Genomic DNA, 55,726 nt, shown 5'->3' with positions numbered 1-55,726 from the left:
TCCGCCTTGGCGCGGATCAGGGTCTCCCGGCTCACGATCACGATGCGTTCGTACTCCGCCCGGGAGGCGTCGGCGGGCAGCTCACGCTCGAGCGCCGCGGTGGCCTCGGTGCCGATCACGGCGAAGTTCCCGTCGCTCAGCTCGAAGAGGTCCGGGCAGTTGGCTCCCGAGGCACTGCCACGGGCGCTCGGAGGCACACCGATACGGCGCACGATCTTCAAAGGTACCGGTCCTTAGGGAAAACGGACTGACGTATGACCGCAGTCATGTTAAGAGGCCCAGGGGGCCCACGGGTCCGCATGGGCAAAAGTGCCTCAGCGTGTCGCGGAACCGGCGCGGGACGCGGCGCGCAGGTGTGCGATCAGGCGGGCGGCGGGTTCCCCACCACCCACCACTCGTCGGTGTCCGCCTCGTCGAGGTCCTTGATCAGACCGTCGACCATGCGCCCGATCCGGGCCTCGTCGGAGGACTGCTTCAGCGTGGCGCGCTGGCCTTTCGAGGCCTCCCAGTACTCCCTGATCAGCGGGATGGTGAAGAGCTCCCGCAGATGCCCGTACAGCTCCTCCTGGTCCAACAGGCCCGTCCGGTAGAGGTGGTAGAGGTTGACGTACCAGGCGTTGGCGAAGAAGAACTGCCGACGCTTCTGCGCCGGGATGCTCTGGTCGTACGTGTCGATCACCGCGGCCAGGGAGGGGTCGTCGATCGCTTTGGCCAGCAGTTCCCAGTGCATGCGCTGCTGATGCGCCAACGCCTCGCGCCGGGAGGCCAGTTCCTCGAGTTCCAGTCGCCTCACCTGGAGACGGACCTCTTCCAGCCGCCGTCGACGCGCGGCCAGCGCGGCTGCCGCGGCGGCGAGCGTCAGACCGGCCGCGACCGAACCCAGCCTCCCCGCCTTGCTCCTCTGTGTGGCCATGTCAACCCCCGATTCAGGCGGCCGTCAGCCGGTCGTCGGATACGGGCGGGCGTGACGGGGACCGGCGAGCGGTGGGCGGCGCTCGCCGTCTCCCAGGGTGCCGAGCGGCTCTGATCGGCGGGGAGGCGGAGGGGAAGGCGCACGGAGGGAAGCGAGGGTCGCACGCCACAGCGCCTTGCCTGACGTCTGCCCCGCGAAGGCTGCTAACAATCGTTCACTTCGCGGTGTTTCCCACGGCTCGTATCCTGGCCCGGCATGTCAGTCCCCGCCCGTGCGCCGGACCGTGAGCCGGTGCACGCGTGGGTGTCAGAGAGGTCGCACGTTGTCGCAGAGCCGTACCCCGCAGCAGATCCCGGTCGTCGTTCTCGCCGGATTCCTCGGCTCCGGAAAGACGACCCTGCTGAACCATCTCCTCCACCGCAGCGGGGGCAGCCGGATCGGCGCCGTCGTGAACGACTTCGGCGCGATCGAGATCGACGCCATGGCCGTGGCCGGCGCGCTCGGCGACTCCACCGTCTCCCTCGGCAACGGCTGCCTGTGCTGCGCCGTCGACGCGAGTGAGCTCGACGTCTACCTCGAACGGCTCGCCCGGCCGGCCGCCGGCATCGACGTGATCGTGATCGAGGCCAGCGGGCTCGCCGAGCCCCAGGAACTCGTCCGGATGCTGCTGGCCAGCGAGCACCCGGGGATCGTGTACGGCGGGCTCGTCGAGGTCGTCGACGCCGCCGAGTTCGACGACACGCGCGCCAAGCACCCGGAGATCGACCGGCACCTCGCCCTCGCGGACCTGGTCGTCGTGAACAAGCTCGACCGGGTGCCCGACGCCGACCGCGTCCTCGGCCTCGTCCGCTCCCTCACCGACCGCGCCGCCGTCGTCCCCGCCGTCCACGGCCGCATCGACCCGGAGTTCCTCTTCGACTGCCGGCCGAGCGAGGAGCGCGTCGGGCAACTGTCCTTCGACGACCTACACCGCCCCGCGGACCACGGGGGCCACGCCGATCACCTGCACGCCGCCTACGACAGCGTCTCGTTCGTCTCCGACGTCCCCCTGGACCCCCGCCGCACGATGGCGTTCCTGGACAGCCGCCCCGAGGGGCTGTACCGGATCAAGGGGTACGTCGACTTCGGCCCGCACGACCCGGCCAACCGGTACGCCGTGCACGCCGTCGGCCGCTTCCTGCGCTTCTACCCGGAGCCCTGGGGACGGGAGCCGGCGGAGGCGCGCCTCACCCAGCTCGTCCTCATCGGCACCGACACCGACGCCACCGCCCTCACCGGCGAACTGGAGGCGTGCAGGACGTCCGCGCGGCAGGCCGACGACCACGCGATGTGGGGCGTCCTGCGCTACGTGCAGGACCCCGAGGCCCAGACCTCCGAAAACACCTAGAACCTCCCGCCCAGCCAAACAAAGTCCGTACCCGCCGCCGCCCACGGGATGCACCTGGAGGCGATGACCAGCGCCCGCAAGGCCAACCGCGACCGCCGGTCACGCCGGGGCCTGCCAACCGGCGGGCGGCCGCCGGTCACGCCGACCGCTCACCGGCCACACCGGCGGCCATCAGCCATCAGCCTCCGGCCACCGATGAGGCCACCCCGGCGCAACAAAGGCCGACCCGACGCCAGGAAGCCTGCCCCTCACCGAGGAGCCCGCAGCCCGCGCCGCGCCCCCTACACCGGCCCCGCCACCACCCCCACCGTCTTGGCCAAGGAGACTCCCGAGCCGTCGCGGCGGGGGTCCATTTCCGGCAGTTCGGCCGGTAGGCCGTTCTTCTGGGCGGCGCGGGCCGGGAGGGGGCCCGCCCAGGCCAGGGACAGGCAGTCCTCGCCCTTCAGGAACCGCTGGCAGCGCACACCGCCGGTGGCGCGGCCCTTGCGCGGGTACTGGTCGAACGGGGTCAGCTTGGCGGTCGTCTGGACCGAGTCGTCCAGCGTGCCCCGTGAGCCCGCGACGGTGAAGACCACCGCTTCCGCCGCCGGATCCACCGCGGTGAACGAGATCACCTTGGCGCCCTCGGCGAGCTTGATGCCGGCCATGCCGCCCGCCGCCCGGCCCTGCGGACGGACCTGCGCGGCCTGGTATCGCAGCAACTGGGCGTCGTCCGTGATGAAGACCAGGTCCTCCTCGCCCGAGCGCAGCTCCACCGCGCCGACGATCCGGTCGCCCTCTCTGAGGGTGATGACCTCCAACTCCTCCTTGTTGGACGGATAGTCGGGCACCACCCGCTTGACCACGCCCTGCGCGGTGCCGATCGCCAGCCCCGGGGAGGCCTCGTCGAGGGTGGTCAGACAGACCACCGTCTCGTCGCCCTCCAGGGAGACGAACTCCGCGACCGGCGCGCCGCCCGAGAGGTTCGGCGCCGACGCCGTGTCCGGGAGCTGCGGCAGGTCGACGACGTTGATCCGCAGCAGACGCCCCGTCGAGGTGACCGCGCCGATCTCCCCGCGCGCGGTGGCCGGCGCCGCCGAGACGATCACGTCGTGCTTGGTGCGCCGCACGTCCTCGTCCTCCGCGAAGGGCTCGCCGTTCGCCGTGCGGGCCAGCAGCCCCGTCGAGGAGAGCAGCACCCGGCACGGGTCGTCGGCCACCTGGAGCGGCACGACGGCCGCGGGCGTGCCCGACGACTCCAGCAGGACCGTACGCCGCTCGGTGCCGAACTTCTTGGTGACAGCCGCCAGTTCGGCCGAGACCAGCTTGCGCAGCTCCGCGTCCGACTCCAGGATCCGGGTCAGCTCGGCGATCTCCTCGTTGAGCTTCTCCTTCTCCGCCTCCAGCTCGATGCGGTCGTACCTGGTCAGCCGGCGCAGCGGCGTGTCCAGGATGTACTGCGTCTGGGTCTCCGACAGCGAGAAGCGCTCCATCAGGCGCTCCTTGGCCTGGGCGCTGTTGTCGCTGGAGCGGATCAGACGGATGACCTCGTCGATGTCGACGAGGGCCGTCAGCAGGCCCTCCACCAGGTGGAGACGGTCGCGCCGCTTGGTGCGACGGAACTCGCTGCGCCGCCGCACGACCTCGAAGCGGTGGTCGAGGTAGACCTCCAGGAGCTCCTTCAGGCCCAGCGTGAGCGGCTGGCCGTCCACCAGCGCCACGTTGTTGATGCCGAAGGACTCCTCCATCGGCGTCAGCTTGTAGAGCTGCTCCAGGACCGCCTCCGGCACGAAGCCGTTCTTGATCTCGATGACCAGGCGCAGGCCGTGCTCGCGGTCGGTGAGGTCCTTGACGTCGGCGATGCCCTGGATCTTCTTCGACCCGACCAGATCCTTGATCTTGGCGATGACCTTCTCGGGGCCGACGGCGAACGGCAGTTCCGTGACCACCAGGCCCTTGCGGCGGGCCGTGACGGTCTCCACCGACACCGTGGCGCGGATCTTGAAGGTGCCGCGGCCCGTCTCGTACGCGTCGCGGATGCCGGCCAGGCCGACGATGCGGCCGCCGGTGGGCAGGTCGGGGCCCGGGACGTACTTCATGAGGGCGTCGAGATCCGCGTTCGGGTGGCGGATCAGATGGCGGGCGGCCGCGACGACCTCGGCCAGGTTGTGCGGCGGCATGTTGGTGGCCATGCCGACCGCGATCCCGGAGGAGCCGTTGACCAGGAGGTTCGGGAAGGCGGCGGGCAGTGCCACCGGCTCCTGCTCCTGGCCGTCGTAGTTGGGCGTGAAGTCGACCGTGTCCTCGTCGATCGACTCCGTCATCAGGCTCGTCGCCGCGGCCTGACGGCACTCGGTGTACCGCATGGCGGCCGGCGGGTCGTCGTTGCCCAGCGAGCCGAAGTTGCCGTGGCCGTCGACCAGCGGCACGCGCATGGAGAACGGCTGGGCCATGCGCACCAGGGCGTCGTAGATCGACGCGTCGCCGTGCGGATGCAGCTTGCCCATGACCTCGCCGACGACGCGGGCGCACTTCACATAGCCGCGGTCGGGGCGCAGGCCCATCTCGGCCATCTGGTACACGATGCGGCGATGCACTGGCTTGAGGCCGTCGCGGGCGTCCGGCAGGGCGCGGGAGTAGATGACCGAGTACGCGTACTCGAGGAAGGAGCCCTGCATCTCGTCGACGACGTCGATGTCGAGGATCTTCTCCTCGTACGAATCGTCGGGAGGTGGGGTCTTCGTGCTGCGGCGGGCCATCGCTGCCGGCTCCTCCTGTGTTCTGGTCGCTCGCCTGCGGGGCGCTCGCGTGCTGAGGCGTGTGACGGGATCTGACGCGGACCATTGTGGACCGTGGCACTGACAGCGCGGTCCGGGACCCGGGCACCGACCTCGGACCCCGTGCGGACCGGCACCTCCTCCACGGCTGCCCGCAGGCTACGCGATCTCGCTCTCGGCGTACGTCCTCCGGGAACTTCGCCGAGGCCGCGCACGCTTGCATACAGTGGCAGGACCGGCAGGAAAACCGCGGTTTCGACGACCGCGTCCGCGATCGGAAGGGACGTACATGCCCATGGGTCACACGGCCACAGCCCAGGCAGGCTCCGGGGGCCTGACAGCGACCGAGCACCGCCTGGCCAACGGCCTTCGCGTGGTGCTCTCCGAGGACCACCTGACCCCCGTCGCGGCGGTGTGCCTCTGGTACGACGTCGGCTCGCGCCACGAAGTCAAGGGGCGTACCGGACTTGCTCACCTCTTCGAGCACCTGATGTTCCAGGGCTCCGCCCAGGTCAAGGGCAACGGGCACTTCGAGCTGGTCCAGGGCGCGGGCGGCTCCCTCAACGGCACCACGAGCTTCGAGCGCACCAACTACTTCGAGACCATGCCCGCCCACCAGCTGGAGCTCGCCCTCTGGCTGGAGGCCGACCGCATGGGCTCGCTGCTGACCGCCCTGGACGACGAGTCCATGGAGAACCAGCGCGACGTCGTCAAGAACGAGCGCCGCCAGCGCTACGACAACGTGCCCTACGGCACCGCCTTCGAGAAGCTGACCGCCCTCGCCTACCCGGAGGGCCACCCCTACCACCACACGCCGATCGGCTCCATGGCCGACCTGGACGCGGCGACGCTGGAGGACGCGCGCGCGTTCTTCCGCACGTACTACGCGCCCAACAACGCCGTCCTGTCCGTGGTCGGCGACATCGACCCCGAGCGGACGCTCGCCTGGATCGAGAAGTACTTCGGATCCATCCCCGGCCACGACGGCAAGCCCCAGCCGCGGGACGGCGCGCTGCCGGAGGTCATCGGCGAGCAGCTGCGCGAGGTCGTCGAGGAGGAGGTCCCCGCGCGCGCCCTGATGGCCGCCTACCGCCTCCCCGAGGACGGCACGCGTGCGTGCGACGCGGTCGACCTGGCGCTCACCGTCCTCGGCGGCGGCGAGTCCTCCCGCCTGTACAACCGCCTCGTGCGCCGCGACCGCACGGCGGTGGCGGCCGGCTTCGGCCTGCTGCGGCTCGCGGGAGCGCCCTCCCTGGGCTGGCTGGACGTGAAGACCTCCGGCGACGTCGAGGTGCCCGTCATCGAGGCCGCCATCGACGAGGAGCTCGCCCGGTTCGCCGCGGAGGGCCCCACGGACGAGGAAATGGAGCGCGCCCAGGCGCAGTTGGAGCGCGAGTGGCTGGACCGCCTCGGCACGGTAGCCGGCCGCGCCGACGAACTGTGCCGGTTCGCCGTGCTGTTCGGCGACCCGCAGCTAGCCCTGACCGCCGTCCAGCGGGTGCTGGACGTGACGGCGGACGAGGTGCGGGAGATCGCCGGCGCCCGGCTGCGCCCCGACAACCGCGCCGTGCTGGTCTACGAGCCCACTGAGGGCGCCGAGAGCCCCGAGAGCGCCGAAGGCGCCGAGAACGCCGCCGACGAGGACGAGAACGAGGAGGCGGCCAAGTGACCGAGCTCGCCACGATGGACTTCCACCCCCAGCCGCAGGCGGGCGACGCCAAGCCGTGGGCGTTCCCGGCCCCCGAGCGCGGGACCCTCGACAACGGGCTGACCGTCCTGCACTGCCACCGCCCCGGACAGCAGGTAGTCGCCGTCGAGGTCCTCCTCGACGCGCCGCTGGACGCCGAGCCGGCCGGCCTGGACGGCGTCGCCACGATCATGGCGCGGGCCTTCTCCGAGGGCACCGACAAGCACTCCGCCGAGGAGTTCGCCGCCGAGCTGGAGCGCTGCGGCGCCACCCTCGACGCCCACGCCGACCACCCCGGCGTCCGCATCAGCCTGGAGGTGCCCGCCTCCCGCCTGGCCAAGGCCCTCGGCCTGATCGCCGACGCCCTCAGGGCGCCCGCGTTCGCCGACAGCGAGGTCGAGCGCCTCGTCCGCAACCGCCTGGACGAGATCCCGCACGAGCTGGCCAACCCCTCCCGGCGCGCCGCCAAGGAGCTCTCCAAGGAGCTGTTCCCGGCCGACGCGCGGATGTCGCGCCCCCGCCAGGGCACCGCGGAGACGGTCGAGAGCATCGACTCCGCGGCCGTCCGCGCCTTCTACGAGAAGCACGTCCGCCCCGCCACGGCCACCGTCGTCGTCGTCGGCGACCTCACCGACATCGACCTGGCGGCGCTCCTCGGCGACACCCTGGGCGCCTGGACGGGCTCCGCGGCCGAGCCGCGGCCCGTGCCGCCGGTGACCGCCGACGACACCGGCCGGGTCGTCATCGTGGACCGCCCCGGAGCCGTCCAGACGCAGCTGCTGATCGGCCGCATCGGACCGGACCGGCACGCACGCGTGTGGCCCGCGCAGGTGCTCGGCACGTACTGCCTCGGCGGCACCCTCACCTCCCGGCTGGACCGCGTCCTGCGCGAGGAGAAGGGCTACACCTACGGCGTGCGCGCCTTCGGCCAGGTCCTGCGGTCCGCGCCGGACGGCTCGGGCGCCTCGATGCTCGCCATCAGCGGCTCGGTCGACACCCCCAACACCGGCCCCGCGCTGGACGACCTCTGGAAGGTGCTGCGCACGCTCGCCGAGGGCGGTCTGACCGACGCCGAGCGCGATGTCGCCGTGCAGAACCTGGTCGGCGTCGCGCCGCTCAAGTACGAGACGGCCGCGGCCGTCGCCGGCACCCTGGCCGACCAGGTCGAGCAGCACCTGCCTGACGACTACCAGGCGACGCTGTACCAGCAGCTCGCCGCCACCGGCACCGTGGAGGCCACCGCGGCCGCCGTGAGCGCCTTCCCGGGCGACCGCCTGGTGACCGTCCTCGTCGGTGACGCGGCGCAGATCAAGGCGCCGGTCGAGGCCCTCGGCATCGGCGAGGTGAAGGTCGTCACGGCCGAGTAGGACGCGCTCCGCGCGACGCGCGCGTGCTGACGCGACGTCATACGCGCGCCAGGGGCCCCGGTGACAGATGCGTCACCGGGGCCCTCTGATGTCCGAATTGAGGGAAAGGCTGCCTGTCTGCCCTGTGGCATGCGCTACAAAACGCGCGTTCCGTTTGGGGATTGACAGCGGCCGCGTCTAGTTTCATCCGGGCTGTTCGTCGGCAGTGCGCCGCATCCGCGGCACCGGACAGTCATCGCCGAGTCCCCGTACGGCGCGAGCCAGGGGAGCCGGGGACCCAACCATGAAGTCCCTGGGGTGAATCGGACGCCCGCGCGAGTCGCGAGGGGGTCCGTAGGAGACCTTCCTGCTCCGAACCCGTCAGCTAACCCGGTAGGCGAGAGGGAAGGAAAGGACCGCTCAACTTCATGGCGTTCACCTGCGCCACCGGGAAGCACCGTCGTCCCGGTCGGATGCGGCGCACCTCCGCGCGCGCGGCGAGCATCGCCGCACTGACCACCACCGGCGTCATCGGCACCGTCGCCTCCGGCTCCGCCCTCGCCGCCGAGCCCACGCCCTCCGTCGAACAGACCGGCCTCGTCCCCGTCGTGACCGTCGGCGACTCCGTCGCCGCGCAGATCGACGACCAGGCCGCCGCCCAGCAGCAGGCAGCCCAGGAGGCCGCCGAGCTCAAGAAGGCCGCCGCCGTGGCCGCCGCGAAGGTCGAGGAGGAGCGCGAGGCCAGGGCGCGCGCCGCCCGCGAGGCCGAGCGCAAGCGCCTCAACGCCTTCGTGTCGCCGATCAGCGGCTCGTATGTCTCCACCAGCTACAAGTCCGGCGGCTCCCTGTGGTCCTCCGGCAGCCACACCGGCATCGACTTCCACGCCTCCAGCGGCACCACCGTGCACGCCGTCGGACTCGGCACCGTCGTCGAGGCCGGCTGGGGCGGCTCCTACGGCAACGAGGTCGTCATCCGGATGAACGACGGCACCTACACCCAGTACGGTCACCTGTCCTCGATCGGCGTCTCGGTCGGCGACAAGGTCACCCCGGGCCAGAAGATCGGCGTGTCGGGCGCCACCGGCAACGTCACCGGCCCGCACCTGCACTTCGAGGCCCGCACCAGCGCGGAGTACGGCTCGGACATCGACCCGGTCGCCTACCTCCGCAAGCACGGCGTGAACGTCTGACGCCGCCAGGCGACAGATCCTTCAGCCCCGGCCCTTCCCGGCCGGGGCTTTCGCCGTTTCGGCGTCCCCGCTGTCCAAAAAATATCCCTGGATTCCGACCCGCCATCGGAAATTCCGGCTCATTGCAATAGAGTCACGGAACACACGTCAATCGTCGACGTTTCACGGGGATTAAGGCGGAGGTCCGTCATGCGTATTCCGGCGCACTCGGTGTGCACGGCCGTCCGGGACGACATCGTCGCGGGTGTCTACGAGCGCGGCAGCCGCCTCACCGAGGAACTCCTCGCGCGCCGCTACGGCGTCTCGCGCGTCCCCGTCCGCGAGGCACTGCGCACCCTGGAGGCGGAGGGCTTCGTCGTCACCCGCCGCCACGCGGGCGCGTGCGTCGCGGAACCGACCGAGCAGGAGGCCGCCGACCTCCTGGAGATGCGCATGCTCCTGGAGCCGCTCGGCGCCTCCCGGGCCGCCCAGCGGCGCACCGAGGCCCATCTGAAGGTGCTGCGCGGCCTCGTCCGGCTGGGCCAGGAGCGCGCCAGGAGGGGCAGCAGCGAGGATCTGCGCTCCCTGGGGAGCTGGTTCCACGAGACGCTCGCCCAGGCCTCCGGCAGCCACGCCCTGTCCTCGACGCTCACCCAGCTGCGTCACAAGATCGCCTGGATGTACGCGGTGGAGGCGCCGGCCAACCCGGTGGAGTCCTGGGCGGAGCACGGCGCGATCGTGGACGCGGTGGCGCGCGGCGACGGGGAGCGCGCGCGGACGATCACGGCGCTGCACGCCGAGCGCGCCACGTCCGCGCACCGCATGCGGATTCCCGGCGGGGACCGGCAGGAGCGTGTGAGGACTTCGCAACACGTCGTAAACATGTCGGGCCAGCGGCATTAACACGGGGGCCGTATACAAAGAAGTGATATTCGGCGGAGGCGTATTTCCGCTGCCCTTTTCCTCGCGCACCCATAATTCATCGGGGTGCGTTCTCCGCATGCCCACTGTCATGCCCGCGGGTATTTTCCGGACAGCCTCCGGCAATTCCGTCCGGCACCGCGAAAGGATGGACGGAGTGACGGTCGTGCGGGGCGGGAGAACGACGGAACCGCGCCGCCCGGGTGGGGCGACGCGGCTCCAGGGGTGCCGCGAGCGGGGCTCAGACGGTCTCGGGAAGCTCCTCGAGACCTTCGGAGACCAGCTTGGCCAGCCGGTCGAGAGCGGCGTCCGCGCCCTCGGCGTCGGAGGCGAGGACGATCTCCTCGCCGCCCTGCGCGCCCAGGCCGAGGACGGCCAGCATGGAGGCCGCGTTGACGGGGTTGCCGCCCGCCTTGGCGATCGTCACCGGGACGCCTGCGGCCGTGGCGGCTCGTACGAAGATGGAGGCGGGGCGGGCGTGGAGGCCCTCGGCCCAGCCGACGTTGACGCGGCGCTCAGCCATGTGATGCTGCCCTTCGCTGTTCAGGGTTGTCTAGACCAGTGTTCCACACGTGAAGCGTGCCCGGAACGGCCCTTCGGACCGTTCCGCCGTGGTCGTGGGGATCGCGGCCTCGACCCCACCTTCCGTCCTCCACAGACTGCCTCGCGCCGTTGTCGTACGCGAGCCGTACTCTGGGCCCCATGCAGAGCGCGCCGGACCGGCACGAGTACCCCGCCCACTGGGAAGCCGACGTGGTGCTGCGCGACGGCGGCACCGCGCGCATCCGCCCCATCACCGTCGATGACGCCGAGCGCCTGGTCAGCTTCTACGAGCAGGTGTCGGACGAGTCGAAGTACTACCGCTTCTTCGCGCCCTACCCGCGTCTGTCCGCCAAGGACGTCCACCGCTTCACGCACCACGACTTTGTGGACCGGGTGGGACTCGCGGCCACGGTCGGCGGCGAGTTCATCGCCACCGTACGCTATGACCGCATCGGCGCCGACGGCATGCCCGCCTCCGCCCCCGCCGACGAGGCCGAGGTCGCCTTCCTCGTGCAGGACGCCCACCAGGGCAGGGGCGTCGCCTCCGCGCTCCTGGAGCACATCGCGGCCGTCGCGCGCGAGCGCGGCATCCGCCGGTTCGCCGCCGAGGTGCTCCCCGCCAACAACAAGATGATCAAGGTGTTCACGGACGCCGGGTACACCCAGAAGCGCAGCTTCGAGGACGGTGTCGTCCGCCTGGAGTTCGACCTCGAACCCACCGAACGCTCCCTGGCCGTCCAACGCGCGCGTGAGCAGCGCGCCGAGGCCCACTCCGTGGGACGCCTGCTCGCGCCCGGCTCGGTCGCCGTGGTCGGCGTCGGCCGCGCGCCCGGCGGCGTCGGCCGCGGCGTCCTCGGCAACCTGCGGGAGGCGGGCTTCACCGGGCGCCTGTACGCGGTGAACAAGGCGTTCCCCGAGGACCTCAAGGAAGTCGACGGGGTGCCCGCCCACCGCTCGGTCCGCGAGATCGACGGACACGTCGATCTCGTGGTCGTCGCCGTCCCCGCCGAGCACGTGCCCGAAGTCGTCGCCGAATGCGGCGAACACGGCGTGCAGGGACTCGTCGTGCTCGCCGCCGGCTACGCCGAGAGCGGCCCCGAGGGGCGCGAGCGCCAACGCGAACTCGTCCGCCACGCACGCGCGTACGGGATGCGGATCATCGGCCCCAACGCCTTCGGCATCGTCAACACCTCCCCGAAGGTGCGGCTCAACGCCTCGCTGGCGCCCGAGATGCCGCGGCCCGGCCGCATCGGCCTGTTCGCCCAGTCCGGCGCGATCGGCATCGCCCTGCTGTCCCGGCTCCACCGGCGCGGCGGCGGCGTCACCGGCGTCACCGGCGTGTCCACGTTCGTCTCCTCCGGCAACCGCGCCGACGTCTCCGGCAACGACGTCCTCCAGTACTGGTACGAAGACCCCGACACCGACGTCGCCCTGATGTACCTGGAGTCCATCGGCAACCCCCGCAAGTTCACCCGCCTCGCGCGCCGTACGGCGGCGGCGAAGCCCCTGGTGGTCGTGCAGGGCGCCGGATCCGGCCCGCAGGGCCACGCCGTACGGGCCACGCGGCTGCCGCACGCGACCGTGTCCGCGCTGGTGCGGCAGGCCGGCGTGATCCGGGTGGACACCATCACCGAACTCGTGGACGCCGGCCTGCTGCTGGCCCGCCAGCCGCTGCCGGGCGGCCCCCGGGTCGCCATCCTCGGCAACTCCGAGTCGCTGGGACTGCTGACGTACGACGCGTGCCTCTCCGAGGGGCTGCGTCCGCTGCCGCCGCGCGACCTGACCACGGAAGCCACGGCCGAGGACTTCCACGCGGCGCTGACCCACGCCCTGGCCGACGAGGCCTGCGACGCGGTGGTGGTCACGGCGATCCCCTCGATCGGCGAGGCGTCGCCGGGGGACGCGGAGCTGGCCGAGGCGCTCCGCTCGGCCGCGGCGGCGGGCCCCGCCAAGCCGGTACTCGTCGTCCACGTGGAACTCGGCGGCCTAGCGGAAGCCCTGTCCGCCGCCACGAGCACAGCCCCCCGCGCGCGAGCCGCGACAGCGAACCCCCACACACCGACCACCCCTCAATCGCCGGTCCCGGGAGCCCCCGTCACGGGAGCCGCTGCTGGGGCACCTGCCCCGGGACTGTCCAGCTCCGGATCCCTCGCCCCTGGGGCACCGGCCACGGGAGCTGCCGGCACCGTAGCCCCCGGCCCCGAGGCCCCCGTCACAGGAGCCTCCGCTGCTGGAGCACCTGCTGCGGGACCGTCCAGCCCCGGATCCCTCGCCCCCGGAGCACCGGCCACCGGAGCCGCCGGCACCGGAGCGTCCAGCCCTGAAGCACCCGTCACCCCCGCCCCCGTCACCAACGTCCCCACCGCCAACGCCCCCGGCGCGGCCGCCCCCGCCACGTCCGCCCGCGCCGCAAACCCCCCGGCCGCGAATGCCCCAGCCGCGAGGGCCTCGACCACGCCTCCCCCCTCCACCGCGCCCCCCTCCACCGCGCCCCCCGTCTCCGAGACGCCCGCACCCGAAGGCGCCCACCTCATCCCCGCCTACCCCGCCGCCGAACGCGCGGTCCGTGCCCTTGCCGAAGCCGTGAAGTACGCGCACTGGCGGCGCGAGGCCGCCGATCCCGGCAAGGTGCCCGAGTACGACGACATCGACGAGAAGGGCGCGGCCCGGCTCATCGACGGGCTCCTCACGCGCGGGCAGGGCCTCACCCTGGGAGCCGACGAGACCTGCGAGCTGCTCGGCCGGTACGGCGTCGACGTGCGCCGGGCCATCCCCGCCCCCACCCCGGACGAGGCCGCCCGCGCCGCCGACGCCCTCGGCTACCCCGTCGCCCTCAAGGCCACCGCCCCCCACCTCCGCCACCGTGCCGACCTGGGCGGCGTCCGCCTCGACCTCGCCGACGAGGAACAACTGCGCCGCGCATACGCCGAGTTGACCGAGCTGTTCGGCCGGGCCGAGGAACTGCGCCCGGTCGTCCAGGCGATGGCCCCGCGCGGAGTCGACACGGTGGTCCGCGCGGTCATCGACCCGGCGGCCGGCGCGGTGCTCTCCTTCGGACTCGCCGGGGCCGCCTCGCAGCTGCTCGGGGACATGGCGCACCGCCTCGTCCCGGTCACCGACCGCGAGGCGGCCTCCCTGGTCCGGTCCATCCGGACCGCCCCGCTCCTGTTCGGCTGGCGCGGCTCCGCCCCCGTCGACACCCCCGCCCTGGAGGAACTCCTGCTGCGGGTGTCGAGGCTGGTCGACGACCATCCCGAGGTCGTCGCCGTCACGCTGGAGCCGGTCGTCGTCGCCCCGCAGGGCCTCAGCGTCCTCGGCGCCTCCGTCCGCCTCACGCCCCCGCCCGCCCGCGACGACCTCGGCCCGCGGACGCTCCCGTCCTACTGAAGCGGCCGTGAGCGTTCCCTCGCAGTCAGTGGGTCCCCGTAGGATGGACCGCATGGCCAAGACCAGTACGACGACCCAGGGGCTGCGTGCGGCGATCGAGCGCAGCGGCTACTACCCGGCCCTCGTGGCCGAGGCGGTGGAGGCCGCTGTGGGCGGCGAGCCCATCCGGTCGTACCTGGTCCACCAGGAGACCACCTTCGACCAGAACGAGGTGCGCCGGCACGTGACCGTGCTGGTCCTCACCGGCAACCGCTTCATCGTCAGCCACACCGACGAGCAGGCCGCCGACACCACCTCCCCGACGCCGTACGCCACGACGTCCACGGAGTCCGTGAAGCTCGGCCGGATCTCGTCGGTCGTCGTCAGCCGCGTGGTCGCCAACCCGGAGTCGTACGCCCCGGGCACCGTCCCGCGCGAGGTCGTGCTGACCATCGGCTGGGGCGCCGTCTCCCGCATCGACCTGGAGCCGGCCGCCTGCGGCGACCCCAACTGCGACGCCGACCACGGCTACACGGGCAACTCGACGGCGGACGACCTCAGCCTGCGCGTCAGCGAGGCGGGGGACGGCACGGAGACGGTGCGCCAGGCCCTCGCCTTCGCGCAGTCCCTCTCCGAGGCGACCGCGGACCCCACCCGCTGATGGCTGCCCCCGCCGCCTGGGACCACCCGGAACCCCTCGCCGTCGCCTCCGCGCCCGTCCCCGAGTACGGCTCCGGCTCCCTCGCCGACCTGCTGCCCACCCTGGCCGCCGGCATGGGCGTCCCCGGCATGACCGCGGCGATCACGGAACTGTCCCCGGCCGACCGCAACTGCGTCTTTCTGATCGACGGCCTCGGCTGGGAGCAGATCCGCTCCCACCCCGACGAGGCGCCCTACCTGCACGCGCTGCTCGGCAGCTCGCGCGGCGGCACCGGACGCCCGATCACCGCCGGCTTCCCCGCGACCACCGCGACTTCCCTCGCCTCCGTCGGCACCGGCCTCCCGCCCGGCGCGCACGGCCTGCCCGGCTACGCGGTGCGCAACCCCGCCACCGGCGAGCTGATGAACCAGCTCCGCTGGCAGCCGTGGACCCCGCCGGGCCCCTGGCAGCCGTACCCCACCGTCTTCCAGCTCGCCGACGCGGCCGGAGTGCACGCCGCCCAGGTGTCCTCGCCCCACTTCCAGACCACCCCGCTCACCAAGGTGGCGCTCAGCGGCGGCACGTTCCACGGCCGGCTGACCGGCGAGGAGCGCATGGACTTCGCGGCCGAGCAGCTCGCGGTCGGCGACCGCTCCCTCGTCTACACGTACTACGCCGAACTCGACGGCGCGGGGCACCGCTACGGCGTCGCCTCCGACACCTGGCGCGGCCAGCTCATGTACGTCGACCGGCTCGTCCAGCGCCTCGCCGAGCAACTCCCGCCGCGCAGCGCGCTCTACGTCACCGCCGACCACGGCATGGTCGACGTGCCCTTCGGCGAGCCGCACCGCATCGACTTCGACGAGGACTGGGAGCTGAGCGCCGGGGTCGCCCTGCTGGGCGGCGAGGGCCGCGCCCGTCACGTCTACGCCGTACCGGGCGCCGAGGACGACGTCCTGACCTGTTGGCGCGAGGTGCTCGGCGAGCAGTTCTGGGTGGCCTCGCGCGTCGAGGCCGTCGCCGCGGGCTGGTTCGGCCCCCAGCTCGACGAACGCGTGCACGACCGCCTCGGCGACGTGATCGCGGCCGCCCGGGACGACGTCCTGCTCATCGCCTCCGAGCGGGAGCCGAAGGAGTCGGCCATGGTCGGCAACCACGGCTCCATGACCCCCGCCGAACAGCTCGTCCCGCTGCTCGAAGTACGCTCCTGACGGCCCCCGGGCTCCCCACACCATCGACAGATCCCGCCGAAAGGTACGCAACTCCCCATGCCCGAGCTGGTGTTCTTCTCCGGAACCATGGACTGCGGGAAGTCGACGCTGGCTCTCCAGATAGAGCACAACCGCTCCGCGCGCGGCCTTCAAGGCATGATCTTCACCCGCGACGACCGCGCGGGCGAGGGCAAGCTCTCCTCCCGCCTCGGCCTGGTCACTGACGCCGTCGAGGTCGAGGACGGCCAGGACCTCTACGCCTACCTCGTCGACCACCTCTCCCAGGGCGGCCGGGCCGACTACGTGATCGCGGACGAGGCGCAGTTCCTCGCCGAGGAGCAGATCGACCAGCTCGCGCGCGTGGTCGACGACCTCGGCGTCGACGTCTACGCCTTCGGTATCACCACCGACTTCCGCTCCAAGCTGTTCCCCGGCTCGCAGCGGCTCGTCGAACTCGCCGACCGCGTCGAGGTGCTCCAGGTCGAGGCCCTGTGCTGGTGCGGGGCGCGGGCCACGCACAACGCCCGCACCGTCGGCGGCGTGATGGTCGTCGAGGGCGCCCAGGTCGTCATCGGCGACGTCAACCAGGCGGACACCATCGGCTACGAGGTCCTGTGCCGCCGGCACCACCGGCGCCGGATGACGGCGGCGACGGCCCACGCGGCGGCGCTGTCGCCCGACGTCCTGCCGATGCACCAGGTCTAGCCTCAGGGTCTGGTCTCAGGGCCGGCCCACGTCAGCGCGGGTCCTGGATCAGCGAGAAGCGGGCCCCCTCCGGATCGGCCACGCCCGCCACGCGCCCGTGCGCGCCGTCGCGCACCGGATGGAGGACGTGCCCGCCGAGGCCGACGACCCGCGCGAGCGCCTCGTCCGCGTCGGCCACCTCGAAGTACGTCATCCAGTGCGGCCCCCGGTCCCGGGGCAGCGCGGCGCCGACGCCCCGGATGCCGGCCACCGCCCGGCCGGCGATGTGCAGGGTCACGTAGTCCGTGTCGGCGGACGCCTCCGCCTCGCGCCCGTAGCCGAACACCGTCTCGTAGAACTTGGCGGCGCCCGCGGCCTCGTAGGTCGCCAGCTCGTTCCAGGCGGGGGTGCCGTGCACGCCGGTGAGGTCCGTGCCGAGGTGGGCCGCCGCCTGCCAGATCCCGAAGACCGCGCCGGAGGGGTCGGAGCCGATGGCCATGCGCCCCGCGTCGCCGGCGTCCAGCGGACCGACCCCGATGGTGCCGCCGCACAGGCGCACCGTCTCCGCGGTGGCGTCCACGTGGTCCGAGGCGAGGTACGGCGTCCAGGCGATCGGCAGATGCCGGTCCTGGGGGAGTTGGCCGATGCCGGCCACCTCACGGCCGTCGAGCAGCGCCCTCACATAGGGACCGAGCGGCTGCGGACCGGGTTGGAATTCCCAACCGAACAGCTCGGCGTAGAACTCCTGGGTCGCGGTCAGTCCGTGCACCATAAGGCTCACCCAACAGGGGGCGCCGGGGGCGTACCGGGCCTGTGGTGCGCCGTCCGGGCCGGCCGATCCGCGTGCCTCGGTCATCGTCACTCTCTTCTCGGCCCCTCTCGGTGGCCGGGTCGGTGCCCCGCGTCGTGCGCGCGTGCGGGGAGGAAGGGTGCCCCTGTGGAGTACCTCCTGTGGAGTACCTCCTGTGGGGTACCCCGTCCTCTCCGCGCGATGGCCGTCGGATGTCGATCGGCTGTACGCCATGTGCCCGATCCCGTACGCCTCGTGATCGGGGCCGTCCGGCCGAGCAGAGTAGCCGGACATGGACGACGGGGCCACCCCGTGCGCGAGGATGGTGGCCATGAACGCCATCATCTCCGCATCCGAACTCGCGAGCGACCTGGCGGGGGAGCGCCCGCCGGTCGTGCTCGACGTCCGCTGGCAGCTCACCCTGGCGAAGGCGTCCGGCGAGCCGCCGTTCGACGGCCCGGCCGCGTACGCCTCGGGGCACGTGCCCGGCGCCGTCTACGTCGACCTGGACCGTGAACTGGCCGGGACGCCCGGCACGGGCGGCCGTCACCCCCTGCCGGATCTGACGGAGTTCGGCGCCGCGATGCGCCGGGCGGGCGTGTCGGCGGCCCGGCCGGTCGTCGTGTACGACGGCGGTCAGGGCTGGGCGGCGGCACGCGCGTGGTGGCTGCTGCGCTGGACGGGTCACCCGGACGTGCGAGTCCTCGACGGCGGGTTGCCGTCGTGGGAGGGGCAGCTCCAGGTCGACGCACCCGTGCCCGCCGAAGGCGATTTCGAGCCCGCGCCGGACGACGAGGGCCTCCTCGACGCGGACGGGGCCGCGGCACTGGCCCGCTCCGGGGTGCTGCTCGACGCCCGCGCGGGGGAGCGGTACCGGGGCGAGGTGGAGCCGATCGACCGGGTCGGCGGGCATGTCCCGGGCGCGGTCTCCGCGCCCACGACCGAGAACGTGGGGCCGGACGGCCGCTTCCTACCGGCCGAGGAGCTGAGGGACCGTTTCAAGACGCTGGGGGCCTCCGAGGGCACGGCGGTGGGCGTCTACTGCGGCTCGGGCGTCTCCGGCGCGCACGAGGTGCTGGCGCTGGCCGTCGCGGGCGTTCCTGCGGCCCTGTACGTCGGTTCCTGGTCGGAGTGGTCCTCGGACCCGTCCCGTCCCGTCGCCGTGGGCCCCGACCCCCAGTGACCCCTGTCACGCGTGCGCGTACGGGAGGGCCGCACCGAACAGGTGCGGCCCTCCCGTACGTATGAACCTGTGTGCGGATCGAGACCGGCGAACCGGAGGACGTCCCCGGCGGGTTGCCCCGCCCGGGCTCACTCCTGCTTCTTGCGCCGCGTGCCGAACACGATCTCGTCCCAGCTCGGCACCGCCGCGCGGCGGCCCGGACGGACGCCGTCCGCCTCGGCCTGACGGTCCGTGGAACCGATCAGCCGGTCGCGGTGGCTGCCCACCGAACGCGGCATGAGGACGTCCGCGTAGGCGGAGCCGGCCGACGCGGCGGGCGCCGGGGGTTCCTCGACGGCCTCTTCCTCGGCGGGCTCCTCGGGCTCCTCCGACGGGCGTTCGGGGACGACGAGGTCGCCGCGGAAGCTCGGCACCGCCTCCAGCAGGCTGGTCAGCGAGTCGCGCTCCCGTTCCGCGGTGCTCTCCTCGGGCGGCTCGGAGGCCTGCGCGGGCAGGCTCGGCCGCTCCAGGGCCCGGTCCATCGTCCGCTCGCGCGGCAGCCGCGCGATGCGCGGGACGAAGGGAAAGCTGGGCTCCGGCGCGGCGAGGTCGTCGGACTCGCCGATCAGCGAGCGCGCCTCCTCGTCGACGGCCTGGACGAGCCGCCGGGGCGGGTCGTACGTCCAGCTCGCCGAGTGCGGTTCGCCCGCGACCAGGTAGACGAGCAGGACCTCCCAGGTGCCGTCGTCGCGGCGCCAGGAGTCCCACTGGACGGTGTCCTTGTCGGCGCCGCGCAGCAGCAGCCGTTCCTGGACCGCCTCGCCGAGCTGCGGCCCGGCGTTCTCACCGGGCCGGCGGACGGGCGTCTTGCGGGCCCGCTCGGCCATGAAGGCGCGCTCGGCCAGCACGGGGCCCTCGAAGCGGCGTACGCGATCGACGGGGATGCCGGCCATCTGCGCGACCTCTTCCGCGGTCGCGCCGGCTCGTATACGCGCCTGGATGTCGCGGGGGCGGAGATGGCTCTCCACCTCGATCTCGATCTGGCCGAGGCGGGGACGGTCGCCGCGGACGGCGGCGCGCAGACGCTCGTCGATAGGAAGCGTGTACTCCGTGCTGTCCGCAGCCTTCAGCACCAGCCGTGTGCCGTCATTCGAGACGGCCACGACACGCAGTTCGGGCATGGGGACCTCCCGGGTGGTGCCTGCCGACGTCACGTGCGTCGCTGCTTCCGCTAGTCGAGTGTGGCCTGCCCGGGTGCAGCCTGCCACAACCTTGCCGAGTTGCCCGGCGTGTCGGGCACGGGCCCTGGCTCGCCGTTATGGCACGGTTACCTATTCGCCACGCTAAGTGACCAACTCCGTCACCCTGTGCAACTAGCCCCCCTCCTGGCGGTCCAGCAAGGCTCCGGACGCCCTGGCGGGAGGCCGGACCCAGGGCTCGCAACAGTACTCCATTTGGGCCACGTGCGTGGATTGGCGCGCCGCCCAACTTCTGGCGAGGGGTGGGACTTGACCGCGTGATGCCCGATTTCCGCGATCTTGAACGTGGCGTACTTCACGCAATCGTCCGAAACGGAACCAGACGCCCACGGGGGCCGCTACGCCCCCAGAACCCTCCGCAAGTAGTCGTTCTGGAAGAGGCGTTCGGGATCCAGGCGGTCGCGCAGCGCCGTGAACTCGCCGAAGCGGGGGTAGACCGAGGCGAAGTACTCCGCGTCGCGCGTGTGCACCTTGCCCCAGTGCGGCCGGCCCTCGTGCGCGGTGAGGATCCGCTCGGCGGTGGTGAAGTACCTCTGGTACGGCGTGCCCTTGACCATGTGGACGGCGATGTACGCGCTGTCGCGGCCGGAGGCGGTGGACAGGGTGATGTCGTCGGCCGGCGCGGTGCGCACCTCCACCGGGAAGCTGACCCGCAGGCCCGAGCGCTCGACCGCCGCCTTCAGTTCGCGCAGCGTCTCGCGCACCGCCTCGCGCGGGACGGCGTACTCCATCTCCACGAACCGCACCCGGCGCGGGGACGTGAACACCTTGTAGGGGATGTCGGTGTAGGTGCGCGCCGACAGGGCCTTGCTGGAGATCCGGGCGATCGCCGGGATCGTCGCGGGCGCCGCGCGGCCGACCCACTGGGCCACCTGGAAGACGCCGTTGGAGAGGAGTTCGTCCTCGACCCACCCGGAGAGCTGGCTCACCGGCCGGCGCGGGCCGGCGCTGCGGTTGTTGCGCTTGGTGTTGGTGCTGCCGGTGTGCGGGAACCAGTAGAACTCGAAGTGCTCGTTCTCGGCCCACAGTTGGTCGAAGTCGGCGAGGACCCGGTCGAACGGCATCGGCTCCTCGCGCGCGGTGAGCAGGAAGATCGGCTCCACGGCGAAGGTGATCGCGGTGACGATGCCGAGGGCCCCCAGGCCGATCCGGGCCGCCGCGAAGACGTCGGGGTTCTCCTTCTCGGAGCAGGCGAGGACCGAGCCGTCCGCGGTGACCAGTTCGAGGCCCTTGATCTGGGCGGCGATCGACCCCGACTCACGGCCCGTGCCGTGGGTGCCGGTGCTGGTGGCCCCCGAGACGGTCTGGTCCATGATGTCGCCCATGTTGGCGAGCGACAGCCCCTCGCGTGCGAGGGCCAGGTTGAGCCTCTTGAGCGGGGTGCCGGCCTCCACCGTGACGGTCATCTCGTCCCGGTCGATGTCGCGGATCCCGGTCAGCAGCTGAGGGCGGATCAGCACGCCGTCGGTCGCCGCGATCGAGGTGAAGGAGTGGCCGGTGCCGACTGCCTTGACCTTGAGCCCGTCCTCGGCGGCCCGGCGCACCGCCGCGGCCAGCTCGTCGACGGAGGCGGGCATGACCTCCCGCGCGGGCCGGGCGACGACGTTGCCGCCCCAGTTACGCCACGTGCCGTTCTTCCCGCTCGCTGTGCTGCTCAACGGTGCCTCCCCGACCCGGAGCCGGCCTGCTGAGCCGGCGGTACCCCAGGAAACCGACCGCGACCGCGACGGCCCCGGACACCGCCGGAACCCCGTACCCGGCGCGCGCTCCGGCCGCGTCGATGACCCAGCCGGCGATGGACGAGCCGACCGCGACCCCGACCGCGAGCCCGGTGCTCACCCAGGTCATGCCCTCGGTCAGTTGCGCGCGTGGTACGTGCTCTTCGATGAGGGACATGGTGGTGATCATCGTGGGAGCGATGGCCAGACCCGCTACGAACAGCGCCACGGCCAGAAACGGCAAGTTTCCGACCAGTAGGAGGGGGATCATACTCACGGCCATCATGAACACGCCCAACAGCCAGCGTCGTTCCGGCGCCCCCTTGGGACGCAGCAGGCCGAAGACGAGGCCCGCCGCGCAGGAACCCGCCGCGTACAGCGCCAGGACCACGCTCGCGGCGCCCTTGTGGCCCTCCTCGTCGGCGAAGGCGACGGTGACCACGTCGACCGAGCCGAAGATCGTGCCGGTCGCCACGAAGGTGGCCACCAGGACCTGGAGGCCCGGCGAGCGCAGCGCCGAACCGCCGCCTTGCCGCTCGCGCGGGTGCGGCGCGGGCTCGGTGCCCCGCTGCGCGGTCAGCCAGAAGACGCCGACGGCGAGGAAGCAGGCCGCCAGCAGCGGACCCGCCTCCGGGAACCAGGCCGTGGACAGCCCGATGGAGATGATCGGCCCGAAGATGAAGCACACCTCGTCCACCACGGACTCGAACGAGTACGCGGTGTGCAGCTGCGGGGTCCCCCGGTAGAGGGCCGCCCAGCGGGCGCGGATCATCGCGCCGAGGCTCGGCACCGCGCCGATCCCGGCGGAGCACACGAACAGCACCCATTCCGGCCCCTCGTAGTGCGCCGCCAGCAGCAGCCCGGCCGCCGCGACGAGCGCCAGCAGCGTCGCCGGGCGCAGCACCCTGCGCTGCCCGTACTGGTCCACCAGGCGCGAGATCTGCGGCCCGATGGCCGCGGCAGAGAGCGCGATGGTCGCCGACAGCGCGCCCGCGAGCCCGTAGCGCCCGGTGAGCTGGGAGACCATCGTGACGACGCCGATGCCCATCATCGACAGCGGCATACGGCCGATGAACCCCGCGGCGGAGAAGCCCTTGGAGCCGGGGGCGGCGAACAGGGCGCGGTAGGGGCTGGGCACGGAGGTCTCCGGTGGGTCCGGTCACGCGTGCGTGGCGGCTCGGCACGGCGCGAGGGCTCGGGGGGCTCGGGGGCTCGGGGGCTTAGGGGGCTCGGTAAGCGTGCCAGGAGCGTGACGGGGTTCGTAAGGCGTGAATCCGCCCATACAGCTTACGGAGTTAGGCAACCCTAACGCACCCTTCACGCGCGTTCGCGCGGGCGGCCGGCCACCCCGGCGTTACCCGGCTGTCAGTCGCGGGTGGCAGGATCGAAGACATGCCAGACGCGCTCGATGCCACCCCCTACGACGCCCTGCTCCTGCTCTCCTTCGGCGGCCCGGAAGGCCCGGACGACGTGGTCCCGTTCCTGGAGAACGTGACCCGCGGGCGCGGCATCCCCAAGGAACGCCTCAAGGAGGTCGGGCAGCACTACTTCCTGTTCGGCGGGGTCAGCCCCATCAACGACCAGAACCGCGCCCTGCTGGACGCCCTGCGCAAGGACTTCGCCGACCACGGCCTCGACCTGCCGGTCTACTGGGGCAACCGCAACTGGGCCCCGTACCTGACGGACACCCTGCGCGAGATGGTCGCCGACGGCCGCCGTCGCGTCCTGGTCCTCGCCACCAGCGCCTACGCCTCGTACTCCGGCTGCCGCCAGTACCGCGAGAACCTCGCCGACTCGCTGGCCGCCCTGGAGGCCGAGGGGCTCCCGCTGCCGAAGATCGACAAGCTGCGGCACTACTTCAACCACCCGGGCTTCCTCGAGCCCATGATCGACGGCGTGCTCCGGTCCCTGTCCGAGCTCCCCGAGGACGTCCGGGACGGCGCGCACATCGCGTTCACCACCCACTCGATCCCGGTCGCCGCGGCCGACACCTCCGGCACCGTCGAGGACCACGGCGACGGCGGCGCGTACGTCGCCCAGCACCTGGACGTGGCCGGGCTCGTCGCCGACGCCGTCCGCGAGCGCACCGGCGTCGACCACCCCTGGCAGCTCGTCTACCAGTCCCGCTCCGGAGCCCCGCACATCCCGTGGCTGGAGCCCGACATCTGCGACCACCTGGAGGAGCGGCACGCCGCCGGGGCCCCGGCCGTCGTGATGGCCCCCATCGGCTTCGTCTCCGACCACATGGAGGTCCTCTACGACCTCGACACCGAGGCCACGGCCAAGGCCGGGGAACTGGGCCTGCCGGTGCGCCGCTCGGCCACCGTCGGCGCCGACCCGCGGTTCGCCGCCGCGATCCGCGAGCTCGTCCTGGAGCGCGCCGCGACCGAGAGCGGCGGGGCCGAGAGCGGCGGGGCCCTCACCCCGTGCGCCCTGGGCACGCTCGGCGCGAGCCACGATCTCTGCCCGGTCGGCTGCTGCCCGGCCCGCGCCCCCAGGCCCGCCGCCGCGGGCGCCGACAGCCCCTACGCGTGAGGAGCGCCGTGACCGACCCCCTGCACTCGGAACTGCTCGAACTCGCCCAGGAGGCCGCCCGCCGGGCCGGCGAACTCCTGCGCGACGGCCGCCCCGCCGACCTCGCGGTCGCCGCCACCAAGTCGAGCCCCATCGACGTCGTCACCGAGATGGACATCGCCGCCGAGAAGCTGATCACCGGCCTCATCGCAGAACACCGCCCCGACGACGGCTTCCTCGGCGAGGAGGGCGCCTCCAGCCAGGGCAGCAGCGGCGTCCGCTGGGTGATCGACCCGCTCGACGGCACCGTGAACTACCTCTACGGGCTGCCCACCTGGGCCGTGTCCATCGCGGCCGAACAGGACGGCGAGACCGTCGTCGGCGTCGTCGCCGTCCCGATGCGCGGCGAGACGTACCACGCGGTGCGCGGCACGGGAGCACGGGCGACCGGAGCCTGGGACGGCGAGCGCACCCTCGCCTGCCGGCCCGCCGCCCCCCTCGACCAGGCCCTGGTCTCCACCGGCTTCAACTACGTCACCGAGGTCCGCGCCCACCAGGCCGACGTCGCCCGGCGGCTCATCCCGCTGGTGCGGGACATCCGCCGCGGCGGCTCGGCCGCCATCGACCTGTGCGACGTGGCCGCGGGCCGCCTCGACGGCTACTACGAGCGAGGCCTGCACCCCTGGGACCTCGCCGCGGGCGACCTGATCGTCCGGGAGGCGGGCGCGCTGACCGCTGGACGCCCCGGAGAGCGCCCCTCACGCGAGCTGACGATCGCCGCGACCCCGGCCGTCTTCGAGCCCCTCCAGCGGCTCCTGGAGGACTTCGGCGCCTGGCACGACTGAACCGGGCGCGGCCGCGGCGTGCCGGACGACGCGGAGGGGCCCCGGCGCTGGATTCGCCGGGGCCCCTCCGTCGTGCGTTGGCGCGGTCCGCCTCAGACGCTCGTCGCGCCGACCTCCACACCGTGGTCGGCGGCGAGGCGGCGCAGGTCGTCGAGCTCGGCCAGCTCCACCTCGACGAGGAAGTCGTCGCCCTCGTCGCGAGCCCGCGTCAGGTCGGACTCGGTCGCCCTTATGCGCTGCAGAAGTCCTGCGGTGAATGCGTCCATGCTGCGCCCCCTCGTCCTTGGGTCGTGGGTCGGTGGCACGGGGGTGTGCCGGTTGGGAAGGGGCGATCACGTCTCCCGTAGATGCCCGGCGCTGCCCTGCCGGGCGGCCACGGTGCCGGACACCCACGCCCGCTCTGCGGAAGCGGACCGCGGAGTACCGCATGGTGCTGCGGCACATGCAGAGCGTGATCGCGGGGTGTAAAGCCGTCCTCCCCCCGCTCCCTCCCACGGAAACCTCAACCGCACGAGAAAATCTGGCATTCCCGTGCTTCACACCAGTCCTTCATGGCCCACTCACCCGCCTTACCGCCGACTTATGGCCGAAAAGGGCAGGATGGAAGCACACACCCACCAAGACCCCTGCCCGCGCGCGCTCACCGAGCGCTGCGCGGGCGGACACAGGAAGGACCAGCGACGTGCGCGTACTCGTCGTCGAGGACGAGCAACTGCTCGCCGATGCGGTGGCCACCGGGCTGCGCCGGGAGGCCATGGCCGTCGACGTCGTGTACGACGGCGCCGCCGCCCTCGAGCGCATCGGCGTCAACGACTACGACGTGGTGGTCCTCGACCGTGACCTCCCGCTCGTGCACGGCGACGACGTCTGCCGCAAGATCGTCGAACTCGGCATGCCCACGCGCGTGCTGATGCTCACGGCGTCCGGCGACGTCAGCGACCGCGTCGAGGGACTGGAGATCGGCGCCGACGACTACCTTCCCAAGCCGTTCGCCTTCAGCGAGCTCATCGCACGCGTGCGCGCCCTCGGCCGGCGCACCAGCGTGCCGCTGCCGCCCGTCCTGGAGCGCGCCGGCATCAAGCTCGACCCCAACCGCCGCGAGGTCTTCCGCGACGGCAAGGAGGTCCAGCTCGCCCCCAAGGAGTTCGCCGTCCTGGAAGTGCTGATGCGCAGCGAAGGCGCCGTCGTCTCCGCGGAGCAGCTCCTGGAGAAGGCCTGGGACGAGAACACCGACCCGTTCACCAACGTCGTGCGCGTGACCGTCATGACCCTGCGCCGCAAGCTCGGCGAACCGCCGGTGATCGTCACCGTCCCCGGCTCCGGCTACCGGATCTGACCGGCGGTGGCCGCGACCCCGGCGCCTCCCCAGGCGCCCCCGAAGCCCACCTGGGACCCGAGAAGGCCACAGCCGCCGTTCCCCTGGCTGCGCCCGACCATCCGGATACGGCTGACGCTGCTGTACGGCGGCATGTTCCTGATCGCCGGCATCCTGCTGCTGTCGATCATCTACTTGCTGGCGGCGAACGCGCTGAACGTGGGCAGCGACCTGCCGTTCAAGGTCGTCTACGGCAAGGTGAGCAGCGAGGTCTGCCAGCTGCGCAGCAGCGAGCTGCCTGCGGCGGAGCTCAACCAGGCGCTGAACGAGTGCGTCAACGAACAGCGTCAGCACGCCCTGGACGACCTGCTCAGCCGGTCCCTGCTGGCCCTGCTCGGCCTCGCAGTCATCGCCTTCGCGTTCGGCTACGCGATGGCCGGCCGGGTGCTGGCCCCGCTCGGCAGGATCCTGCGCACCGCCCAGGCCGTGGCCGGCTCGGACCTGTCCCGCCGTATCGAGCTGGACGGCCCGGACGACGAGCTGAAGGAGCTCGCCGACACCTTCGACGACATGCTGGAGCGCCTCCAGCGGGCCTTCACCGCGCAGCAGCGCTTCGTCGGCAACGCCTCGCACGAGCTGAGGACGCCGCTGGCGATCAACCGCACCCTGCTCGAAGTGCACCTGTCCGACCCGCACGCGCCCGTGGAGCTCCAGCAGCTCGGCAAGACGCTGCTGGCGACGAACGAACGCAGCGAACAGCTCGTAGAGGGCCTGCTGCTGCTCGCCCGTAGCGACAACCAGATCGTCGAGCGCAAGCCCGTCGACCTGGCCGAGGTCGCCGGGCAGGCGATCGACCAGGTGCACGGCGAGGCGAAGGCCAAGGGCGTGGAGCTCCGCGGCAAGCGCCAGAAAGCCGTCGTCCAGGGCAACGGCGTGCTGCTGGAGCGGATCGCCCTCAACCTCGTGCAGAACGCCGTGCGCTACAACGTTCCGGAGGACGGCTGGGTCGAGGTGACCACCGAGATCCAGCACGGTCAGGCGGTGCTCGTCGTATCGAACACCGGGCCGGTCGTTCCCGCGTACGAGATCGACAACCTCTTCGAGCCCTTCCGGCGGCTGCGTACGGAGCGCACGGGGAGCGACAAGGGAGTCGGGCTCGGCCTGTCCATCGTCCGGTCCGTGGCCCGGGCGCACGGCGGCCACATCGCGGCCCAACCGCGCGAGGGAGGAGGGCTCGTGATGCGAGTCACCCTGCCCGTCTGAGATCATGTCGCCGACACACGCGGGGATGTTCGCTTTGCGCGGAATTCGCAGGACTGCGACGCAGCTCTCGCGTGTGTGATCGATCACAAGGGCGATTTTCCGGCCATCTACTCTCCGTGATCATGGCTGCCCCTGGAAAGCCCGGAAACTCCGGGTTTTCGGGGGTCCTGATCACGGGAAGTACACGGTGAGGCGCCTTTGAAGTGCGACATTCGGACCGTGTACGGTCCCGATCGCCATCCAACCCGATCACCCGTGAGGAGTCCGGTTGGGTGTCGATTGAGTAACAGACCTTGATGTGAGGCAAAATCTCCGCCTCGAGGCGGGCACAAGTCCGGCCTCTCACGCGTTACGTGCGCTGGAGACACCGCAGACACCCAGAGGGGGAGAGGCGAAATGGCAACCGATTACGACACCCCACGCAAGACCGATGACGATGTCGACTCCGACAGCCTTGAAGAGCTGAAGGCCCGGCGGAACGACAAGTCCGCCTCCGCCGTGGACGTCGACGAGTTCGAGGCCGCGGAGGGCCTTGAGCTGCCCGGCGCAGACCTCTCGAACGAGGAACTGGCCGTCCGGGTATTGCCCAAGCAGCAGGACGAGTTCACTTGCATGAGCTGCTTCCTGGTGCACCACCGCAGCCAGCTGGCCCGGGAGAAGAACGGCCAGCCGATCTGCCGCGACTGCGACTGAGGGCGGGTCGGCCGTGACTGGCTCGACCCCTCCTCGGAAGCGCCGCTTCTCTCTGCCGGGAGCGGACAAGGGGCCGTCCGACGGCCCTCACGGCGTGCGTGACGACGAGCGAGGCTCATCCGGCAGGGGAATGACCCCTGCGGGATCGGCCTCGCTCGCATCGACGGGTGACCGGGCTGACCTCCCGGCTCCCGCTCAGGGCGCCGCGCCCGTCGCCAGGCGACGGGTCGCGGTGATCCGGGACAAGGCGGTGGACCTGGCCAAGGACGGTGTCCGCAAGGGCGGCAGCCGCGCCCGGGCGGGCCTGGCGCACCTCGCCGACCGGATCATCGACATCGCGCCCAGGGTGCCCGTACGGGACCTGCGGACGCTTCGCGGGCAGTTCCCCGGCCTGGGGCCGGAACAGCTCGCCGACAAACTCGTGTCGGGGGCGGCCAACGCCACGTCCACCGTGGGCGCGGGCGTCGGCGCGGTCGCGATGCTTCCCGTACCGCCCGCGATGCCGGCCGAGATCGCCGCGGAGATCACCGGCGTGGCCGCGATCGAGCTGAAGCTGATCGCCGAACTGCACGAGGTCTACGGCGTACGGCCGCCCGGGAACCTCAAGGACCGCAGCACCGCGTACCTGCGCGTGTGGTCGGGCGAGCGCGGGGTGGACCCGCTGAAGCCCAGCTCCCTCAACTCCGCCCTCGGCGGTCAGATGAAGCGCGAGCTGCGCCAGCAGATCATGAAGCGCATGATCCGCGACCTGCCCAACCTGATGCCCTTCCTGGTGGGCGCGGCGGTGGGCGCGCTGATGAACCGGCGGGACACCAGGAAGCTGGCGGCGAAGATCCGCACCGACCTGCGCAAGCACCAGGTGCCCTGGGACGCGCTGCCCGAACTGCCGCCTCTGGAGTCCCCCGAGAACCCGCTGACGCTCGGCAGAAGCCCCAGGGAACTCCTCGAAGGGCCTGACGGGTCCGACGGGCGCAAGGGGCGGGGGCGCCCCGAGAAGCCCTGAACGCCGGGGCCTGAGGCCTGATCACCGGGACCTGGTCACCGGGGCTGGGAAGTCTTTGCGCGGCGCGGGTGAGACCTTTGCCTACGCCGCCGTCTCCCGGGCCGCCCGGAGCGCCTCCGCCAGCCGCTCGGGCTCCCGCGTCGACAGGTACAGGTAGGGCGTCGGGTCGTCCGGGTCGGTGACCTCCACGCGCAGCGCCCTCGGGATGTAGGCCCGGAGCAGCAGGAACGCCCTGGTGTCGGCCTTGTACGTGCGCCAGGCGCGCGCCTCCTCGGGGCTCAGGACCTCCGCCTCGCCCAGCGCCGCCACCGGGATCTTCGCCTCGCCCGCGATCAGGGAGTCGCCCACGACCCGGATACGCACCGAGCCGTAGGAGCTCGCCACGACCGCCGCGGCCGCGGTCCCGCCGACCAGGCCGCCCAGCAACGGCAGAGTGCCGAAGGGCAGCAGGATCAGGGCGAACGAGACGCCTACGAGGAACGAGACGAACCACCACGAGCGGGGAGCGGTGAGGCGTTCTTCGTACGGGGTGGCGGAGAGCTGCATGGGGCCAAGCTTGGCACGGTGTCCGGTCGGCTCCGACGCGCGGGTAAGGTCTGCGCCTGTGAGTGGTACTTCCGCGGTTCTTCAACCTCCGGCCGACGCAGTGAAACCCGTTCGGCACCCCGATGCTCCCGTACCCGGTGAGCTCCTCGGTGCCCACTACGAACAGTGTTTCGGGTGCGGCGGCGGGCAGCCCCATGGGCTGCACCTGGAAGCGCGGGCCGGCGAAGGCGTCACCGTCACCGCCGAGTTCACCGTGCAGCCCGCCCACCAGGGGGCGCCGGGACTGGCCCACGGCGGCGTCCTGGCCAGCGCGCTCGACGAGACGCTCGGCTCGCTGAACTGGCTGCTGCGCACTATCGCCGTGACCGGGCGACTGGAGACCGACTTCGTGCGGCCCGTGCCCGTCGGCACCGCGCTGCACCTCGCGGCCGAGGTGACGGCGGTGGCCGGACGGAAGATCTACTCGACGGCCACCGGCCGGATCGGCGGCCCCGCGGGCCCCGTTGCCGTCCGCGCCGACGCCCTGTTCATCGAGGTCAAGGTCGACCACTTCGTCGACCACGGCCGCAAGGAGGAGATCCAGGCCGCCATGAGCGACCCGGACCAGGCCCGGCGCGCTCGCGCTTTCGAGGTGAACCCGTGAGCCACTCTTCCGTGCACGTCCTCATCCGGCGCGTGGACCCCGACGTACCGCTTCCGACGTACGCGCACCCCGGTGACGCGGGCGCGGATCTGCGGACCACCGAGGCCCGCGAACTCGCGCCGGGGGAGCGGGCCGTACTGCCGACGGGAGTGTCCATCGCGCTGCCCGAGGGGTACGCGGCCTTCGTGCACCCTCGTTCAGGGCTCGCCGCCCGGTGCGGCGTCGCCCTCGTGAATGCCCCAGGGACGGTTGATGCCGGGTACCGTGGGGAGATCAAGGTGATCGTGGTGAATCTCGACCCGCGCGAGTCCGTGCGGTTCGAGCGCTTCGACCGGATTGCCCAACTGGTCGTCCAGCAGGTCGAGAGGGTCCGCTTCCAGGAGGTCGCGGAACTTCCCGAATCGGCGCGGGCCGAGGGGGGCTTCGGGTCCACCGGTGGCCATGCCGCCGTGGACGTCGGGAGCGGCACAAGCGGTCAGGCCGCCGTAGGCGGCTCGACGGGTGGGAATCGATACGCTTCGGTCGTATCCGACCGGGAAGGACAGTGACGTGTTCGGACGTCGCAACAAGAAGGGTGCCGCCGAGGACGCGGCCGGCGAGGCCGAGCAGGTCGTCGACAGTGTCGACACTGAGGCGGACGAAGCAGAGGGCGAGCGCGAGCGGGTGCGACTCGAACCCGAGCCGCGGCCCGACGGGCCCTGGGACAGCTCGGAGGTGCGCGACCCCGGTGAGGGGCGCGTGGATCTGGGCGGAATCTTCGTGCCCGGCGTCGACGGCATGGAGCTGCGGGTCGAGGTCGCGGGCGACGCGATCGTCGCGGCCACCGTCGTGCTGCGCGACAGCGCCATCCAGTTGCAGGCCTTCGCCGCCCCCAAGCGCGAGGGCATCTGGAGCGAGGTCCGCGAGGAGATCGGCTCAGGCATCACCCAGCAGGGCGGCATCATCGACGAGGTCGAGGGCCCGCTGGGCTGGGAGCTGCGCGCTCAGGTTCCGGTGCAGCTGCCGGACGGCACGGGCGGGTTCCACGTCGTGCGATTCGTCGGCGTCGACGGGCCCCGCTGGTTCCTGCGCGGTGTGATCTCGGGCCAGGGCGCGGTGCAGCCGCAGGCCGCCGGCCTGCTGGAGCAGATCTTCCGGGACACGGTCGTGGTCCGCGGCGAGGGCCCGATGGCCCCCCGTGACCCGATCGTCCTGAAGCTGCCGAACGACGCTCAGATGGTCCCCGAGGGCGTCCAGCAGGAGGAGGCCGGCTCCCGGTTCTCCGGCGGCATGGGCCAGTTGCAGCGCGGGCCGGAGATCACCGAGGTCCGTTAGCGAGAGTGAGAGAGGGCCGCATCCCGGGAGGGGTGCGGCCCTTTTCGCTGTCCGGGGGTGCTGGGGACGATCGGGGGCGCTGGGGGTGCTGGGGTGATGAGGGCGCTGGTTTCCGGCGCTGGTTTCCCTCTGCCGCCCGGCTTGGATCTTTCCCCCGCTTTCGGCGTGAACCGATCGGCGGTCCTCATCCGATGAAGGGGCGAAGGCAAGACGGCGAAGCAGTGAGGGGAGTGGGTCATGACCGTGCCGACCTGGGGTGTGTCCACGGCGTCAGGGTTGCGTCAAAGGCGCTCCGCGCCCCTCTCCCCGTCCCCTTTGTCGGCATCGTTGGCCGTAAGGTCGACGCTGCGTAGGCAGCGGTTACGGGAAGACAATGGGGCCATGGCACGCGGCAAGCTTCGGATCTACCTCGGTGCGGCACCGGGCGTGGGCAAGACCTACGCCATGCTGTCGGAGGCGCACCGTCGTGTCGAGCGGGGCACGGACTGCGTGGTGGGGTTCGTCGAGCATCACGACCGGCCGCGCACCGAGGTGATGCTGCACGGCCTGGAGGAGGTCCCGCGCCGGGAGCTGGAGTACCGGGGCGGAGCCTTCACCGAGATGGACGTGGACGCCGTCCTCGCCCGGAGTCCCCAGGTCGCCCTGGTGGACGAACTGGCCCACACCAACGTCCCCGGCTCCCGCAACGCCAAGCGCTGGCAGGACGTGGAGGAGCTTCTCGCCGCCGGCGTCGACGTCGTCTCCACGGTGAACATCCAGCATCTGGAGTCCCTCGGCGACGTCGTGGAGTCGATCACCGGGGTGCGGCAGCAGGAGACGGTGCCGGACGAGTTCGTGCGGCGGGCGGACCAGATCGAGCTGGTCGACATGTCGCCGCAGGCCCTGCGCCGCCGCATGGCGCACGGCAACGTCTACAAGCCCGACAAGGTCGACGCGGCCCTGTCCAACTACTTCCGCCCCGGCAACCTCACCGCCCTGCGGGAGCTGGCCCTGCTCTGGGTGGCCGACCGGGTCGACGAGTATCTGAAGCAGTACCGCAGCGATCACCGGGTGTCGGCGATCTGGGGCTCGCGGGAGCGGATCGTCGTCGGTCTGACCGGCGGTCCGGAGGGGCGCACGCTGATCCGGCGGGCGGCGCGGCTCGCGGAGAAGGGCGCGGGCGGTGAGGTCCTGGCCGTCTACATAGCGCGCAGCGACGGGCTGACGGCCGCCTCCCCGAAGGAACTCGCGATGCAGCGCACCCTCGTGGAGGACCTCGGCGGCACCTTCCACCACGTGGTCGGCGACGACATACCGGCCGCGCTGCTCGACTTCGCCCGCGGGGTGAACGCCACGCAGATCGTCCTGGGCTCCTCCCGCCGCAAGGCCTGGCAGTACGTTTTCGGCCCCGGCGTCGGGGCCACGGTCGCCCGTGAGTCGGGGCCCGACCTCGACGTGCACATCGTCACCCACGACGAGGTCGCCAAGGGCCGGGGGCTCCCGGTGGCCCGGGGCGCCCGGCTGGGGCGTGCCCGGATCGTCTGGGGCTGGCTGGTCGGCCTGGCCGGACCGGCGACGCTGGCGGTGCTGCTGAACACCGTCGACCTCGGCCTCGCCAACGACATGCTGCTGTTCCTCACGGTGGTGGTGGCGGCGGCGCTGCTCGGCGGGCTGCTGCCGGCGCTGGCCTCGGCGGCGCTGGGCTCCCTGCTGCTGAACTACTTCTACACACCGCCCCTGCACCACTGGAGCATCGCCGACCCGAAGAACATCGTCGCCATCGTGATCTTCGTGGGGGTCGGCGTGTCGGTGGCGTCGGTGGTGGACCTCGCGGCCAGACGCACCCAGCAGGCGGCCCGGCTGCGGGCGGAGTCGGAGATCCTCTCCTACCTGGCGGGCAACGTGCTGAGAGGCGAGACCAGCCTGGAAGCGCTGCTGGAGCGGGTGCGGGAGACCTTCGGCATGGAGTCGGCGGCGCTGCTGGAGCGGGAGAGCGACGTCGAGCCGTGGACCTGCGCGGGCCATGCCGGGCTCGGGAAGCCGGTGCGGCGGCCGGAGGACGCGGACGTGGACGTGCCGGTCGGCGATCATGTGGCGCTGGCGCTCACCGGGCGCGTGCTGCCCGCGGAGGACCGCCGGGTGCTGGCCGCCTTCGCGGCGCAGGCGGTGGTCGTCCTGGACCGGCGGCGGCTCCAGGAGGAGGCCGACCAGGCGCGCGCGCTCGCCGAGGGCAACCGGATCCGCACGGCGCTGCTGGCTGCCGTCAGCCATGATCTGCGGACCCCGCTGGCCGGGATCAAGGCCTCCGTCTCCTCGCTGCGGTCGGACGACGTCGAGTGGTCCGAGGAGGACGAGGCCGAACTGCTGGAGGCCATCGAGCAGGGGGCCGACCGGCTCGACCACCTGGTCGGGAACCTCCTGGACATGTCCCGCCTCCAGACCGGGACGGTCACGCCGATCGTCCGCGAGACGGACCTCGACGAGGTCGTGCCGATGGCGCTCGGCGGGGTGCCGGAGGACAGCGTGGAGCTGGACATCCCCGAGACGCTGCCGATGGTCGCCGTCGACGCCGGGCTGCTGGAGCGGTCGGTGGCCAACCTGGTGGAGAACGCGGTCAAGTACAGCCTCGACGGCAGAGCCGTCCTCGTCGCGGCGAGCGCCCTCGCCGACCGGGTCGAGGTGAGGGTCGTCGACCGCGGGCCCGGAGTGCCGGACGAGGCCAAGGAGCGGATCTTCGAGCCCTTCCAGCGGTACGGTGACGCTCCGCGCGGGGCCGGCGTGGGCCTCGGCCTGGCGGTCGCCCGCGGCTTCGCCGAGGCCATGGGCGGCACCCTCAACGCCGAGGACACTCCGGGCGGCGGCCTCACCATGGTCCTCACCCTGCGCGCGGCGGGATCACGCGCGGGCCCGCTGGACCCGGACACTCCAGACACGCAGGACGGCCCGGACTCCCCGGGCGTCCCAGCGGAACGACTTCCTGTACGACCGGAAAGGCGGGCTTCATGACCCGGGTGCTCGTGATCGACGACGAGCCGCAGATCGTGCGCGCCCTAGTGATCAACCTCAGAGCGCGCAAGTACGAGGTGGACGCGGCCCACGACGGGACCACCGCCCTCCAGCTCGCCGCCGCCCGCCACCCCGACGTGGTGGTCCTCGACCTGGGGCTGCCCGACATGGACGGCGTCGAGGTGATCAAGGGCCTGCGCGGCTGGACCAGGGTGCCGATCCTGGTGCTGTCCGCCCGGCACTCCTCCGACGAGAAGGTCGAGGCGCTCGACGCCGGCGCCGACGACTACGTCACCAAGCCCTTCGGCATGGACGAACTGCTGGCCCGGCTGCGGGCCGCCGTCCGCCGTGCCGAACCCGCCGGGGGCGGCGAGGACGACGTCCTGGTGGAGACCGACGGGTTCACCGTCGACCTGGCCGCGAAGAAGGTCAACCGGGGCGGCAAGGACGTCCGGCTGACGCCCACCGAGTGGCACCTGCTGGAGGTGCTGGTGCGCAACACCGGCCGGCTGGTCAGCCAGAAGCAGCTGCTCCAGGAGGTCTGGGGCCCGTCGTACGGCACGGAGACGAACTACCTGCGCGTGTACATGGCCCAACTGCGCAGAAAGCTGGAGAGCGACCCGTCGCATCCCCGGCACTTCATCACGGAGCCGGGGATGGGGTACCGGTTCGAGAAGTGAGCCGGGTGCGCCAAGTGAGCGGTGAGGGCGGGTTCGAGGAGCGGGCGGGAGCCCGCGGGTGCGAGGTGCGGCACACGGGTACGGGGCTGACGGCGGGCCCCGGTACGCTTCAGATATGAGTGCTGTTCCTCGTTCCGAGAAGCCGGTGGGCCGGTTCAGGCGCATGCTCGACCGGCTCTCCTCGTCGCAGGAGGACCTGGAGTCCGAGGAGCTGCGCGAGGACGCCGAGACCGCCGGCTGTACGCGGATCGGAGACTGCCAGGACCGGCAGATCGTGACGGTTACTGGTACCTTGCGCACGGTCACTCTGCGGCCGCGTGCCGGAGTCCCCGCCCTGGAGGCCGAGCTGTTCGACGGCTCCGCGGCGCTGGACGTGGTGTGGCTGGGCCGGCGCTCCATAGTCGGCATAGAACCGGGGCGCAGACTCATCGCGTCGGGCCGGATCTCGATGAGCCGGGGCCGCCGCGTGCTGTTCAACCCGAAGTACGAACTGAGACCCCTCGGTAGGGAGTAGCCGGTGACGTCGCTCGACAAGCCGACCGAAGACACTCAGCAGGACGACGCCCGGGCGGTGACCGAGGCCGCGCTGTTCGAGGCGTTCGGCGGGGTGCGGGGCATGGTCGAGACGGTACTGCCCGGCCTGCTGTTCGTCACGATCTACACGATCAACAAGGACCTGCACATGGCCGCGATCGCCGCTCTCGCGGTGTCGCTGGTCCTGGTCGTGGTCCGCCTCGTCATGAAGGACACCGTGAAGCACGCCTTCAGCGGTGTGTTCGGCGTCGCCTTCGGTGTCGTGTTCGCGATGATGACCGGCAACGCCAAGGACTTCTACCTCCCCGGGATGCTCTACACGCTGGGGCTGGCGCTGGCGTACATCATCACGACGCTGTGCGGGGTGCCGCTGCTCGGGCTGATCCTCGGGCCGGTCTTCAAGGAGAACCTCTCCTGGCGGACGCGCAACCCCGGGCGCAAGAAGGCGTACGCCAAGGCCAGCTACGCCTGGGGGCTGATCCTCCTCGGCAAGTGCGCGATCCTCTTCCCGCTGTACTTCTGGGCCGACACGACGCAGCTGGGCTGGGTGCTGGTCGCGCTGAAGATCCCGCCGTTCCTGCTGGCGGTATGGCTGACGTGGGTCTTCCTGGCGAAGGCGCCGGCGCCGATCGACGTCTTCGCCGAGATGGAGGCGGCCGAGAAGGCCGAAGAGGAGCGCAAGGCCGCCTCGACCGCCTCGGCCGCTTCGGCCACGGAGCCGGGCGGCGAGACGACGGGCGGCGAGACGACGGGCGGCCGGCACCGCCGGGAGGTCTAGGTATCGCTGCGACGACGAGGGGGGGGGGGGGGGGGGGGGGGGGGCGCCCCCGCGCGGGGGGGGGGGGGGGCGGGGTGGGGGGGGGGCGGGGGGGGGGGGGGGGGGGGGCCGCGGGGGGGGGCGGGGCGCGGGGGGGCGCGCCGCGGGGCGCCGGCCCCCGCGGGTTGTTTTTGTTTGCGCGGGCCCGCCGGGGGGGGCGCCCCCCCCCCCCCGCCCCCCCCCCTCGTCGTCATAGGCCGTGCTCGTTGTGGGCCGGGCACGGCTCAGCCGGCCGTGTCCTCCCGGCGGACCGACAGCAGGTCCTCCAACTGCTCCTCCCGCGCCTGCGCGGCGACGAAGAGCAGCTCGTCGCCGGCTTCGAGGGAGTCGTCGCGGGTCGGGGTCAGCACCCGGGTGCCGCGGATGATGGTGACCAGCGAGGTGTCCTCCGGCCACTCCACGTCGCCGACCTGGGTGCCGGCGAGGGCGGACTCCTCGGGGAGGGTCAGCTCCACGAGGTTGGCGTCGCCGTGGCTGAAGCGGAGCAGGCGGACGAGGTCGCCGACGCTCACCGCCTCCTCGACCAGGGCGGACATCAGACGCGGGGTGGAGACGGCGACGTCCACGCCCCAGGCCTCGTTGAACAGCCACTCGTTCTTCGGGTTGTTGACGCGGGCGACGACGCGCGGGACGCCGTACTCCGTCTTCGCGAGCAGGGAGACGACCAGGTTGACCTTGTCGTCGCCGGTCGCGGCGATCACGACGTTGCAGCGCTGGAGGGCCGCCTCGTCCAGGGACGTGATCTCACAGGCGTCGGCGAGCAGCCACTCCGCCTGCGGGACGCGCTCGACCGAGATGGCGGTCGGCGCCTTGTCGACGAGCAGGACCTCGTGGCCGTTCTCCAGCAGTTCGCCCGCGATCGAGCGGCCGACGGCGCCGGCTCCGGCAATGGCGACCCTCATCAGTGACCGCCCTCCTTCGGGCCCTCGGCGAACGAGGCCTCGACCTTCTCGACCTCGTCGCTGCGCATCATCACGTGCACCAGGTCGCCTTCCTGCAACACCGTCTGGGAGGTCGGCAGGATCGCCTCGCCGAGGCGGGTCAGGAACGCCACCCGGACGCCCGTCTCCTCCTGGAGCTTGCTGATCTTGTGGCCGACCCAGGCGGCGGAGGCGTGCACCTCGGCGAGCTGGACGCCGCCGGTGGGGTCGCGCCACAGCGGCTCGGAGCCCGAGGGGAGCAGCCGGCGCAGCATCTGGTCGGCCGTCCAGCGGACGGTCGCCACGGTCGGGATGCCGAGGCGCTGGTAGACCTCGGCGCGGCGGGGGTCGTAGATACGGGCGGCGACGTTCTCGATGCCGAACATCTCGCGGGCGACGCGGGCGGCGATGATGTTGGAGTTGTCGCCGCTGGAGACGGCGGCGAACGCGCCGGCCTCCTCGATGCCCGCTTCACGCAGGGTGTCCTGGTCGAAGCCGACGCCGGTGACCCGGCGGCCGCCGAACGAGGAGCCAAGACGTCGGAAGGCGGTGGGGTCCTGGTCGATCACTGCGACCGTGTGCCCCTGCTGCTCCAGGGTCTGGGCGAGAGCGGACCCCACTCTGCCGCAGCCCATGATGACGATGTGCACGACCGTCCTTCCGAGGTCAAGAGTTGCTGACGTGGCCTTAACAGGGTCTCAGACCGCCGCCCAAGCTACACACGCGCGGTCGTCGGAGGCACCCCTGTGCACGGTCGCACGGCCGCACGGTCGCAGCGCACGGTTCGCGGGGTCAGCGACGGCTGATGCTCCAGACACTGAGGAAGGTGAGGATTCCGAGGCCGACGAGGCTGCCGGCGGCACCGATCAACTCCGCGGTGGTGTGCATGGGACCTCCGAAGGGCTACGGCGAGCGGGATGCGGGCGGGGTGGAAGGACGAGCGGGGGACGAGCGGGGGACGAGCCGGGGGACGAGCGGACGACCGGGGGAACAAGCGGGATTGTCATATAGACATGACGATCGGCACGGCCACGGAATCCGCAGTCGCGCCGTGGCCGATTTCACCCGTGAGGCAGACGTGACACGGCATCACACGGCCGAGCCCGGGGGAGGGTGGGCGACCTCGTGTTCGAAGGCCTACGATCCTCTGTTGTGTCCAAACTGACCGACGTGCCCAAACGGATCCTGATCGGGCGCGCTCTGCGCAGTGATCGGCTCGGAGAAACACTCCTGCCGAAGCGCATCGCCCTGCCCGTCTTCGCCTCCGACCCGCTCTCCTCCGTGGCGTACGCGCCCGGCGAGGTGCTGCTGGTCCTCTCCATCGCGGGCGTGTCGGCCTACCACTTCAGCCCGTGGATCGCGCTCGCGGTCGTCGTGCTGATGTTCACGGTGGTCGCCTCCTACCGGCAGAACGTCCACGCCTACCCCAGCGGCGGCGGCGACTACGAGGTTGCCAACACCAACCTCGGCCCCAAGGCCGGCCTGACCGTCGCGAGCGCGCTGCTCGTCGACTACGTCCTGACCGTCGCCGTCTCCATCTCCTCCGGCATCGAGAATCTCGGCTCCGCGATCCCGTTCGTCGTCGAGCACAAGGTGGCCTGCGCGATCGCCGTGGTGGTGCTGCTGACGCTGATGAACCTGCGGGGCGTGAAGGAGTCCGGCAAGCTCTTCGCGATCCCGACGTACGTGTTCGTCGCGGGCGTCTTCATCATGATCGCGTGGGGCGCGTTCCGGACCCTGGTCCTGGGCGACACCATGCGGGCGCCGACGGCCGACTACACGATCAAGCCCGAGCACCAGGGCCTCGCCGGCTTCGCGCTGCTCTTCCTCATGCTGCGCGCCTTCTCCTCCGGCTGCGCCGCGCTCACCGGCGTGGAGGCGATCTCCAACGGCGTGCCGGCCTTCCGCAAGCCCAAGTCCCGCAACGCCGCGACCACCCTCGCGATGATGGGCCTGCTGGCCGTCACCATGTTCTGCGGGATCATCGTCCTGGCCCTGGTCACCGACGTCCGCATGGCCGAGAACCCGGCCGCCGACCTGCTGAAGAACGGGGTCGCGGTCGGCGCGGACTACGTTCAGAACCCGGTGATCACCCAGGTCGCCGAGGCCGTCTTCGGCAAGGGCAGCTTCCTCTTCCTCGTGCTCGCGGCGGCCACCGCCCTGGTGCTGTTCCTCGCCGCCAACACCGCCTACAACGGCTTCCCCGTCCTCGGCTCGATCCTCGCCCAGGACCGCTACCTGCCCCGCCAGCTGCACACCCGCGGCGACCGCCTCGCCTTCTCCAACGGCATCGTGCTGCTGGCCGGTGCGGCGGTGCTGCTGATCTGGATCTACGGCGCCGACTCCACCCGACTGATCCAGCTGTACATCGTCGGCGTGTTCGTGTCCTTCACCCTCAGCCAGACCGGCATGGTCCGCCACTGGAACCGCCACCTGGCGACCGAGACCGACCCGGCCAAGCGCCGCCACATGATCCGCTCCCGCGCGATCAACACCTTCGGCGCGTTCTTCACCGGCCTGGTGCTGGTCGTCGTCCTCGTCACCAAGTTCACCCACGGCGCCTGGGTCGCCCTGCTCGGCATGGTCATCTTCTACGGCACGATGACCGCGATCCGCCGCCACTACGACGGCGTCTCCGCGGAGCTCGCCGCCCCCGAGGGCCCGAGCGACGACAGCGTCCGCCCGTCGCGCGTCCACTCGCTGCTGCTCATCTCCAAGATCCACCGCCCGACGCTGCGCGCCCTGGCCTACGCCAAGCTGATGCGCTCCGACACCCTGGAGGCGCTCACCGTCAACGTCGACCCGGCCGAGACGAAGGCGCTGCGCGACGAGTGGGAACGGCGCGGCATCGACGTACCGCTGAAGGTCCTCGACTCCCCGTACCGCGAGGTCACGCGGCCGGTCATCGAGTACGTCAAGAACCTGCGCCGGGAGTCGCCGCGCGACGCGGTGTCCGTGATCATTCCCGAGTACGTGGTCGGACACTGGTACGAGCACTTCCTGCACAACCAGAGCGCCCTGCGGCTCAAGGGCCGGCTGCTGTTCACGCCGGGCGTCATGGTCACGTCCGTCCCGTACCAGCTCCAGTCCTCCGAGGTGGCCAAGAAGCGGGCCCGCAGGCAGCAGGACTGGAACGCGCCGGGATCGGTCCGGCGCGGGCCGGCGGACGAGGGACGCGCGAAGGAGCCGTCGAACAGCAAGAGCTGACGGCACCGCCGCGCCCCGCTGTCCGAGCCGGACGACGGCACCGTGGTCATCGGCCGGGCGGCGCCCACGTAGACTGGTGGGCTGTTGTCCGGCCGTTCGTCCCCCCTCGTATCTGGAGTCACCCCGCCATGCAGGAAGAACCGAAGAAGACGCTGGTGGGGGCGGAGTACGAGGTCGAGGTCGGCCCTGTCGCCCACGGCGGCCACTGCATCGCCCGCACGGAAGAGGGCCAGGTGCTGTTCGTCCGGCACACGCTTCCCGGTGAGCGGGTGGTGGCCCGGGTGACGGAGGGCGAGGAGGGCGCGCGGTTCCTGCGCGCCGACGCTGTCCGGATCCTGGAGGCGTCCAAGGACCGGGTCGAGGCCCCCTGCCCCTTCTCCGGCCCCGGCCGCTGCGGAGGCTGCGACTGGCAGCACGCCAAGCCGGGCGCGCAGCGCCGCCTGAAGGGCGAGGTGATCGCCGAGCAGCTCGAACGGCTCGCGGGCCTCACGCCCGAGGAGGCCGGCTGGGACGGCACGGTGATGCCGGCCGAGGGCGACAAGCTCCCGGCGGGCCAGGTGCCGCAGTGGCGGACGCGCGTGCAGTACGCGGTGGACGAGCGGACGGGGCACGCAGGCCTGCGCCGCCACCGCTCCCACGAGGTCGAGCCGATCGACCACTGCATGATCGCCGCGGAGGGCGTCAGCGAGCTGGGCGTGGAGAAGCGGGACTGGAGCGGCATGGCCTCCGTCGAGGCGATCGCGGCGACGGGCTCGCAGGACCGCCAGGTCGTCCTGACGCCGCGCCCCGGCGCGCGCCTGCCCATCGTCGAACTGGACCGCCCCGTGTCGGTCATGCGGGTCGGCGAGAAGGACGGCGGCGTCCACCGCGTCCACGGCCGCCCCTTCGTCCGCGAGCGCGCCGACGGCCGTACGCACCGCGTCGGCAGCGGCGGCTTCTGGCAGGTGCACCCGAAGGCGGCGGACACGCTGGTGACGGCGGTCATGCAGGGCCTGCTGCCCCGCAAGGGCGAGACGGCGCTGGACCTGTACTGCGGCGTCGGCCTGTTCGCGGGCGCCCTCGCCGACCGCCTCGGCGAGAAGGGCGCGGTCCTCGGCATCGAGTCCGGCAAGCGCGCCGTCGAGGACGCCCGCCACAACCTCGCCGACTTCGACCGCGTCCGCATCGAACAGGGCAAGGTCGAGACGATCCTCCCGCGCACCGGCATCACCGAGGTCGACCTCATCGTCCTGGACCCACCCCGAGCGGGAGCCGGCCGCAAGACGGTCGACCACCTGACGTCACTGGGCGCGCGGAGGATCGCCTACGTCGCCTGCGACCCGGCGGCGCTGGCCCGGGACCTGGGGTACTTCCGGGACGGGGGGTACCGGGTGCGGACGTTGCGGGCGTTCGATCTGTTTCCGATGACGCATCATGTGGAGTGCGTGGCGATTCTGGAGCCCGCAGCAAAGGGCCTCTGACCTGCGGGTTTTCCTGGCCCGACGACAAGGGCTTCCTGGGCAAACCTGCCGACGCCGACACCGGACTCACGCATATCGGCACCCGCGAGTAGATCCGACCACCGGCCGTTTCCTCTCCGTCGACCCCGTCCTCGCCCCCGCAGACCACGAATCGCTGAACGGCTACGCGTACGCCAACAACACCTCAATCACCAAGTCCGACCCCACCGGTCTGCGACCGGTGACGGACTGGGAGCGTGGGTGCAACGATGGCAATGGCGGCAGGTACCACGACTACATGACCCCAGGCCCCAACGGAACCTGGGTCTGCCACTCCACTCGTACCTACACCTTCAAGGTTCCTGTTGCGGGAACGATGGCGGTCACGGTGAGGACGAGAGGGAGATCTGTCACATCGCCTCGGGGGCTAGAGCCGTGTGCGGGTGCGGACGTGATCAGTCGCTGTCCGGATCATCGGTCTCTTCCAGGAGCCGGGTGGCGAGGTCATCGGCCCATTCCACCGCCCAAGCGCGAAGCGCGGTGATGGTGGCGTCCTCGAGCCCATAGGCGGCGAAGGCTTCGTCGTCGGTCCACTCGGCGCCCGTGAGGTTCGCCTGCAGATCCTCGCGCTCGAAGCGGCCTCGGGCGTGGCGGCGGCCGAACTCCTCGAGCTGGGCGTTGGTCCAGCGGCGGGAGGCCGCGAACACGTCGATCAGGTCGCGGGGCGCTCCGCGGTCGGCGAGGGCGCGGACCTTGGTCCCGATCACGTCCTCCTCCGCGAGGACGGGGCCGTACGGGCTCTGGGCGACCGGCCGCCAGAAGATCTCCTTGAGGATGTCGACTTCGCATTCCTGCCCGGTGGCCGGGTCGGTCACGGTGAAGCGGGCGGACAACGGGCGGTCTCCAGCGCGTGCACCTTCCAGCCGCGCGACTCCAGGCCGGCGCGGAGCGCGGCGGCGATGTCGGCCATGGGCGCCGGGTTCTCGGTGGCGACATCAAGGTCCTGGCTGGGGCGGTTCACCAGGCGGTGCGCTCGCACGGCTTATCCGCCAGTGAGGACCAGGGGGTATGGGGAGCCGAGCGCGATCGCGTCCGCCAGGAGCCGCGTGTGCAGCTCCGGCATGTCCGTCACGCGGCTGCCCGGGTGCCGGAGGCGAGCTGAGGGAAGGCGTCTTCCCATACGGTGCGCACAGTGCGGCCGACGAGGGTGCGCAGCACCGGCCACAGCTGGAGGAGCAGGTCCTGGTTGAGGTAGCGGGGCAGGTCGTCGTGCAGGCCCTCGTGCAGGACGGTGCGGTACAGGCCCATGCCCTGGCGAGGCTTGCCCAGGTCGTACGAGGTCATCCCCGACCAGGCCATGTGTAGCGGTAGCTCCACGACACCGTGGGTCGGCCCGTGCAGCTCGTCCAGGGACTCCGGCAGACGGCGGCGGAACTTCTCCCGATACAGCGCGAGGTCCTCGGCGACCGCGCCCGAGACGTCCCTCAGGGAGGGTGCGGGGTGCTCTGGGCTGGAGGGCATGACTCCATCATGGCGGCCGGAGACGTCGCGAGGGCCATGATGTGCGAGCCGGCGTCCGAGCGAGCGGGGGCGGATCCCCGGGTGAGCTGGTAGCCGCTGCTCAGCCCTGAGCAGGGGACTCAATGGACTCTCGGCCTTGACGCTCGTTTGACGCTCTGGGCGTCTGCACGAGGGGCGATGAGCCGAGAAGCTTGCTCTGACCAGGGCTTTTCTTGGATCCGTTTCAGGCCGACATCTTTCCGATGACGCATCATGTGGAGTGCGTGGCGATTCTTGAGCCCGCAGCAAAGGGCCTCTGACCTGGTGATTTTCACATTCCCCAGATTGCGGACGGGACGTGTCGACATGCTTCCGGCCGGGTGGCGACTCCGGTGCGGCGCGAGAGTTCGCCGATCTTCATGGTGGCCTACGTCACTCCGATCCAGGTCGACCTTGACATTGATGTCCAAGTTTAGCGTCAGTGACGTGATCGACCCCCGACACGGCGAGCGAGCCGGTCCCAGGGGGCCGACGGTGCTCGCACAGGCCGCTGACTCCGGGACCGTGCCTGCTCGTCCCGCGGAACGACGCCGGCCGTACCGGACGGGCGCCGTCGCCCCGAGCCGGCCGCACCGTATGCCCCGGGCCTGATCGCACGGTCCACGTGGACCGCTCCCCCTCTGTCCGCGACCACCATCCCGGAAGGCCGACCCCGCATGACCATGAACACGCTCCGTGACACCCGGCTGTCCCTGCTGAACCTCGTCCCCATCCGGCACGGCGAGGGAGCGGCCACCGAGGCGCTCCACGAGACCATGGAACTCGCCGTCGCTGCGGAGGAGTTCGGGTATCACCACTACTGGATCGCCGAGCACCACAACATGAACGCGGTGGCCTCGTCGGCGACCTCGCTCCTCATCGGCCAGGTCGCCGCAGCCACCGAGCGGATCAAGGTCGGCTCCGGCGGCATCATGCTCCCCAACCACGCCCCGTACGTGGTCGCGGAGCAGTTCGGCACCCTCGCCTCGCTCTACCCCGGACGCATCGACCTCGGCCTGGGGCGCGCGCCGGGTACCGACCCGTGGACCGCCCGGGCCCTGCGCCGCGGCGACGCCACCGCGAAGGACCTTCCCGCGCAGGTGGCGGAGGTGCGGCGCTACCTCGCACCTGGCACCCCCACTCAGCGGGTGCGCGCCATCCCGGGCCAGAACACCAACGTGCCCCTATTTCGTGCCGTGGGTTGAGGGTGTGCAGGCCGAAGATCCGAGTGTCGGGTTCGAGGCGGCCAGGCGCGATTTTCGAGCCGTCTGATCGCTGAGTGCTGTCCAGGAGCGTCGACAGACGTTGCTCGCTCTCGCCTACGAAAACACCCGGCCCGGCCGGGGCGTGGTGTGGTGCGGCTCGTCGAGGCTGCCGGGCGGTTCTGCGGCGCGTCAGCGGGACTGCTGTACGCCGAGCAGAGTGAGGGCGTTGCGGATGCCCTCGTCGAGGAGTTCGTCGGAGAGTCGCCGGTCGGCCAGGGCACGGGAGAGCTGCAGCGTTCCGACCATCATGGCGTAGACGCTGAGGGTCTTCGTGTGCACCGAGCGCGGATCGGCGGGCGCCAGGCGAGCGGCGATACCGTCGATGACGGCGAGCACGCCGTCGGTGTACGCCTGCTTGGCCTCGTCCGCGCAGCGCCCGATCTCGTCGAGGAGTGCCGCGGAGGGGCAGCCGTCGTCGGGACTGTCGCGGTGCTGGGGCGACAGATACCACCGTACGATCTGCTCGACTCCGGCGATGCCGGGGGCCGCCTGCTCGATGACGTTCGCGTACTGGGTGCGCAACTGGTCCGCGACCGCGGTGGCCACGAGGTCGTCCTTGGATGCGAAGTGGGCGTAGAAGGCGCCGTTGGTCAGTCCGGCGTCCGCCATCAGCGTCGAGATGCCCGAGCCGTCGATACCGTCCCGCTTGAACCGGCGGCCGGCGGTCTCGATGATCCGCTGCCTCGTCGCCTGCTTGTGCTCTTTCCCGTAACGCGCCACGCGCTTGCTCCTTTGTGCGCCGGAAAGGTCACCCGCGCTTCGAACTCCCCGTTGCGGACCATTTCATCCAGCGGGTTGATGCTGGTGGCGCTCACTCGAACCAGGACGTCGCCGTCGCCGACGGTGGGCTCGGGAACGGCTGCGGCGCGTAGGCCGGCCTTGCCGTACTTCTCGACGATGAATGCCTTCATGTCAGCCATCCCTTTGGGTGGTCTTTTTGATTGCCTTTCGGCGGACGATGCGCATGCCGGGCCGGCCCCCGCATCAGCTGCCGAGGTGCCGTCGAAGCCACTGACCCATCTGCTCGATCGCCCGGTCCACCTCGGGCACGCGCCCCGCGCCCAGGATGAACGAGTGCTGCCCCTCGGGCAGTGGGCGGACCTCGGAGAGGATCTTGAAGTCGGCGAGCCGGCGGCCGAAGTCGGCGCCCTCGCCGGCAAGCGCCTCGTACTCTCCGTAGTGGAGGGCCGTGGGCGGCAGGCCGGTCAGGTCGGCGTTGAGGATGCTGATGTCGGGGTCGGTGAAGTCCACGCCGGGGTCCTGGAGCCAAGCCGCTCGGAACTGCTCGAGGATGTCCCGGCTGAGCATCTTGTCGAGTTCCTCGTTCTCGTCCACCTTCGGGTTTCTGATGGTGAGGTCGGTCCACGGCGAGATGCTGATGATCGCCCCAGGGGCGGCCTCGCCCCTGGCGAGCAGGCGCAGCGGCAGCGTGACCGCGAGGGTGCCTCCGATGGAGTGGCCGGTGCTGCCGATGTTCCGCGGCTCGTAGCCCTGTGCGAGCAGCCACCGGTAGGCGGTCTCGGCGTCGTCGATCTGCGCCGGGTGGGGGTGCTCGGGCGCCAGGCGGAAGCCCACGACGAGTGAGCGGGCTCCGGCCGCCTTGGCAATGTGGCCGGCGGCCTTGCGATCCGATGTGATCGAGGCGGCGACCGATCCACCGAAGTGGAAGTGGAGCAGCGCCTTGTCGGGGTCGGCGCCCTCGGGGACGGCCCACAGGGCGGGGACGCCGTCCGCGTCCACGTCGGCGTAGGTGACGCCTTCCGGCTCGGTCGATGCCGAAGCATGTGTGTCGACGATGTCGCGGACGACGGCCAGGTCGAGGCCCGGTGTCGACGCCTTCGCGCGCACGCTTTCGAGGAACTGCGCGAACTGCTGTGCTTCCGTGCTGATTCCCATGGTGATGCTCCTTGTCAGGTCAGAGCTGAACGCGCCTCTCGCGCGCACTGAAGGTCGATGGGCCGGGTGCGACGTCAGCCGGGCATCCGGTTGAATCTGCGGATCTGCTTGTCGAAGATCCCGGCGGGGACGAGGCGTCGCGCGGTGGTGATGCGTGAGGCGAGCGGACCGGCGGTGTAGCGCAGCTTCGGCTTCGGGGCGGTGGCTGCCGTGACGATCTCCTTGGCGACGACGGCAGGGTCGTCGCCGGTCTTCATGGCCGCAGCGACCACTTCGTCGAAGACACGCCGCCGCTCCGCATACAGCGGCAGCGGGGTGTCGGGCTGCGCGGCATTGGCGTCGAAGGCGGTCCGGGTGTAGCCGGGCTCGACGAGCAGAACGCGGACGCCGTGCTCGCGGACCTCGTGGTCCAGGGACTCGGAGTAGCCCTCGATGGCGTGCTTCGCGGCGACGTAGAGGGCCATGTAGGGCTGCGGGATGACGCCGAGGACGGACGAGAGGTTGATGATGCGTCCACGGCCCTGGGCGCGCATGTGCGGCAGGACGGCCTTCGTCATGCGGACGAGGCCGAAGAAGTTGAGGTTGAAGAGGCTCTGGGCCTGGGCGACGGAGTTCTCCTCGGCGGCGCCGGCGGAGCCGAGACCGGCGTTGTTGACGAGGACGTCGATCCGTCCGAACCGTTTGATCACTTCCTGGACTGCGGTGGTGACGGATTCGTCACTGGTCACGTCGAGGTCGAGGAAGGTCACACCGGCGGGCGGGGTGAGTCCCGAGGTGTTCCGTCCGGTTCCGATCACCTCGAACCCGGCTGTGACGAAGGCGCGAGCGGTTGTGTTACCGATCCCCGAAGACGCCCCCGTTACGAGCGCTACCGGCCGATGTGTCGCCATGACAGGCTCCCTGCCTCATTTAAATTACGATCGTTTAACTTACGATCGTAAGGCTATAGCGGGACGGCGCGGGTGGCAAGGAGTCGCTTCGGTGATCGCCGGGAACCTGCGGCTTGGTGCGGGAGGAGGGGCCAGCAGGCGACGAATGCGCCAGGTCGCCGATGCGGCTCGCAGGAGCGTCTCGGCCTAGTAGACCGGCCCGGCTGCCTATGGCGCCCAGGCCGATCGAGGCGTAGCCGCGCTCCAGCGCCCGCGCGTGCTCGGGCTCGCGCTTGACCGTGATGATCTGCTCGTCCGGGTCGTCGGTGACGATCAGGAACACCTTGTCCGCGACCTTGCACATGTCGAGTCCGGGGTGAAGGGGCGTTCGTGGCTGACGTAGGACAGGGCGAGGGCCGCCTTGCGGGCGGTGCCCTGGCGGCGGTCACCGGCCACGCTCACCGGGCCGCCTGCGTGCTGGTGCCGTAGGTGTGCGGGTCGACGGGCTGCGCGGCCTTGGGCAGCTGGGCGACGACGAGCAGGTAGGAGTCGGTGACGAGTTCCCTGACGAGCTCCTTGTCGACGCCTGTCCCGCCCTCCAGCGTGATCCAGTGTTTCTTGTTCATGTGGTAGCCGGGGGTGATGTGGCTGTTGCTTTCCCGGAGAGCCTGGGCCTCGCCTGGGTCCGCCTTCAGGATCACGACGGGGCGCCCGGGGACCTCGGTCATCAGCATGAACACCTTGCCTCGTACCTTGAAGACCTCCCAGTCCGGGCCGAAGGGATGCTCCAGCTGCGCTCCGGCAAGTTCCTCCGCGCACTCGGCGGCGAACGTCTGCAGGGTCGATCCGTTCATGAGTGTTTTCCTTTCTCAGGTGGTAGCGGGCAGGGCGTAGGCCAAGGGCGCGGACGTCACGCCCCCTCCTTTCCAGCCACGCGGGCAGAACGGGCGGTAAACTGCGGACACGTGATGGTCGGCAAGCGACACCCCGGGCGTTCTCCACGCGTCGGACGCAGCGAGCAGGCCGAGGCGCCCGGCGGCCCGGCGGTTCCGCTTTACGGTTTCCAGCCCCCGGTCGGCACTCCGTACGGCCTCGAGGTGAGCACCGTCGAGGACTTCTTTGCCGAGCACGACGACTGGCCGTGGAATCCGCCCCGTCCGGGCCGCGCCACCTTCCACTACCTGATCCTCGTCACCGAGGGTGAGCTGCTCCACGACGTCGACCACGTCACGCGGACCGTCGTACCCGGCCAGTGGCTCTGGGTGCGTCCCGGGCACGCGCAGTGCTGGCATCCGCCGGGTGCCGTCCGCGGCTTGTTCATCCTGTTCGAGCCGGACGTGCTGACGTCCGACGCCGCCCGCCTGCTGGCCCCGCTCACCGCGCACGAGGCCCCTGCCGTACTGAACCCGCACCCCGATGACGCGGCCTGGCTGCGGCAGACGGCGCTCCAGCTCCTGGACGAGCACCGTGCCCTGGGGCGCCGCCGGCTCGATGTCCACCACGCCCTGCGGCGCGGCCTGCTCGAATCGCTGCTGCTGCGCCTCGCCAACTCCCCCGATGTCACCCCCACCGGCACGGCGGCGGGCGGTACGGGCCGCCGAGACACGTACGCACGGTTCGTGGACGCTCTGGAGCTGCACTTCCGGGAACTGCACCGGGCTGCGGACTATGCCGGGCTGCTCGGCTGTTCGGTTCGCACCCTCAGCCGCGCGGCCCGGGACGCCACCGGCAAGGGGGCGCGTGAAGTCATCGACGAACGGCGGCTGCTCGAAGCCCGGCGGCTGCTGGGAGGCGGCGGTTGGGACGCCCGGGCTGTGGCCGTCCATCTCGGGTTCACCGATCCCGCGAACTTCGGCCGTTTCTTCCGTGGCCACACCGGTCTCACCCCGGCCGCCTTCGCGGCAGCCAGGACCGGCATGTGAGGTGGCCGCGGCACAAGCCCGCATCCCCGCGGCCGCCACGGCCTTGATCGCGTCCGGAGCGGGGGGCCGGGTCGGCCGCCGCCTTCGATCGCTTGCTCACTGGCCGGGGTGCGTCACCTCGGATCCCCGGTCAGGACGCGATCGCGCCTGTCGCGGTCTGGGCGAACGCCCAGTTGGAGTGCACGATGCGCCACTCGCCGTCGATCAGCCGGTACACCTCGGTGGCGTTCCAGGCGCGCAGCTGCCGCTCGTTGCCGTTGTCGTCGAGCACGTAGGTGTCCAGGTTGTAGGCCAGGACGGCGAAGTCATCGCCGTCGCTGACGTGCACGACGGGGTTGAGGTACTCGTTGCGCACGATGTGCGGGTTTGAGTAGATCGCCTCGATGTGGGCGACGGTCGCGTCACGGCCGACGACCAGGTCCTTTTCGATCGGGTCGAAGTAGCTGATCTCCTCGGCGTAGTTGTCGAGGTAGCCGCGGTTGTCGCCGACGCTCCACCGCTCGTTGAAGGACTTCTCCAGTTCCAGGATGGTCCTGCTGATTTCTTCCTTGTTGACGCCCATGACAGTCTCCTTTTCGTGCATGCCGCTGCCGGCCGGCTCCGACCGGCGGCGGATGGGTGTGTTTCTCAGCCGTCGATCAGCACCACGTGCTTGCCCGGCGTCGTGCCGGCCTCGACGTCGGCCTGGGCATCGCGCACCTGCCGCAGGCCGTGGTAGACCTTCGCGACCGGGGCTTTGAGCCGTCCGGCCGCGATGGCTTGCAGTTGCTGCTGGAAGACCTGCGCCGGCAGGTCGGTGGCCCCGCCCGCGTAGCTGGTCAGCCGCACCCCGTTGGGGATCATGAACGGGGTGAAGTCGGGGATCGTCCACTGGCCCGCCAGAGCTCCTGTGAAGCAGACGGTGCCGTGACTGCGGACGGTGCGGAAGGTGTCGGCGAGGGCCGAGCAGCCCACCAGTTCCAGTACGGCGTCGACGCCGTCCGGCATCAGCTCGCGCACCTGGTCGGCGATGGCGCCGTTGTCGACCAGTGGATGGTCGACACCAATGGCCCGCAGTTCCCCGGCCCGATCAGGGCTGCGGGTGGTGGACAGCACGGTGGCTCCGAGGTCCTTCGCGATCGTGGCCGCGCTCAGACCGACCGTGGAGGTGCCGCCGCGGATCAGCAGCGTCTGCCCCGCCTGTAGACCGAGGCCAGTGGCGACAGAGCCGTAGGCGGTCTGGAACATCTCCGGCAGCGCGCCGACCACTTCCCAAGGGAGGCCGGTCTTGAACGGGATGACCTGCCCCGCGGGGACGGTCACGTACTGCGCGTACGAGCCGTCGAAGGACCGGCCCATGCCGCCCATCATGGTCGCCACCTGCTGCCCCGGGCGCAGCCCGCTGTCCTCGTCGGCCTGATCGACCACACCGACGCCCTCGATGCCGGGGATCCGCGGATAGGTGACCTCCGAGTCCGACTCGCCCTTTCGGGTGGTGACCTCGGACTCGTTGACGCCGAACGCCTTCACCTTGATGCGCACCCACCCGGGCTGCGGCTCGGGCACCGGCACCGTGGTGACCTGAAGGGCATCCAGGCCGCCGGGCTGAGTGACGACGACCGCTCGCATCGCCGTAGTGGCGGCGCCTGCGGACGCTGCACGCTTACCCATACCAATTCCTTACTCATCGAGGACGACCCGCAGGGTCGCCACCCTGCGGCCCGCAGCGACTGGTCGCCGCAGCACCTCTCGATCTTCTGTCGACATCCAGCGAATCCCGCGGTCAGTTGCGGACATCTGATCGTCAATGGAGGACACCGGTGAAGCCTCGCGATCGCAAGGCTTCGGGCCCTTCATCCCGAGGGGAAGCCCTGAGCGCCCCCGCCGTCCCCCCGTTCGCTCGGCCGGAACGGTTGTGGAGCGGTTCGACCAGGACGGATGGGCCGAGGCGTCCTGGTCAGACCGCCGGGCCGCGAGAATGGGACGCGGGTCCGTCACCGGTGCTGTGCGGTGCGCAGCTCATCGGTGAACCGGGCGAGGGCGTCCTCGGCCGTGGGCACGGGGCCGAACAGCTGCTCCTGACGGCGGGGGTCGGCGACGTAGCGCCCGGTCTCGAACCAGCGGAACATCGCGGCCATGTCCTTGATCAGGGGCATGAAGCGGCCGGCGACGGCTCCCGCGGCGCGGGCGACGGCGGACGGGACGGCCCACACCTTGATCTTCTTTCCGGCCCGGTGGCCCATCACGTCGGCCACCTCTCGCATGCTGACCGGACGGTCCCAGCCGATGTCGATCCGCTCACCGTTGTCGGCCTCGGCGTCGACGGCGGCCGCCAGGTATGCCGCGAGATCGGAGGTGTGGACGAAGGTCAGCGGGACGGTGGCCTTGCCGATCCACACCATGCGGCCCTTGTCGACCGGGTCGCCCGCCATGCTCGCGACCTGGTCGAGGAATGCCCCCGGGCGCAGTGCGACGAACGGGACGCCGAGCTGTTCGAGCTTGTCCTCGGCGATCTTCTTGTGCCAGAAGTGCGGGACTTGGGGGGTCTGGTCGCTGGTGAGGATGCTGGTCAGGACGAACCGCCGGATGCCGGTGCGGTGGGCGGCCTCGGCGAGGTTGGCGTTGCCGACGGTGTCGATGTCGTTGGCGTTCTTGCTGCCGCGGGTGTAGCCGGCGGCGGTGGTGATGACGGCGTCGGCGCCGTTCATGGCGGCGACGAGTGAGTCGAGGTCGAGCATGTCGCCGCGGGCGATCTCGGCACCTCGGCTTTCGAGTCTGCTCGCGTCGGTGGTCGGCCGGACCAGGGCGCGGACGTTCTTTCCGCGCTTGAGCAGTTCGTCGACGACCTTGCCGCCGAGGGAGCCGGTCGCGCCGACGACGAGGACGGGGAGGGTGGTGGTCATGGGGGTGTCACTTTCATCAGGTCAGTGGTGGGGGATTGATTGGGCGAGGCAGAGGTGGCCGCGGACCTGGGCGCCGTCGGCCCGGGTCGCTCAGGGGCGGTTCTGAGATGGGCGGATCCGCAGCGCGGGTCGCCGCCGACCTGCACGAGCATTCGGAGGTCGAAGGCGACCCGGACGAGGGTGATGCGTCCGTCCTCGATGTACCGCCAGATGGCATGGGGGAGGGCCCGCCGGCCATGCAGGGGTGTCACCCTGCGCCCGAATGAGTTCCGTCCTGCTTCCACCGGGACGACTCGCGCTTGCCCCTGACACTGAGGCCCCGCTCATCCCCGTTCTTCCTGACGTACGGAGTGAGCGGTAGTCCCGCCACATCCACCGGCTCGGCTCAACCGGGCTTTTTCCGACAGTCGGGAAGCCTGGCTCCGTTCAGCACGGGCCTTCGTGAGCCGAGTGTGCAGCACTGTCCAATTCGCAGAACGCCGGAAACGATTCGCACTCCAGGCCGAAACCGGGGTGCAAGCCGAGGGGAGTTACTCGGACTCCTCCTGCGGAAGAGCGCGGCTGCTGATCGCGTCGGCGATGGCGTAGGCGGTGCGGACGAAGGACTCTGCCTGCTGCGCCGACAGGTTCAGCGCGGAGGTCTCCTCCAGGGCTCGCCACATGGCTGCAATGGGCTCGCGCATGGCACGGCCCTTGTCGGTGAGGTGGACGACCATGACGCGCCGGTCGTGTTCGGCCGGCTCGCGGACGAGCAGTCCGGCGTCCTGCATGCGGCGCAGGGACTTCGAGACCGTGGAGTGGTCCAGGCCGACGCTGTCGAGCAGCTCGGACTGGGTCTGGCCGTCCCGGTCGAGCAGTTGCATCAGCAGCAGTTCCTGTCCGGGATGCAGGTCCATCTCGCGGAGCATGGCGGCGGCGCGGGCGCGGTGAGCGCGGGCGAGCTGGAAGATCGCGTAGCTCATAGGCCCCTCGCTGGCCGTGCTGGGGATGCGGGGTGTGGGGACGGACATGCGGTTCCTCAGACGGTGTAGGTGGGGTAGTCGGTGTAGCCGGCCACTCCGCCGCCGTAGAAGGTCGCCGGGTCGGGGGTGTTCAGCGGCGCGTCAGAGCGTAGCCGCTCGACCAGGTCCGGGTTGGCGAGCGCGAGGGCGCCGACGGAGACGAGGTCGGCCGTGCCGTGGTCGACGTCCTTGGCGCGGGTGGGCAGGTCGGCGCCGGCCCGGTTGAGGATCAGCGTGGTCGGCCACAGCTCACGCAGGGTGCCCAGCAGCTCCTCGTCGCCCGCGTGCATCACGTGGAGGTAGGCCAGACCGAGCGGGCTGACGGCGCGCAGGAGCGCCGGATACAGCTCGGCGGTGTCGGACTCGGCCATGTCGTTGTACGGATTGCCGGGGGAGATGCGCAGGCCGGTGCGGTCGGCACCGATCTCGTCGGCCACGGCAGCGGCTACCTCGACGGCGAAGCGGATGCGGCCCTCGAGGGAACCGCCGTAGCGGTCGGTGCGCTGGTTGGTGCTGTCGGACAGGAACTGGTGCACCAGGTAGCCGTTGGCGCCGTGGATCTCCACGCCGTCCGCGCCTGCGGCGACGGCAGCCGCTGCGGCGCGGCGGAAGTCGTCGACGGTCGTCGCGACCTCCTGCGTCGACAGAGCCCGGGGTATCGGCATCTCCTGGGGCCCGGACGCGGTGAACATCGCGCCCTGCGGCCGGATCGCCGAAGGTGCGACCGGCTGGCGCCCGTGGGGGGTGTTGTCGGGGTGGGCGATGCGTCCGGTGTGCATCAGCTGGATGACGATCCGGCCGTCGGCCGCGTGCACGGCGTCGGTGACCTTGCGCCATCCGGAGATCTGCTCGTCATTGTGGATGCCGGGAGTGAGGAGATAGCCCTGGCCGTCGGCGTTCGGCTGGGTGCCCTCGGTGATGATGAGCGCGTGCGAGGCCCGCTGGGCGTAGTACTCGGCGTTCAGCTCGGTCGGTACGCCTTCTGGGGTGGAGCGGTCACGGGTCATGGGGGCCATGACCAGGCGGTGCGGGAGGGAGATGTGACCGACTGTGGTCGGTGTCCACAGGGAGTTCAGCATGGATGGTCCTTCGGGTGCGGTGATGAACAGGTGGTCATCGGCATGAGCGGCGGGTGTGTGGGTGCAGCGGTGGGCGTGATCAGTCGACGGTGAGGACGAGCTTGCCCCGGACATGCCCGGCGTCGCTGACCTGCTGGGCTGTGGCGGCCTGGTTGAGCGGGTAGGCAGTGACGGTGGTGACGACCTTGCCGGTCGCGGCGTCCTGCGCCAGGGTGGCGAGGCGGGCGGCCGAGCGTTCCTGGGGACCGTTGGCGAAAGTGATGCCGAGCTGGTGCGCGCGGAAGTCGGCGATGGTGACGATGCGCTCGGTGCCGCCGCGCAGGGTGATGGAGTCCTCCAGCGCTCCCTTCCCGGCCAGGTCGAACACCGCGTCCACGCCGTCGGGGGCGAGCGCCCGGACCCGCTCGACCAGGCCCTCGCCGTAGAGGGTCGCGGTGGCGCCGAGCGAGGCGAGGTAGTCCTGGTTGGCGGGGCCGGCGGTGCCGATGACACGCGCTCCACGGGCCGTGGCGAGCTGGACCGCCAGGGTTCCGACCGCTCCGGCCGCGCCGTGCATCAGCACGGTTTCCCCGGCGGTGACGCCCAGTAGGTTCAGGACCCGCTCGGCCGTCTCGCCCGCCACCGGCAGCGCGACCGCGTGCTGCCAGTCGAGGCCGGCGGGCTTGGGGGCCACGGTGGTGGCCAGCGCGTACTCGGCGTACGAGCCGGTGTCCGACCAGCCCAGCACCTCGTCACCCACCTGCACGTCCCGCACGCCCTCACCCAGGGCGTCCACCACACCGGCGAGCTCGTGACCGGGGACGGAGGGGAGCAGAGTGGGGAACACGGCCTCCAGTGCCCCGGAGCGGATCTTGCCGTCCAGCGCGTTCAGCCCGGCCGCCTTGACGCGGACGCGGATCTGCCCGGGGCCGGGCTGCGGGACCTCGATGTCCGCCTCGTGCAGCACTTCCGTGCCTCCGAAACGGCCGAACAGGATGGCTTTCATGACGACTCCTCTCGTACC

General features: G+C 71.3%; 52 protein-coding genes, 2 pseudogenes and 1 riboswitch (1 of these 55 running past the window's edge). Of the genes and pseudogenes, 28 read left to right on the top strand and 26 right to left on the bottom strand.

The window, feature by feature from the left end; translation table 11 throughout:
* On the bottom strand, window positions 1–221 hold the 5' portion of the coding sequence (locus tag ACFYX4_RS35260) for a hypothetical protein (RefSeq protein WP_389342372.1). The gene continues 16 nt to the left of window position 1, outside the view; only the first 221 of its 237 coding nucleotides appear in the window; its start codon is at window positions 219–221; its stop codon lies beyond the left edge, outside the window.
* A 140-nt stretch (window positions 222–361) separates the two neighbouring features.
* Entirely contained in the window at window positions 362–913 is a 552-nt protein-coding gene (locus tag ACFYX4_RS35255; RefSeq protein WP_389342369.1) for a DUF6082 family protein, read from the bottom strand.
* Window positions 914–1,235: 322 nt separating this feature from the next.
* Here ACFYX4_RS35255 and ACFYX4_RS35250 point away from each other — a divergent pair, with 322 nt between their 5' ends.
* A complete protein-coding gene (locus ACFYX4_RS35250; protein ID WP_389342366.1) occupies window positions 1,236–2,300 on the top strand; it encodes a CobW family GTP-binding protein in 1,065 nt (354 codons plus the stop codon).
* 281 nt (window positions 2,301–2,581) lie between these two features.
* Here ACFYX4_RS35250 and ACFYX4_RS35245 read toward each other — a convergent pair whose 3' ends face one another.
* Complete coding sequence (locus ACFYX4_RS35245) at window positions 2,582–5,038, bottom strand: DNA topoisomerase (ATP-hydrolyzing) subunit A (RefSeq protein ID WP_389342363.1); 2,457 nt, start codon at window positions 5,036–5,038, stop codon at window positions 2,582–2,584.
* Window positions 5,039–5,351: 313 nt separating this feature from the next.
* On the opposite strand from ACFYX4_RS35245, the gene ACFYX4_RS35240 reads away from it, so the two are divergent.
* The 4 genes from ACFYX4_RS35240 to ACFYX4_RS35225 all read left to right on the top strand — a co-directional run bounded on the left by ACFYX4_RS35240 (window position 5,352) and on the right by ACFYX4_RS35225 (window position 10,161).
* Entirely contained in the window at window positions 5,352–6,725 is a 1,374-nt protein-coding gene (locus tag ACFYX4_RS35240) for a M16 family metallopeptidase (RefSeq protein ID WP_389342417.1), read from the top strand.
* Window positions 6,722–8,110 carry a M16 family metallopeptidase gene (locus ACFYX4_RS35235; RefSeq protein WP_389342360.1) on the top strand — a complete coding sequence of 463 codons (1,389 nt, stop codon included), beginning with the start codon at window positions 6,722–6,724 and terminating at the stop codon, window positions 8,108–8,110. The genes ACFYX4_RS35240 and ACFYX4_RS35235 overlap by 4 nt, the downstream gene beginning before the upstream one ends.
* Window positions 8,111–8,336: 226 nt before the next feature.
* A riboswitch (cyclic di-AMP (ydaO/yuaA leader) is annotated at window positions 8,337–8,504 on the top strand.
* Window positions 8,505–8,517: 13 nt separating this feature from the next.
* Complete coding sequence (locus ACFYX4_RS35230; RefSeq protein WP_389342357.1) at window positions 8,518–9,279, top strand: M23 family metallopeptidase; 762 nt, start codon at window positions 8,518–8,520, stop codon at window positions 9,277–9,279.
* A gap of 189 nt (window positions 9,280–9,468) precedes the next feature.
* Entirely contained in the window at window positions 9,469–10,161 is a 693-nt protein-coding gene (locus ACFYX4_RS35225; RefSeq protein WP_389342354.1) for a GntR family transcriptional regulator, read from the top strand.
* A 259-nt stretch (window positions 10,162–10,420) separates the two neighbouring features.
* Here the strand turns inward: ACFYX4_RS35225 and ACFYX4_RS35220 are convergent, their stop codons facing one another.
* Window positions 10,421–10,702 (bottom strand): HPr family phosphocarrier protein, encoded by a 282-nt coding sequence (locus ACFYX4_RS35220; RefSeq protein WP_014675499.1) that lies wholly within the window; start codon window positions 10,700–10,702, stop codon window positions 10,421–10,423.
* Window positions 10,703–10,881: 179 nt separating this feature from the next.
* Between ACFYX4_RS35220 and ACFYX4_RS35215 the strand changes: the two genes are divergently transcribed.
* From ACFYX4_RS35215 to ACFYX4_RS35200, 4 genes are read left to right on the top strand one after another with little or no spacing between them, the layout of a single operon-like run.
* Entirely contained in the window at window positions 10,882–14,109 is a 3,228-nt protein-coding gene (locus tag ACFYX4_RS35215) for a GNAT family N-acetyltransferase (RefSeq protein ID WP_389342349.1), read from the top strand.
* A 43-nt stretch (window positions 14,110–14,152) separates the two neighbouring features.
* Window positions 14,153–14,749, top strand: a complete 597-nt coding sequence (locus ACFYX4_RS35210) for a DUF5998 family protein (RefSeq protein ID WP_389342346.1) — start codon at window positions 14,153–14,155, stop codon at window positions 14,747–14,749.
* Window positions 14,749–15,939: an alkaline phosphatase family protein gene (locus ACFYX4_RS35205; protein WP_389342343.1), complete on the top strand. Its 1,191-nt coding sequence runs from the start codon at window positions 14,749–14,751 to the stop codon at window positions 15,937–15,939. The genes ACFYX4_RS35210 and ACFYX4_RS35205 overlap by 1 nt, the downstream gene beginning before the upstream one ends.
* A gap of 57 nt (window positions 15,940–15,996) precedes the next feature.
* On the top strand, window positions 15,997–16,644 hold the full coding sequence (locus tag ACFYX4_RS35200) for a thymidine kinase (protein ID WP_389342340.1): 648 nt from the start codon (window positions 15,997–15,999) through the stop codon (window positions 16,642–16,644).
* Between the two features lie 31 nt (window positions 16,645–16,675).
* Here the strand turns inward: ACFYX4_RS35200 and ACFYX4_RS35195 are convergent, their stop codons facing one another.
* Window positions 16,676–17,479, bottom strand: a complete 804-nt coding sequence (locus ACFYX4_RS35195; RefSeq protein ID WP_389342337.1) for a VOC family protein — start codon at window positions 17,477–17,479, stop codon at window positions 16,676–16,678.
* Window positions 17,480–17,744: 265 nt separating this feature from the next.
* Between ACFYX4_RS35195 and ACFYX4_RS35190 the strand changes: the two genes are divergently transcribed.
* Complete coding sequence (locus tag ACFYX4_RS35190) at window positions 17,745–18,596, top strand: sulfurtransferase (RefSeq protein WP_389342334.1); 852 nt, start codon at window positions 17,745–17,747, stop codon at window positions 18,594–18,596.
* Between the two features lie 128 nt (window positions 18,597–18,724).
* On the opposite strand, the gene sepH is transcribed toward ACFYX4_RS35190, so the two are convergent.
* The 3 genes from sepH to ACFYX4_RS35175 form a co-directional block, all read right to left on the bottom strand.
* Window positions 18,725–19,756, bottom strand: a complete 1,032-nt coding sequence (gene sepH / locus ACFYX4_RS35185) for a septation protein SepH (protein ID WP_389342330.1) — start codon at window positions 19,754–19,756, stop codon at window positions 18,725–18,727.
* A 416-nt stretch (window positions 19,757–20,172) separates the two neighbouring features.
* Window positions 20,173–21,492, bottom strand: coding sequence for a D-arabinono-1,4-lactone oxidase (locus ACFYX4_RS35180; RefSeq protein ID WP_389342327.1), 1,320 nt, complete (start codon window positions 21,490–21,492; stop codon window positions 20,173–20,175).
* Window positions 21,452–22,690: an MFS transporter gene (locus ACFYX4_RS35175; RefSeq protein ID WP_389342324.1), complete on the bottom strand. Its 1,239-nt coding sequence runs from the start codon at window positions 22,688–22,690 to the stop codon at window positions 21,452–21,454. Before ACFYX4_RS35175 ends, ACFYX4_RS35180 begins: the two co-directional genes overlap by 41 nt.
* Before the next feature lie 254 nt (window positions 22,691–22,944).
* On the opposite strand from ACFYX4_RS35175, the gene ACFYX4_RS35170 reads away from it, so the two are divergent.
* Both ACFYX4_RS35170 and ACFYX4_RS35165 read left to right on the top strand, forming a co-directional pair.
* Entirely contained in the window at window positions 22,945–24,087 is a 1,143-nt protein-coding gene (locus tag ACFYX4_RS35170; protein WP_389342321.1) for a ferrochelatase, read from the top strand.
* Between the two features lie 8 nt (window positions 24,088–24,095).
* A complete protein-coding gene (locus ACFYX4_RS35165; RefSeq protein WP_389342318.1) occupies window positions 24,096–24,911 on the top strand; it encodes an inositol monophosphatase family protein in 816 nt (271 codons plus the stop codon).
* 92 nt (window positions 24,912–25,003) lie between these two features.
* Here the strand turns inward: ACFYX4_RS35165 and ACFYX4_RS35160 are convergent, their stop codons facing one another.
* Window positions 25,004–25,177 (bottom strand): hypothetical protein, encoded by a 174-nt coding sequence (locus tag ACFYX4_RS35160; RefSeq protein WP_389342315.1) that lies wholly within the window; start codon window positions 25,175–25,177, stop codon window positions 25,004–25,006.
* Window positions 25,178–25,593: 416 nt separating this feature from the next.
* On the opposite strand from ACFYX4_RS35160, the gene ACFYX4_RS35155 reads away from it, so the two are divergent.
* The 4 genes from ACFYX4_RS35155 (at window position 25,594) to ACFYX4_RS35140 (ending at window position 29,185) form a co-directional block, all read left to right on the top strand.
* Complete coding sequence (locus ACFYX4_RS35155) at window positions 25,594–26,247, top strand: response regulator transcription factor (protein ID WP_003993508.1); 654 nt, start codon at window positions 25,594–25,596, stop codon at window positions 26,245–26,247.
* 6 nt (window positions 26,248–26,253) lie between these two features.
* On the top strand, window positions 26,254–27,489 hold the full coding sequence (locus tag ACFYX4_RS35150) for a sensor histidine kinase (RefSeq protein ID WP_389342312.1): 1,236 nt from the start codon (window positions 26,254–26,256) through the stop codon (window positions 27,487–27,489).
* 396 nt (window positions 27,490–27,885) lie between these two features.
* A complete protein-coding gene (locus ACFYX4_RS35145) occupies window positions 27,886–28,182 on the top strand; it encodes a DUF4193 domain-containing protein (protein WP_003993510.1) in 297 nt (98 codons plus the stop codon).
* 13 nt (window positions 28,183–28,195) lie between these two features.
* Window positions 28,196–29,185 carry a hypothetical protein gene (locus ACFYX4_RS35140; RefSeq protein ID WP_389342309.1) on the top strand — a complete coding sequence of 330 codons (990 nt, stop codon included), beginning with the start codon at window positions 28,196–28,198 and terminating at the stop codon, window positions 29,183–29,185.
* 81 nt (window positions 29,186–29,266) lie between these two features.
* Here ACFYX4_RS35140 and ACFYX4_RS35135 read toward each other — a convergent pair whose 3' ends face one another.
* Window positions 29,267–29,731, bottom strand: coding sequence for a DUF3093 domain-containing protein (locus ACFYX4_RS35135; RefSeq protein WP_389342306.1), 465 nt, complete (start codon window positions 29,729–29,731; stop codon window positions 29,267–29,269).
* Between the two features lie 58 nt (window positions 29,732–29,789).
* Here ACFYX4_RS35135 and ACFYX4_RS35130 point away from each other — a divergent pair, with 58 nt between their 5' ends.
* From ACFYX4_RS35130 to ACFYX4_RS35100, 7 genes are all read left to right on the top strand, one after another.
* Complete coding sequence (locus tag ACFYX4_RS35130) at window positions 29,790–30,374, top strand: PaaI family thioesterase (protein ID WP_389342303.1); 585 nt, start codon at window positions 29,790–29,792, stop codon at window positions 30,372–30,374.
* On the top strand, window positions 30,371–30,922 hold the full coding sequence (dut, locus tag ACFYX4_RS35125; RefSeq protein WP_389342300.1) for a dUTP diphosphatase: 552 nt from the start codon (window positions 30,371–30,373) through the stop codon (window positions 30,920–30,922). The genes ACFYX4_RS35130 and dut overlap by 4 nt, the downstream gene beginning before the upstream one ends.
* A gap of 1 nt (window position 30,923) precedes the next feature.
* Entirely contained in the window at window positions 30,924–31,688 is a 765-nt protein-coding gene (locus ACFYX4_RS35120) for a DUF3710 domain-containing protein (protein ID WP_389342297.1), read from the top strand.
* A gap of 381 nt (window positions 31,689–32,069) precedes the next feature.
* On the top strand, window positions 32,070–34,673 hold the full coding sequence (locus ACFYX4_RS35115) for a DUF4118 domain-containing protein (RefSeq protein ID WP_389342294.1): 2,604 nt from the start codon (window positions 32,070–32,072) through the stop codon (window positions 34,671–34,673).
* Window positions 34,670–35,353 carry a response regulator gene (locus ACFYX4_RS35110; RefSeq protein WP_389342291.1) on the top strand — a complete coding sequence of 228 codons (684 nt, stop codon included), beginning with the start codon at window positions 34,670–34,672 and terminating at the stop codon, window positions 35,351–35,353. Before ACFYX4_RS35115 ends, ACFYX4_RS35110 begins: the two co-directional genes overlap by 4 nt.
* 115 nt (window positions 35,354–35,468) lie before the next feature.
* Complete coding sequence (locus ACFYX4_RS35105; RefSeq protein ID WP_358795597.1) at window positions 35,469–35,867, top strand: OB-fold nucleic acid binding domain-containing protein; 399 nt, start codon at window positions 35,469–35,471, stop codon at window positions 35,865–35,867.
* A 3-nt stretch (window positions 35,868–35,870) separates the two neighbouring features.
* Entirely contained in the window at window positions 35,871–36,665 is a 795-nt protein-coding gene (locus tag ACFYX4_RS35100; protein WP_389342288.1) for a DUF3159 domain-containing protein, read from the top strand.
* Window positions 36,666–36,928: 263 nt separating this feature from the next.
* Here the strand turns inward: ACFYX4_RS35100 and ACFYX4_RS35095 are convergent, their stop codons facing one another.
* Together ACFYX4_RS35095 and ACFYX4_RS35090 are read right to left on the bottom strand one after the other, a co-directional pair.
* Entirely contained in the window at window positions 36,929–37,606 is a 678-nt protein-coding gene (locus ACFYX4_RS35095) for a potassium channel family protein (protein WP_389342286.1), read from the bottom strand.
* Window positions 37,606–38,274, bottom strand: a complete 669-nt coding sequence (locus ACFYX4_RS35090) for a potassium channel family protein (protein WP_389342283.1) — start codon at window positions 38,272–38,274, stop codon at window positions 37,606–37,608. The genes ACFYX4_RS35095 and ACFYX4_RS35090 overlap by 1 nt, the downstream gene beginning before the upstream one ends.
* A 502-nt stretch (window positions 38,275–38,776) precedes the next feature.
* Between ACFYX4_RS35090 and ACFYX4_RS35085 the strand changes: the two genes are divergently transcribed.
* The 3 genes from ACFYX4_RS35085 to ACFYX4_RS35075 all read left to right on the top strand — a co-directional run bounded on the left by ACFYX4_RS35085 (window position 38,777) and on the right by ACFYX4_RS35075 (window position 42,814).
* Window positions 38,777–40,831: an APC family permease gene (locus ACFYX4_RS35085; protein WP_389342280.1), complete on the top strand. Its 2,055-nt coding sequence runs from the start codon at window positions 38,777–38,779 to the stop codon at window positions 40,829–40,831.
* A 128-nt stretch (window positions 40,832–40,959) separates the two neighbouring features.
* Window positions 40,960–42,291: a class I SAM-dependent RNA methyltransferase gene (locus tag ACFYX4_RS35080; RefSeq protein ID WP_389342277.1), complete on the top strand. Its 1,332-nt coding sequence runs from the start codon at window positions 40,960–40,962 to the stop codon at window positions 42,289–42,291.
* Window positions 42,245–42,814 carry an RHS repeat-associated core domain-containing protein gene (locus ACFYX4_RS35075; protein ID WP_389342274.1) on the top strand — a complete coding sequence of 190 codons (570 nt, stop codon included), beginning with the start codon at window positions 42,245–42,247 and terminating at the stop codon, window positions 42,812–42,814. Before ACFYX4_RS35080 ends, ACFYX4_RS35075 begins: the two co-directional genes overlap by 47 nt.
* Here the strand turns inward: ACFYX4_RS35075 and ACFYX4_RS35070 are convergent.
* Window positions 42,726–43,393, bottom strand: a pseudogene (locus ACFYX4_RS35070) (nucleotidyl transferase AbiEii/AbiGii toxin family protein). The gene ACFYX4_RS35075 and the pseudogene ACFYX4_RS35070 sit on opposite strands and share 89 nt — an antisense overlap.
* Window positions 43,394–43,398: 5 nt before the next feature.
* On the bottom strand, window positions 43,399–43,791 hold the full coding sequence (locus tag ACFYX4_RS35065) for a hypothetical protein (RefSeq protein ID WP_389342271.1): 393 nt from the start codon (window positions 43,789–43,791) through the stop codon (window positions 43,399–43,401).
* A 695-nt stretch (window positions 43,792–44,486) separates the two neighbouring features.
* Between ACFYX4_RS35065 and ACFYX4_RS35060 the strand changes: the two genes are divergently transcribed.
* On the top strand, window positions 44,487–45,014 hold the full coding sequence (locus tag ACFYX4_RS35060) for an MsnO8 family LLM class oxidoreductase (protein WP_389342268.1): 528 nt from the start codon (window positions 44,487–44,489) through the stop codon (window positions 45,012–45,014).
* A gap of 189 nt (window positions 45,015–45,203) precedes the next feature.
* Here ACFYX4_RS35060 and ACFYX4_RS35055 read toward each other — a convergent pair whose 3' ends face one another.
* The 6 genes and pseudogenes from ACFYX4_RS35055 to ACFYX4_RS35030 form a co-directional block, all read right to left on the bottom strand.
* A complete protein-coding gene (locus tag ACFYX4_RS35055) occupies window positions 45,204–45,794 on the bottom strand; it encodes a TetR/AcrR family transcriptional regulator (RefSeq protein ID WP_389342265.1) in 591 nt (196 codons plus the stop codon).
* A 38-nt stretch (window positions 45,795–45,832) separates the two neighbouring features.
* Window positions 45,833–45,985: pseudogene (locus tag ACFYX4_RS35050) on the bottom strand (NADP-dependent oxidoreductase); the annotation flags it as partial.
* A 73-nt stretch (window positions 45,986–46,058) separates the two neighbouring features.
* Complete coding sequence (locus ACFYX4_RS35045; protein ID WP_389342263.1) at window positions 46,059–46,970, bottom strand: alpha/beta hydrolase fold domain-containing protein; 912 nt, start codon at window positions 46,968–46,970, stop codon at window positions 46,059–46,061.
* A 74-nt stretch (window positions 46,971–47,044) separates the two neighbouring features.
* Window positions 47,045–47,860 carry an oxidoreductase gene (locus ACFYX4_RS35040; RefSeq protein ID WP_389342260.1) on the bottom strand — a complete coding sequence of 272 codons (816 nt, stop codon included), beginning with the start codon at window positions 47,858–47,860 and terminating at the stop codon, window positions 47,045–47,047.
* A gap of 34 nt (window positions 47,861–47,894) precedes the next feature.
* On the bottom strand, window positions 47,895–48,203 hold the full coding sequence (locus tag ACFYX4_RS35035; RefSeq protein ID WP_389342257.1) for a hypothetical protein: 309 nt from the start codon (window positions 48,201–48,203) through the stop codon (window positions 47,895–47,897).
* Window positions 48,204–48,297: 94 nt separating this feature from the next.
* A complete protein-coding gene (locus tag ACFYX4_RS35030) occupies window positions 48,298–48,693 on the bottom strand; it encodes an MmcQ/YjbR family DNA-binding protein (protein WP_389342254.1) in 396 nt (131 codons plus the stop codon).
* Window positions 48,694–48,936: 243 nt separating this feature from the next.
* Here ACFYX4_RS35030 and ACFYX4_RS35025 point away from each other — a divergent pair, with 243 nt between their 5' ends.
* A complete protein-coding gene (locus ACFYX4_RS35025) occupies window positions 48,937–49,761 on the top strand; it encodes a helix-turn-helix domain-containing protein (RefSeq protein WP_389342251.1) in 825 nt (274 codons plus the stop codon).
* 130 nt (window positions 49,762–49,891) lie between these two features.
* On the opposite strand, the gene ACFYX4_RS35020 is transcribed toward ACFYX4_RS35025, so the two are convergent.
* The 6 genes from ACFYX4_RS35020 to ACFYX4_RS34995 form a co-directional block, all read right to left on the bottom strand.
* Window positions 49,892–50,323 carry a YybH family protein gene (locus tag ACFYX4_RS35020; RefSeq protein WP_389342248.1) on the bottom strand — a complete coding sequence of 144 codons (432 nt, stop codon included), beginning with the start codon at window positions 50,321–50,323 and terminating at the stop codon, window positions 49,892–49,894.
* A 65-nt stretch (window positions 50,324–50,388) separates the two neighbouring features.
* Window positions 50,389–51,369: an alcohol dehydrogenase catalytic domain-containing protein gene (locus tag ACFYX4_RS35015; protein ID WP_389342409.1), complete on the bottom strand. Its 981-nt coding sequence runs from the start codon at window positions 51,367–51,369 to the stop codon at window positions 50,389–50,391.
* Window positions 51,370–51,734: 365 nt separating this feature from the next.
* Window positions 51,735–52,643 carry an SDR family oxidoreductase gene (locus tag ACFYX4_RS35010; protein WP_389342245.1) on the bottom strand — a complete coding sequence of 303 codons (909 nt, stop codon included), beginning with the start codon at window positions 52,641–52,643 and terminating at the stop codon, window positions 51,735–51,737.
* Window positions 52,644–53,173: 530 nt separating this feature from the next.
* On the bottom strand, window positions 53,174–53,653 hold the full coding sequence (locus ACFYX4_RS35005) for a MarR family winged helix-turn-helix transcriptional regulator (RefSeq protein WP_389342242.1): 480 nt from the start codon (window positions 53,651–53,653) through the stop codon (window positions 53,174–53,176).
* An 8-nt stretch (window positions 53,654–53,661) separates the two neighbouring features.
* A complete protein-coding gene (locus ACFYX4_RS35000; RefSeq protein ID WP_389342239.1) occupies window positions 53,662–54,723 on the bottom strand; it encodes an alkene reductase in 1,062 nt (353 codons plus the stop codon).
* Between the two features lie 79 nt (window positions 54,724–54,802).
* Complete coding sequence (locus ACFYX4_RS34995) at window positions 54,803–55,708, bottom strand: NADP-dependent oxidoreductase (RefSeq protein ID WP_389342236.1); 906 nt, start codon at window positions 55,706–55,708, stop codon at window positions 54,803–54,805.
* Window positions 55,709–55,726 lie beyond the last annotated feature (18 nt).

The organism is Streptomyces sp. NPDC002328 (genome assembly GCF_042890065.1).
Lineage (GTDB): Bacteria > Actinomycetota > Actinomycetes > Streptomycetales > Streptomycetaceae > Streptomyces.
This window is presented reverse-complemented; position numbering and strand designations above follow the sequence as displayed.

Bases quoted from the DNA above. Each gene is read 5' to 3' on its own strand.
- ACFYX4_RS35000 (WP_389342239.1), bottom strand. From the start codon at position 54,723: ATGCTGAACTCCCTGTGGACACCGACCACAGTCGGTCACATCTCCCTC.
- ACFYX4_RS35240 (WP_389342417.1), top strand. From the start codon at position 5,352: ATGGGTCACACGGCCACAGCCCAGGCAGGCTCCGGGGGCCTGACAGCG.
- ACFYX4_RS35245 (WP_389342363.1), bottom strand. From the start codon at position 5,038: ATGGCCCGCCGCAGCACGAAGACCCCACCTCCCGACGATTCGTACGAG.
- ACFYX4_RS35005 (WP_389342242.1), bottom strand. From the start codon at position 53,653: ATGTCCGTCCCCACACCCCGCATCCCCAGCACGGCCAGCGAGGGGCCT.
- ACFYX4_RS35015 (WP_389342409.1), bottom strand. From the start codon at position 51,369: ATGCGAGCGGTCGTCGTCACTCAGCCCGGCGGCCTGGATGCCCTTCAG.
- ACFYX4_RS35115 (WP_389342294.1), top strand. From the start codon at position 32,070: ATGGCACGCGGCAAGCTTCGGATCTACCTCGGTGCGGCACCGGGCGTG.
- ACFYX4_RS35215 (WP_389342349.1), top strand. From the start codon at position 10,882: ATGCAGAGCGCGCCGGACCGGCACGAGTACCCCGCCCACTGGGAAGCC.
- ACFYX4_RS35210 (WP_389342346.1), top strand. From the start codon at position 14,153: ATGGACCGCATGGCCAAGACCAGTACGACGACCCAGGGGCTGCGTGCG.
- ACFYX4_RS35045 (WP_389342263.1), bottom strand. From the start codon at position 46,970: ATGGGAATCAGCACGGAAGCACAGCAGTTCGCGCAGTTCCTCGAAAGC.
- ACFYX4_RS35060 (WP_389342268.1), top strand. From the start codon at position 44,487: ATGACCATGAACACGCTCCGTGACACCCGGCTGTCCCTGCTGAACCTC.
- ACFYX4_RS35110 (WP_389342291.1), top strand. From the start codon at position 34,670: ATGACCCGGGTGCTCGTGATCGACGACGAGCCGCAGATCGTGCGCGCC.
- ACFYX4_RS35105 (WP_358795597.1), top strand. From the start codon at position 35,469: ATGAGTGCTGTTCCTCGTTCCGAGAAGCCGGTGGGCCGGTTCAGGCGC.
- ACFYX4_RS35040 (WP_389342260.1), bottom strand. From the start codon at position 47,860: ATGGCGACACATCGGCCGGTAGCGCTCGTAACGGGGGCGTCTTCGGGG.
- ACFYX4_RS35190 (WP_389342334.1), top strand. From the start codon at position 17,745: ATGAACGCCATCATCTCCGCATCCGAACTCGCGAGCGACCTGGCGGGG.
- ACFYX4_RS35225 (WP_389342354.1), top strand. From the start codon at position 9,469: ATGCGTATTCCGGCGCACTCGGTGTGCACGGCCGTCCGGGACGACATC.
- ACFYX4_RS35170 (WP_389342321.1), top strand. From the start codon at position 22,945: ATGCCAGACGCGCTCGATGCCACCCCCTACGACGCCCTGCTCCTGCTC.
- ACFYX4_RS35010 (WP_389342245.1), bottom strand. From the start codon at position 52,643: ATGACCACCACCCTCCCCGTCCTCGTCGTCGGCGCGACCGGCTCCCTC.
- ACFYX4_RS35255 (WP_389342369.1), bottom strand. From the start codon at position 913: ATGGCCACACAGAGGAGCAAGGCGGGGAGGCTGGGTTCGGTCGCGGCC.
- ACFYX4_RS35075 (WP_389342274.1), top strand. From the start codon at position 42,245: ATGTGGAGTGCGTGGCGATTCTGGAGCCCGCAGCAAAGGGCCTCTGAC.
- ACFYX4_RS35080 (WP_389342277.1), top strand. From the start codon at position 40,960: ATGCAGGAAGAACCGAAGAAGACGCTGGTGGGGGCGGAGTACGAGGTC.
- ACFYX4_RS35195 (WP_389342337.1), bottom strand. From the start codon at position 17,479: ATGACCGAGGCACGCGGATCGGCCGGCCCGGACGGCGCACCACAGGCC.
- ACFYX4_RS35035 (WP_389342257.1), bottom strand. From the start codon at position 48,203: ATGTGCAAGGTCGCGGACAAGGTGTTCCTGATCGTCACCGACGACCCG.
- ACFYX4_RS35065 (WP_389342271.1), bottom strand. From the start codon at position 43,791: ATGCCCTCCAGCCCAGAGCACCCCGCACCCTCCCTGAGGGACGTCTCG.
- sepH (WP_389342330.1), bottom strand. From the start codon at position 19,756: ATGCCCGAACTGCGTGTCGTGGCCGTCTCGAATGACGGCACACGGCTG.
- ACFYX4_RS35205 (WP_389342343.1), top strand. From the start codon at position 14,749: ATGGCTGCCCCCGCCGCCTGGGACCACCCGGAACCCCTCGCCGTCGCC.
- ACFYX4_RS34995 (WP_389342236.1), bottom strand. From the start codon at position 55,708: ATGAAAGCCATCCTGTTCGGCCGTTTCGGAGGCACGGAAGTGCTGCAC.
- ACFYX4_RS35095 (WP_389342286.1), bottom strand. From the start codon at position 37,606: ATGAGGGTCGCCATTGCCGGAGCCGGCGCCGTCGGCCGCTCGATCGCG.
- ACFYX4_RS35030 (WP_389342254.1), bottom strand. From the start codon at position 48,693: ATGAACGGATCGACCCTGCAGACGTTCGCCGCCGAGTGCGCGGAGGAA.
- ACFYX4_RS35020 (WP_389342248.1), bottom strand. From the start codon at position 50,323: ATGGGCGTCAACAAGGAAGAAATCAGCAGGACCATCCTGGAACTGGAG.
- ACFYX4_RS35135 (WP_389342306.1), bottom strand. From the start codon at position 29,731: ATGCAGCTCTCCGCCACCCCGTACGAAGAACGCCTCACCGCTCCCCGC.
- ACFYX4_RS35145 (WP_003993510.1), top strand. From the start codon at position 27,886: ATGGCAACCGATTACGACACCCCACGCAAGACCGATGACGATGTCGAC.
- ACFYX4_RS35230 (WP_389342357.1), top strand. From the start codon at position 8,518: ATGGCGTTCACCTGCGCCACCGGGAAGCACCGTCGTCCCGGTCGGATG.
- ACFYX4_RS35160 (WP_389342315.1), bottom strand. From the start codon at position 25,177: ATGGACGCATTCACCGCAGGACTTCTGCAGCGCATAAGGGCGACCGAG.
- ACFYX4_RS35220 (WP_014675499.1), bottom strand. From the start codon at position 10,702: ATGGCTGAGCGCCGCGTCAACGTCGGCTGGGCCGAGGGCCTCCACGCC.
- ACFYX4_RS35200 (WP_389342340.1), top strand. From the start codon at position 15,997: ATGCCCGAGCTGGTGTTCTTCTCCGGAACCATGGACTGCGGGAAGTCG.